The sequence below is a fragment of the Bacillus sp. 275 genome (genome assembly GCF_001999205.1).
Lineage (GTDB): Bacteria > Bacillota > Bacilli > Bacillales > Bacillaceae > Bacillus > Bacillus velezensis.
This window is the reverse complement of the sequence record NZ_CP019626.1, coordinates 3,676,235-3,733,905: the sequence shown is the minus strand read 5'-3', so window position 1 is coordinate 3,733,905 and position 57,671 is coordinate 3,676,235. Positions and strand designations below refer to the sequence as shown.

Genomic DNA, 57,671 nt, shown 5'->3' with positions numbered 1-57,671 from the left:
CGAAGCCGCCGCCTTTAATCGGCCTGTTTCCCTTTTTCACCCTGAACCAAATCATAAGTGCGAGAATGAGAATAACAAATAAAACGGTTGCCAATTGAACCAACGTTTCTACCTCTTTTCATTGTTGTAATCGGTCTTTTTCACTATACCAGAATGATCGCTGATGTTCATATATGTATTTTTTCATGATTTACACATGAGAATTTTCATATACATAAAAAAACCCGCCTGAAAAAGGCGGGTTTTCCGTCATTATCCTTCTACACGGATTTCTTTCATTTTGTCTCCGTTAGACATGTTTTTCGCATGCTCTAAACCGCTTGTCACTTTTCCGAATACAGTATGAACGCCGTTTAAATGCGGCTGCGGCTCATGTACGATGAAGAATTGGCTTGAACCCGTGTCTTTACCGGCATGCGCCATTGATAAAGAACCGGCTTCGTGCTTATGCGGATTGCCTTCTGTTTCACATTTGATCGTTTTTCCGCTTCCGCCCATGCCTGTCCCAGTCGGATCTCCGCCTTGGCTGACAAAGCCCGGAATCACGCGGTGGAAAATAACGCCGTCATAAAAGCCCGTATTCGCCAGGTTTTCAAAGTTAGCGACTGTATTAGGCGCTTCATTCGGATAAAGTTCAAATTCAATTCTGCTGCCGTTTTCCATTTCGATGTAACCAGTTTTCATTCTCATTCCTACTTCCGTATTGTTTTTTGTCAAAGCCTTCTTCAATATGAATTTCAATTGTAAGCCGGCTTTCTTTTTGATATTCTTTTGAAGGAAGAGGCCTCTGCTCTTCTTTTCGCGGCTATTATACCACACCTTCAGCCGGAAAACGAATCTCCCCGCTTCCGCAGAAAGAAAATGAAACCAGAACAGCTTCACAGCCGTCTATGTATCGGAACTGCTTCACGCAGGCCCTCACAAACCGCTTCAAAACGGCATTTGTGAAAAGAAGGAGGTTAACCGCTTTGAAAAAAATGTGGATTGGATTGCTGGCGGCGGCCGTTGTATTGTGCACAATACCGAAAATCAGCCTGGCCGATGCCGCAGTCGGAGATGTCATCGTCACACTGGGGGCGGATCTGTCAAACGAAAACCGTCAGAAAGTGCTTGACGAATTAAATGTCCCTGATAACGCGACAAAAGTGACGGTTACGAATAAAGAAGAACATGAATATCTGGGAAAATATATATCGAATGCCCAAATCGGCACAAGAGCCATCTCTTCATCATCCATCACGGTGGCAAAGAAAGGGTCCGGGCTTGACGTTAAGACCCATAATATCGATTCCATCACGGATGAAATGTACTTAAACGCCCTGATGACAGCAGGAGTGAAAGATGCGAAAGTATACGTGACGGCGCCGTTTGAGGTATCAGGCACCGCAGCATTAACGGGAATCATCAAGGCATATGAAGTCTCATCAGACAAAGCGATTTCAGAAGATGTAAAACAGGTTGCCAACCAAGAGCTTGTCACCACTTCAAATCTCGGGGATAAAATCGGGGATAAAAACGCCTCCGCGCTCATCGCAAACATTAAAGATGATTTCGCGAAAAACGGTGTGCCCGATACAAAAGAAGGAATCGAGAAAAAGGTCGATGATGCGGCTTCAAACCTCAACATTACACTGACTGACGCTCAAAAAGACCAGCTCGTTTCATTGTTTAATAAAATGAAAAATGCCAAGATTGATTGGGGCCAAGTCGGCAGCCAGCTTGACAAGGCAAAAGACAAAATCACGAAGTTCATTCAATCCGATGAAGGCAAAAGCTTTGTTCAAAAAGTCATTGATTTCTTCGCTTCGATTTGGAATGCGATCGTGTCTGTATTTACAGGAGACAGCGGATCAAGTTCTAACAGCTGAATGCAAAAAGAGACCGGACGCCATTGTTCCGGTCTCTTTTTTATTTATTGTTTGACCCCCGTCTTAAACGGCAGATCCAGTTTTACAATGTCTTCATAAGTTTCCCTTCTAATGACAAGATACGCTTCGCCGTCTTCCACAAAAACGACGGCGGGACGCGGAATGCGGTTGTAGTTGTTAGCCATGCTGTATCCGTATGCTCCCGTGCAGAAAACGGCGAGAAGATCGCCTTCTTTCACTTCCGGAAGATCTATATCCCAAATGAGCATATCACCGCTTTCACAGCACTTGCCCGCGATGGATACCGTTTTATCGTGGTGTTCTCCGATTCTGTTTGCCGATACGGCCTCATATTTCGCCTGATACAGCGCAGGACGGATGTTATCGCTCATGCCCCCGTCAACCGCTGCATATTTACGGGTGCCGGGCACTTCTTTTTGCGAACCGATGGTATAAAGCGTCGTTCCGGCGTCTCCGACGAGCGAGCGTCCCGGTTCAATCCAGATCTCCGGAATGTCAAAAGCGTGCAGCGCTGCGTTTTCTTTTACCGCTTCGATAATTTTTTCCACATAAACGGCAGGATGAAGGGGTTCATCCTCCTCCGTGTAGCGGATGCCAAAGCCGCCCCCTAAATTCAGCACTTCAGAAACAAAGCCGAATGATTCTCTCCATTCATTCAGTTTTGTGAAGATTTTTTCTGCGGCCAGCACAAAGCCCGCCGTATCAAAAATTTGCGATCCGATGTGGCAGTGAACGCCGAGAAGGCGGATATGGTCTGACTGTAATACTTGTTCAATCGCCTTTTCTATTTGCCCGTTATGCAGATCAAAACCGAATTTGGAATCTTCCTGTCCCGTCGTAATATAATCATGCGTATGCGCCTCTACCCCCGGAGTGATCCGCAGAAGCACATCCATTGTGCGCCCTGATTTGCGGCACAGTTCCGCGAGTAAGGATATTTCATAAAAATTATCAACGACAATGCAGCCGATTTGATGATCGAGCGCCATTTTCAACTCTTCTTCGCTTTTGTTATTGCCGTGAAAATGAATCCTGTCAGCCGGAAAACCAGCCGCAACCGCCGTAAACAGCTCTCCGCCGGATACAACGTCCAGTGAGAGCCCCTCCTGCTCAGCGAGCTGTATCATCGCAACAGAAGAAAACGCCTTGCTCGCGTACGCGACCTGCGCCTTTAAATCCGCGTCAATGAATGCCTGTTTAAAGCTTTTAGCGCGCTCACGTATTAAAGCCACATCGTAAACATAAAGAGGCGTGCCGTAATGCTCCGCTAAATACAGCGCGTCCACACCTCCGATTTCCAAATGACCTAGTTTGTTTTGTCTGCTTGTGCCATGTAAGAACAATGCTCATTCCCTCTTTCTGATCCGCATATGGGTGAAAAGGACAGCTTCTTTTGAGCTGTCCTTATACAAGTCCCGTATAAGTTAAGACATACAATATCATAATCTTCTGTCGGTTTCAATGCGATTATGAACCGCTTGGCTGTCTTTGACGGTCTTTCGGGTGAACAATGCTCGGTCTGACTTTCGCTCCCGGCACTGTCGTCCGGACGAGCACCTGCCACAGCGCCTTGCCGTTAAACGGTAAAAACGGCCATAAATACGGCGTGTGAAACGAGCGGATATTCGCCATTATGATCAGCAGCAATGTAAAACCTATCACAAAGCCTTTCACTTGGAAAATGGCTACGAGAACCATTAAGATGAGGCGTATCATTTTATTGGCGAGGCTGAGCTCATAGCTCGGCGTGGTAAATGATCCGATGGCGGCGATCGATACGTACAGAATCACTTCTGCTGAAAACAGCCCCACCGCTATGGCGATTTGACCGATCAGCACCGCCGCAATCAGACCCATGGCGGTGGATAAAGCGGTCGGCGTATGGATCGCGGCCATCCTGAGAAACTCAATCCCCAAATCGGCCAAAAAGATTTGCAGAATGATCGGGATGTGCGTATTTTTATTTAAACCGATAAAATCCAATCTTTCGGGCAGAAGAGACGGTTCGAGAACAAAGAGGAACCAAATCGGAAGCAGAACGGTTGAAGCGATAATACCGAAAAACCTGATCCATCTTAAAAATGTGCCCACTGAAGGCGCCTGCCTGTATTCTTCCGCATGCTGAACATGGTGAAATATCGTTGTCGGCGTTATGATCACGCTCGGTGACGTATCGACGACGATGATGACGTGCCCTTCCAAAATGTGATTGGCGGCCACATCCGGCCGCTCCGTGTATCTGACCATCGGAAACGGATTGTAGCCTTGTTTGACGATGAATTCCTCCACCGTTTTATCAGCCATCGTCAGTCCGTCAATGTCAATCGCATTCACTTCGTTTTCGACGATGCTGACAAGGTCCGGGTCAGCGATGTCCTCTATATACACAATCGCAAGATCGGTCTTAGAGCGCTCGCCGACTTTCGTAATTTTGACGCGGAGCCTTTCGTCCCTGATTCGTCTTCTGATCAATGCTGTATTAATGACGATATTTTCGATAAAACCGTCTCTTGCCCCGCGGACGACCTTTTCCGTATCCGGTTCTTCAGGCGTGCGTCCGGGATAACTTCTGACGTCAACGATAAAGGCGAAGCCCGCGTCTTCAACGATAACCGCCACAAGTCCGGAAAGAACTTGATCCGTTGCTTCGTCGAGCGTTTTGACTTTTTGAACCTGCTGATTGACAAGTCTGTTTTCAACAACGTCAATCGCTTCATCCGCATTCTCGTCATAATTATTGACGTCGACGAGCTGTTCCATTAAATGAATGATAAACAAAGTATCGGTTAATCCGTTGACAAAGTAAATCTGGACTTCCCGGTCTAATACTCGAACTTTGCGGACGCCGACATCATAGCTCGTTCCCATACCGACGCGGTCTTTAAAAAATTGTTCATTTTTTCTAGGATCCCGGTACACCTTGATCATGTTTTCCGGTTTTTCCGGCATGGCTTTCGCTCCTTTCTAAAATGAATTCGACCGCCTTCATCGTGATCGGCGAGCCTTTTGATATGTCATCTTTTCTTCCCATCTTACCTATGTCGCCGATGCCCACAATGAGGGGAACGTCCAATTTATCCAGACAATACACCGTATCTCCGTTCATTCTGTGCTCGTCCATTTCTCTCATTCCGGTTTTATCGACGCCAAACTCCGTCACTTCTCCATCACGGTCAATGGAGACATCGACTTTCGTCCATTCTGCCTGATGGGTCTTAGAAGCGACCGCAATCACCCCCAGCACTTCAATGTCCTGATGTGAGGCGACATATTTCAGCGCCGTTTCGCCCGGCCCTTCCCCTTGCAGGCCTGAATCGTCAAACATGACAAACACCGGGTCATTCGGCGCGGCTTTAATCAGCTGAACAAGTTCGGGGCCGCTTCTCGTTGACGGATTGCCCTTTGATTGGGAAATACACCGTCCGCCTGCTTTTTCCGCGGCGTATTCAATTGTTTTGGCGGCGTATACGTCCCCGTCTGTCACAAGAATGACCTTCCGTTTCGTCATCAGGCATTATCCTTTCGGTTTAAAAATAACGGCTACAAGAAATGCGAATAAAATCGCTGAAGATATACCGGCGGAAGTAAGTTCAAAAATCCCCATGGCGATCCCGATAAATCCATGCTCGTGAGCTTGATGCATGGCGCCGTGCAATAAGCTGTGACCGAAGCTGACGATGGGAACCGTCGCGCCCGCGCCTGCGAATTCGATAAATTTGTCATAAATTCCGAACCCATCTAACAAGGCGCCGATGACGACAAAAGTTGTCATCACATGGGCGGGTGTCAGTTTAAAAATGTCAAGCAGCAGCTGACCGATAATGCATATGATTCCCCCGCAAACAAAAGCCAACAGATATTCCATTTATGATGCACCTCCCGCCCGCTCAAATACCACACCGTGCGCGATGGTCGGAATGGTTTCCTTCTGCTGGATCATTGTCGGACTTAAAAGCGCTCCTGTCGCGACAACGAGTACCCTGTTTAGAGTCCCCGCTTTTAATTGGTTAAAAATATGTGTGTACGTAACAAGCGCGGAGCAGGCGCAGCCGCTTCCGCCCGCAAACACCTGCTGGTCCGGCGTATAGATGAGAAGACCGCAGTCATCGTGTTTCGTCCCCACGGGATAGCCTTCTTCTTTGAGCAAATCTTTTACGATCGGCGAGCCGACGCCTGAAAGGTCTCCCGTTAAAATTAGATCATAATCATCCGCCGTCCGGTTTAAGTCCTGCAGGTGCTGTTTGATTGTGTCGGCGGCAGCGGGCGCCATGGCGGATCCCATATCGAACGGATCTGTTATTCCGAGGTCGCTTACCTTTCCCACTGTTGCGCTTGTAATCTTGATATCAGAAGGGTTTTGACTGATGATGACCGCCCCGCCCCCCGTGACCGTTGAAGTGGCGGTATCCGGTTTTTGCCCGCCGTACTCCGTCGGATTGCGGAATTGCCGTTCTGCCGTCGCGTTATGGCTGCTCGTGGCTGCGATCGCCCGGTTCGCAAAACCGCCGTCAATGAGCGCGGATGCGACGGCAATCGTTTCCATTGATGTCGAACAGGCGCCGAACAGACAGAGGAACGGAATTTTCAGATGTCTGGCGACGTAGTTGGCGGTCACATTTTGATTTAAAAGATCCCCCGCGAGTAACAAATCAATATCGCTCTTTTTCAAGTTCTGTTTTTGCAAAGCGGAGTTGATGGCATCTTCCATTAACTGACGTTCCGCCATTTCCCAGTTTTTCTGATTGCAATGCATTTCATCGTATGTCTTATCAAACAGCGAACCGATCGGGCCGTCTTTTTCTTTCGGTCCGGCTGCCGTCCCCGCCGCATTTACAAATAACGGGTTTTCAAACACCCAGGTTTGCTTTCCGGTCAATTTCATTTTTTCTCCTCCTACGAAAACAGTTTTTCACAAGCAAACCGTATCAGGCCTACGATATAGGCTGCCACGACGCCGAATACAATGACGTTTCCCGCCAATTTAAACATGTTTGTCGCTACTCCGAGCACGAGTCCTTCACTTCTGTGTTCCAGAGCGGCGCTTGTCATACTGTTTGCAAAACCCGTCACCGGCACGGCTGAACCCGCTCCGGCAAACTGCCCGAGTCTGTCATAAATGCCGAATCCGGTCAAAAGGGCGGAAATTAAAATAAGAGTGGCGGCCGTCGGGTTGCCCGCTGTTTTTTCATTAAAATTAAAAAAGTGGATGTAAAAGTCTTGAAGAGCCTGCCCGATCAGACAGATCAAACCGCCGATCAGAAAGGCTTTGACGCAATTCCAAACATATGGCGGTTTCGGCTGATAGTCTTTCACTTTTGTTTTGTAATTTTCTTTTAAGTTTGTCACGTCGGTTCCTCCTTATGAATGATGGATAAAATACAGCCAATGAAATAAAGAGCCGGCTATTTTGCCGAACACAATGGCCATCAGCAATATGATGATTTTGCTGCCGAAGCCGATCCGTTTGGCAAGAATGGGAAGCACATTCAGCACTTCTGTAAGCGCGGCGGCCAGCATGCCGACAAACATGCCGGCCAAAAGCCCGACCGGAACGGCCAGCCATTCAGATAAAAAAAAATGATTCATATTTAAGGTTTCCCAGCCGCCGAACACAGCTCCTGAAATAACAGCTCCTTCGTAGGCCTGTACAAAGCGCATTGTTTTTGTCAGCTGCATAAGGCGGGGGACGATTCCCATAACGGTTAAAAAAGCCACAAAGCCCGCACCCACGGTCAGCCCTCCGCCAAGCCCGACAAACATAACGAAAAGAATGCTAACGATCATGCAGATCTTTCATCGTCTCTTCATTTTCGTGCATTGCGACATAATGATCGAGATCAAGCTGATAATTAAACATCTCGACTTCCAGCGGGCTTGGCTCTTCATTCAGGCGTTTTTTGAAGATGTGATTAAAAAAGACGATCATACCGAGACCGAGGCCGATGCTGTATGGAATCTGAAGCAGATACGGATATTCATTCCGTTCGCCCGTTATGATTTCATATAAGGCGATATGAACTTCTCTCATACTGACATCTTCATGAAAATTCATAATGGCAAGACATGAACCGATAAAAAGCAGGAGCCAGACACCGACGAACAAAACGGCTGACAGCTGCTTTTTTTGGTAATGGATTTCCACTATCGTTTCAGCGCCGCCGACGGTCTGTACATCAAGAGCGGGAAAAGCGGTATGAATGGTTTTCAGCACTTTTATGATGTCCAGCACGACGATATTTTTATCTTTTTTCGTGACCTTATACAGCGGCAGTGCCGACAGTTTTTTTTTCAGCTTTTGCTGTCCCGCAATCTGCGCGGCGTCGCCGATTGTGATGATATCTCCGGTATGAGCCTTCACGCGGTGGCGAAGTCTGAGAAATATTCGTCTTTCCATCTTGCATCACCATCTTTCGGGTGGTTATATATGTAGTATGCGGTTCACTTTTGTTCTCATTCATCAGCGGCAAAAGACCATAAATTACCACCGATACACAAATAAAAAAAGCCGGCCCGTAAAAGGTCAGCTTTCCGTATGATCCATCTGCACTTTAATCTGCTTTAATATTTTTTTCTCCAGCCTCGATACCTGGACTTGGGAAATCCCGAGCCGTTCGGCTACTTCCGACTGTGTCTGATCTTTATAATATCTCAGATAGACAATGAGTTTTTCCCGTTCTTCCAAATCACTGATCGCTTCCTTGAGGGCGATTTTGTCAAACCACTTCTCTTCTGAATGATCGGCGATCTGATCAAGCAGGGTGATCGGGTCTCCGTCATTTTCATATACGGTCTCATGAATGGATGAAGGCGCCCGCACCGCTTCCTGCGCAAGCACCACATCCTCCGCGTCAATTTCTAAATGGTCCGCGATTTCCTGGACGGTCGGCACTCTTCCGTATGTTTTTGACAGTTCATCTTTCGCCCGGCGTATTTTATTGCCGAGCTCTTTTAAAGATCTTGAAACTTTGACGGTTCCGTCATCGCGGATGAAGCGCTGGATTTCTCCGATAATCATCGGCACGGCATAAGTTGAAAAACGGACATCATAGGACAAATCGAATTTATCAACGGATTTTAACAATCCGATACAGCCGATCTGAAACAGATCATCCGGCTCATAGCCTCTGTTTAAGAACCTTTGAACGACGGACCACACAAGACGCATGTTTTTTTCTATGAGGAGGTCTCTTGCCTGCTGGTCGCCCTCTTGGCTCTTTTTGATTAATTCTTTGACTTCATGGTCCTTGAGCTGCGCGTTTTTGCTGTTTTTCTTAACCTCCACATCCATAACAAATCTCCTTAATTACAAAGCGCTTTGCTTTTTGATAGGTGTTTTGTTAAGCGTATCGTCGTTCCCATCTCCGGCGAGGAATCAATCGTGACATCATCCATGAAGTTTTCCATAATGGTAAAGCCCATTCCGGAGCGCTCAAGCTCTGGTTTTGTCGTAAAGAGCGGCTGGCGCGCTTCCTCAAGATCCGTGATACCGAGGCCTTCGTCACGTATGGTCAGATAGACGACATGATCCTCCAGCGTAACGGAGATGTACACCTTTCCGTCGCAGTTTTCTTCATAGCCGTGGATGATCGCGTTTGTTACCGCTTCTGATACGACGGTCTTGATTTCCGTCAGCTCATCCATCGTCGGGTCGAGCTGTGCGATAAAAGAAGCAACTGTTACGCGCGCAAACGATTCGTTCTGACTGAGGGCTGAAAATTCAAGATGCATCTCGTTTTTCATGATGCCACCCCCAACGTTAAAAGCGCTTTTTGTTCTGATTGTTCGAACCTGATGATTTTAAACAGGCCGGACATGTCAAACAGACGCCTCACCGCGGGTGAAATCGCGCACACGACCATTTCTCCGCCGAGCTGTTTAATTTGTTTATAACGCCCTAAAATCACGCCGAGGCCGGAGCTGTCCATGAAGGTAAGATCTTCAAGGTTCAGCACGATGTGACGGATGCCGTCAGCCTCCAGCGATTCAGTAACCTTTTGTTTTAATGATTCTGCCGTATGATGGTCGAGTTCACCTGTTAATCGAATACAAAGCACGGATTCTTTGACATGGAAGTCAATTCCAAGGCTCATGCTCATTCCTCCTTGATATGATCGGATAATGAGTGTTTCGATTTTCGGGAAAGCAATTCCTTCACTATGACAAAACTAGTGCCCGTTCGCCACGATTATTTAAATTTTGTCCAATCTCCCATCGTCCGCTTCAGAAAAGTGAGAAAACCCGCTTTTTCCATGTCGTCTTTTGCCGTGACCGGGCTTTCAACGAGCACCTTTCCGTCTTTTTTCAGAACGAGGCTGCCGAGCACCTCTCCTTTTTTAACCGGAGCCGTTACATTGCCGTTGATTTTCACTTCTTTTTTTACTTTGTCCATGTTCTCTCCCTTTTTGGCCAGAAGAGAAATCGGCTCAGATGTGGTCAGCTTGATCAGTTTCTGTTTTCCTTTTTTCACTTTTACCGTTCCGACGATTTGATCCCGTTTGTACAGCGGGTGTGTTTTGAACTGGCTGAAGGCGTAATCAAGCATTTTGGTCACTTGGGCATTTCTTTCTTTCGGAGTGCTGGCTCCGAAAACAACAGCAATGACCCTCATATTTCCTTTTTTAGCGGTGGCGGTTAAACAATACTTCGCTTCGCCTGTAAAGCCCGTCTTCACGCCGTCTACACCCGGATAAAATTTGATCAGCCGGTTTGTATTGACGAGCCAGAACTTTTTGTCTGTATTTTCTCTTAAATAATCCTCATACGTTCCCGTAAATTGAGTGATTTTATCATACTTTAATAATTCCTTCGCCATTTTCGCCATGTCATAAGCAGAGCTGTAATGGTCTTTTTCAGGCAGTCCCGTCGGGTTTTTGAAGGAGGTATCTTTCAATCCTAATTCTTTTGCTTTTTTGTTCATCCGGCTGACGAAATCCTCTTCTGAACCGGCAATATACTCCGCCATTGCGACGGATGCGTCATTTCCGGAAGCTATCGCAATTCCTTTGAGCATTTCTTTTACCGTCATTTCTTCTCCGGGTTCAAGGAAAATCTGTGATCCGCCCATGGACGCGGCATGTTCACTCGTCCTGACTTTATCGCTCATCTTTATTTTCCCTTTGTCAAGCGCTTCCATGATTAAAAGCATGGTCATAATTTTTGTCATGCTTGCCGGCGCCAGACGCTCCCGGCTGTTCTTGTTATAAAGAATGCTTCCCGTATCGCGTTCAATCAGCACGGCGCTTTTGGCTTCATGAGCGAGCTCCGATGTATGTTTTCCGTCCGGCTTTGCAAAAGCGGACGGTGCTGATGCCGTTAATAAAATGCCAATCAACAAAGTGGATATAAGACGTTTCATCTCCAAAGCCCTCCATTTCATAATCCTTTTTATTTTTTCCAAATCCGGTGGTTTTATACGCCTCATCTGGAAAATGTTTCGTGTTGAGGGCACAAAAAAACAGCTGCTTCCGAAGAAACAGCTGACTTATGCTGACTTATTTTTGAGATCGTGCGACTACGGCTTTTACAAGCTTCAAAAAGCCGCCTTTTACTTTTTCCGTCATTTCCATTACTTCTTCATGGGATAACGGCTGGTCAAGAATACCTGCCGCCGCGTTGGAAATGCATGAGATGCCGAGCACGCGCATCCCCGCGTGGTTGGCGACGATGACTTCCGGCACGGTCGACATGCCTACAGCGTCAGAACCCATCGTTCTTAAAAACCGAACCTCAGCCGGCGTTTCGTAAGACGGCCCCGTAACAGCTGTATACACCCCTTTTTGAACAGGAATGCCCAGCTCATCGGCCGTTTTTTCAGCCAAGCTTGACAGCTCTTTGTCATAGGCTTCTGACATGTCCGGGAATCTCGGTCCGAATTCAGCTTCGTTCGGCCCGATTAACGGGTTGGTGCCCGTAAAGTTGATGTGGTCTGTAATAATCATCAGATCGCCGGCCCGGAATTCAGTGTTGATACCGCCGGCTGCGTTCGTCACGACAAGGGATTCAACGCCGAGCGCCTTCATTACGCGGACGGGAAATGTGACCTGATCCATTGAGTAGCCTTCATAGTAATGAAAGCGGCCCTGCATCGCGATGACCTGCACACCTTCAAGCGTTCCCATCACAAGCTGGCCGGCATGGCCTTCTACCGTTGAGACCGGAAAATCAGGGATCGTTTCATATGTAAGCTTGACAGCTCCTTCAATTTCATCGGCCAATACGCCGAGCCCTGACCCTAAAATCAGACCGATCTTTGGTGTTTCTTTCACGTGTTCTTTAATAAATGCAGCAGCACGTTCGATCTTTTGTTTCAAAAAAAGTCCCCCTACTGTAATCTTGATAAAAAGCTTTTTCCGTATTCCGGCTTTTCCGTTTTGAAATTATCCGCAATGGTTGCGCCGATATCGGCAAATGTATCCGCAAGCGGCAGCTGTTCAGTGTGTTTGTGCTTTTTGCTGTACACAAGAAGCGGCACATACTCCCGCGTGTGATCCGTGCCGTGATGGACAGGATCATTGCCGTGATCCGCAGTGATGATAAGCAGATCGTCTTCTTTCATTTTCTCAAACACTTCCGGAAGCCTTGCGTCGAATTCCTCGAGCGCTTTTCCGTACCCTTCTGGATCGCGGCGGTGTCCGTACAGCGCGTCAAAATCAACGAGGTTGGCAAAGCTCAGGCCCGTGAACTCTTCACCGAGCGTTTCAATCACTTTGTCCATGCCGTCCATATTAGATACCGTCCGGCGGGAAGATGTAATGCCTTCTCCGTCATAAATATCAGAAATTTTGCCGATGGAAATGACGTCTAATCCGCTGTCTTTCATTCCGTTCATTACCGTGCGGCCGAACGGTTTGAGCGCATAATCATGACGGTTCGGCGTGCGTTTGAAGCTGCCCGGTTCTCCGACGAACGGTCTTGCGATAATCCGGCCGACCATGTACTTCGGATCAAGCGTCAGTTCTCTTGCCGTTTCACAGATGCTGTACAGTTCGTCAAGCGGAACGACATCTTCGTGAGCCGCAATCTGCAGTACGGAATCTGCTGATGTATAAACGATCAGCGCACCCGTTTCCATATGTTCTTTTCCGAGCTCATCCAGAATCGCCGTGCCTGAAGCCGGCTTATTTCCGATGATTTTCCGTCCTGAACGCCGCTCAAGTTCCTGAAGAAGTTCATCCGGAAATCCTTCCGGGAACACTTTAAACGGTTTTTCAATGTAGAGGCCCATAATCTCCCAGTGCCCCGTCATCGTATCTTTCCCGTTTGACGCCTCCTGCATTTTTCCGTAGTACGCAAGAGGGTGCTCCGTTTTTTCCACGCCCTTAATGTCTCCGATCAGTCCGAGACCGAGCTGCGCCATATGGGGCATATGTAAGCCGTTCATGTGCTCTGCGATGTGTCCGAGCGTATTTGCGCCTATATCATTAAAATCGGCGGCGTCCGGCGCTTCACCGATTCCGACAGAATCCATTACGATCAAAAATACCCGGTTATATTTGTATTCAGACATCATAAAAGCCTCCTTTTCTTCCATCTGTCCATTGTAGCTTACAGAGGTCAGACAACTCAAGTATAAACCGTTTACATTCTTGTTGACAATGCCGATTCAAATAATTAGAACCTTCTCTGTATTCCGCCAATCCGGCAAAAAAGCCGCGGCCCCTCTGGCAGCGGCTCCTAAGCGCGCGGATGATACTGTTTGTACACGTCCTTCAGCCTTGTTTTCGTCACATGCGTATAAATTTGCGTCGTGGAAATATCGGCATGTCCGAGCATCTCCTGCACGGCGCGCAGATCCGCCCCGTTTTCGAGCAGGTGCGTTGCAAAGGAGTGCCGGAGCGTGTGCGGTGTCAGCTCTTTTTTAATCCCCGCTTCAAGTGCGATTTTTTTCAGGTTTTTCCAAAAACCTTGACGGCTGATCTGCCTGCCGTGATGATTCAGAAAAAGCGCTTCGGTTACATTTTTCTTTAATAATTTCCCTCTGGCTTTTTCAATGTATGCTTCTATCGCATGAGAAGCGGCTTCACCAATCGGCACAATCCGCTCTTTCCGCCCTTTTCCGAAGCAGCGGACAAATCCCATCGTCAAATGGACGTCGGATAATTTCAGCTCGATCATCTCGCTGACCCTGATGCCGGTTGCGTACAGCAGTTCAAGCATGGCTTTATCCCTGAGGCCGAACGGACTGTCAAGCTTAGGCGTGTCCAATAACCGCTCAACTTCGTGAAGCGCCAATACTTTCGGAAGCGTCCGCTCTGTTTTTTGTGTTTCAATATGTACCGAAGGATCTTTATCCGCGGCTTTTTCCCTTAACAGAAATTGATGAAAAGACCGGATCGACGCCAAATGCCTCGCAGACGTCTTGCCGGATTTCCCGGAGTCCTTTATATGCTTTAAATATTGAATAATATGAAGACGGGTCACATCATTCCATGAAGTGATCTGAAGGCTTTCAGTTAAGAAGAGAGAATAACTTTTCAGATCACGCTCATAGGACATCATCGTATTTTGGGACAGCCCTCTTTCAACCCTCACATAATGGATGAAATCCTTAATTTGATCCTTCACTCTTGATCTACTCCCCGTTTTGGTAAAAAAAGATCAATCGGCCGAACCAGCCGTCTTTCTCCTCATGTTCCGTTTTGGCCACTTTGACGGCGGAGCCTTCCGGTTTATCGTACCGATGATAGTTTTCATACTCTGAATTCACCCATATCATAGCATAATAGAACAGCGCGGTAAAACCTGTGAACAGAATAAACACTTTGATCGTATCCGCGGCTGTTTTTAAGAATCTGCCCATCTTTCGATCGACCCTTTCTGTTGGCGGCTGTTAGTACACCTTATGCCAATTTCAAAGGCTTTTATACATAAAAACAGCAAAAAACCCTTTCCTGGCAGAAAAGGTTCGTAGGCTTTTACTCTGTTTCATCCCCGCGGCAGCGGTGGCAGATTCCGTGAAAAGTCAATCTATGATCTTTAATTTTAAATTTCCAATCACGTTCAATCACTTCTTCAACGTCTTCAAGCAGATCTTCTTCAATTTCATCGACGGCTCCGCACTCCATGCACACCAAATGGTGATGAAAGTGAGCCGCGCCTTCTTTGCGAAGGTCGTAGCGGGATACGCCGTCCCCGAAGTTAATTTTATCAACGACTTTTAATTCTGTTAATAATTCTAATGTACGGTATACTGTAGCGAGACCAATTTCAGGAGATTTCTCTTTTACGAGGAGGTATACATCTTCTGCGCTTAAATGGTCTTCTTCGTTTTCAAGCAGCACTCTTACCGTTGCTTCCCGCTGTGGCGTAAGCTTGTAGCTTGACGAGTGCAGCTGCTTTTTAATTCGATCAATACGGTTTTCCATGTCTTTCCCTCCTACGCCGCATTCCATGACTCATTATAACAAAATACGCGCAGAGTTCCAACTATAATTATTATAAACTGATAAATAAAAGTATTATTTTGTGATAATCATTCTAAAATATGCGTGATGACAGCTTTTCCATAAACAGCGGAGACACGTACGCCTCGAGCAGCGAAGCGATGACCGAGAAGAAAACGATGAGAATCAGCACGAAGGCGTAGCGTCCGAACCATTGGATCGGCGCGTCATGAAGGCTGCGTTTGACAAACAGCTGCCGGATCAGTTTCAGTGAAAAAGCGATAGAGCATGTCCCCATGATAAGATACGCCGGAATGAGAACGACGTTTTGCGGCAGAACCGAAATAAATGACAGGAAAAACCCGTTCATCCCCATTTGATTCACTAAAAAACCGACCGTGAAGCCGACGACGATTCCTTTTAAAAACACCATAATGAAAATAACCGGAAGACCGATCACGGAAATACCGAGGATCCACATCAGCCCCAAATATTTTACATCATGAAAGACGGCCTGCCAAAACATTTCTGAAGCGCCGGCATGTTTTCCGTCAGACAGCTGTCCGAAAAACTTGCTTAAATAGTAATACAAATCTTCTTTCTGCGTGATGGTCATGCTGTTGACGATGATCGCCCCGAAAATGACTCCCATCAAAAACAAGACGAACACAAATATATAAAGTGACAGATGATCCTTTACATGGCGAAAAAACAGTTCTTTGTACGATTGTTTTCTCATACCGCTTTCCTCCCGCTAATCTATTGACTTGATTTAGTAGATTGTATGAAAGAAAAGAGAAAACATGACAGAGAAATCATAGAAAGGCGCGAGATTCGGGCATAAAAAAAGAACCCCGTCATCACTCCGGTGATCATAGGGGTTCCTTTTTTTATGCTTTATTCTTTCAAGCCTGTCTTTTTTGGTTTTCGTCACTCTTTCATGGGTGCTGAAAGACGGCGCCGTCCCCCTTGACAGGACTGCGTCACGCATTCCGTTTCTTTTGAGATGCTCCCGCATTTTTTTCGTTTTGCTCTTCGCCATGTGCCAATCGCTCCTTTTTCCCTTTTCTTTATCATAACAAAAAAATCCAGATGTGTTCATGAATACGGCTCATGTTTCGACCGGTAAGCGCGCAGAGACGTTTTGGCAGATGAATAGCTCCCCATTGCGGCGTATCCGTAAAAAAACCCCATGAAAATCCCCGCATACACGTGTTCATGATGACCGAAAACGATAGACACAACATTTCCGGCAGCAAGGGCAATCGTGGGAACGAATATGCCCGGAACCCGGCAGAACACTTTGATCAGCTGTGTGGCGCATAAGACGACCGGCACGCCGATCACAGCATCCCAAATATTTGTATGGATCAGCGGAAAATAATCCACATCGACACCTCTTTATTCCGTCTTTTGCTATCTGTTAGCCTGCCTAAGAATTCCGCTTCCTATTCATGATAAAAAAACAGCACCGGCACACATCCGGTACTGTAAGAGTTGTTTATTTCCCTGCCGCGGCCCGTTCTACGGCTGCTGATACGGCTTGATGCACGTCGGCATCCAAAGGCTGAGGCACGAGATCGCCGTGTTTTGTGCAAGAGGCGATGGCTTCTGCGGCCGCCACAAGCATTTCATGGTCGATTTTCTTGCTTTTGGCGTTCAGCGCGCCGCGGAAAATCCCCGGGAAGCCGAGAACATTATTGACCGAACGGCCGTCAGCTGCATAAGCGGCTCCGGCTTGTAATGCCTCTTCCGGTTCAATCTCCGGCTTCGGATTAGATAAAGCCAGAATGACGTGTCCTTTTCTGACATCCTCTTTTTTAATGAGACCCGGAACTCCTGTGGTGCTGATCACAATGTCACACGTGTCCATTAATTCTTTGATGCTTCCAAGCGGCTGACCTCCGTACTGAGCGAGGCGGTTCATTGCGTCTTCTGACTTGTCCGTTCCGCAGACCGCTTTGACTCCGTATGCCATAAACATGCGGCAGATGGCGACGCCTGCCGCGCCGAGACCGATCTGACCGACCTTCGCTTCTTTTAAATCAAGACCGGCGCTTTTACAAGCGGAAATGGCGGCGGCGAGCGTGACGACCGCCGTGCCGTGCTGGTCATCGTGCATAACCGGAATGTCCAGTTCTTCTTTCAGGCGGTCTTCAATGTCAAAGCAGTGGGGCGAACCGATATCTTCAAGCAGAATTCCGCTGAACCCCGGGGAAATATGTTTTACCGTGCGAATGATTTCTTCCGGATCAGAGGTATCGAGCAAAATCGGAATTCCGCTGATACCCGCCAGCTGGTCAAAAAGCGCGGCTTTCCCTTCCATTACGGGCATTCCGGCGACAGAGCCGATATTGCCGAGGCCGAGAATCGCCGTTCCGTCGGTGACAATGGCGACAGAATTGCTGATTGTCGTATAGATGGACGCTTTTTCAGGCTCGTTTTCAATCAGTCTGCACACATCGGCGACACCCGGTGTATAAACACGGCCAAGCTCAGCCAGTGTCCGGATCGGCATTTTGCTTTTCATCTGAATTTTGCCGCCTTCATGAGCAGAGAGCACTTCATCTGAGACTGTATGAAGCCGGATGCCTTCACCGAGAGCTTCAATGGCTTGAATGATTTCCTGCAGCTGCTCTTCATTTTCCGCCTGCACCGTGATGTTGCGCATTGTGTAGTTCGGGCCGACTTTAACGGTTTCAACTTCCCCGATATCTCCGCCCATCACTCCGATGGCGGTTGCCACTTTTCCGAGATTTCCGGGAACAGTCGGCGTTTCAATCATTAACGTCCGAATCATATGCTTTGTAATCATGAAATGAACCTCCTAACCCAATTTTTGAGATTGCAAGGATTTTTCTTTCGTGTACCAAATGAATTTCCCCGTGTACCCGTACAATATTGCCAGTCCGATAGATACAAAACTGAGCCACATGAACGGCAGATAAGAAAATGTGGATACGCCGAGAATGCCGGCCATATAGATGCCGTTATCAGACCACGGCACCATCCCTGAAGTAAGCGTGCCGCCCACCTCTGCGTTCCGGGATAAAACTCTTCTGTCAAGTTTCAGTTTATCATAACTGTTCTCCATGATTTTCGGCGTCAGGATCAATGACACGTACATCGCACAGCCGAAAATGTTTCCTAAAAGGGCGACGATCAATGTCGAAAGCGTCACATTTCCCGGTGTGGTCAGCTTTTTCTCAAAAGTTGAGACAATCACTTTTAATACGCCGAGCTTCTCAAGAATTCCTCCGAAACCGAGACCGAACAGGATAACGACTAACGTATCCAGCATACCGGTAATGCCTCCGCGGTTTAACAGGCCATTTAAAAATTCGACGTCCGTTTTTATGGAAAAACCATTATAAGCAGTCGCGATGGCACTGGCAAAATTCATTCCCTGAAAGACGGAAGCCCAGATTGCGCCAAGCAAAGCACCGATGACGATAACGGGCATAGACGGCTTTTTCAAAATCAGAAGGACAACGACGACAACAGCCGGAATGAGCATCCATATATGAATGTCAAACGTTTTCTGCAATGAAGATTTTAAAAATTCCACTTTGCCGAGATCAATATTTTTTCCGCCGTATATAAATCCCGTTACGGTAAACAGAATGGCCGTAATAATATAGGACGGAATTGACAGATACATCATCGCTCTGACGTGTGACAGCACATCCACCTTAGAAAGCGTGGAGGCAAGCACCGTACTGTCAGACAGCGGTGAAAGCTTGTCTCCGAAGTAAGCGCCGGACAAAACGGCTCCCGCTACGATCGGGAGCGGTATACCCATTCCCTCTCCGATGGCAATCATGGCGATCCCCGCGGTCCCCACGGTTCCCCACGACGTTCCGGTCGCAACGGACATAACGGAACAAATCACCAATGTAGCAAGCAGGAAAACATGAGGATTAATAAACTCTAAACCATAATAAATTAACGTCGGCACAACGCCGCCGGCAATCCATGTCCCGATAAGCGCACCGACCGAAACAAGAATCAAAACCGCTTCAAGACCGTTTGATATCCCGGTGACAATCGAAGCCTGCAAGTCTTTATATGAATGTCCCAGCCTGACTCCGAGAATAATAGCGATAAACCAGGATATAAATAGAGCAAGCTGGATCGGCAGGTCTAAAAACACTGTGAATGATAAGACAAGCGCTAAAAACCCGAATAATAAGATAATAATTTCCAATAAATTTGGCAATCTGACCTCTTTCACAAGAAAATCCCCCTAGAAGAAAAAAGCTAAAACGCTTTCATCAAATGATATAACAGATTATACTATACTGCCTCATCCCTTTGTATGGCAACCGCCTATTCACTAAAAAACGTGAAAAAGGCGGCTGTTGTTGCTTTAAAATTTATTTTTCTAATAGATCTTTTCCGGCAATCCCCGGTTTTGTCATTTCATACGGATTCAAAATGATATCCAATTCTTCTTCTGTCAGTACATCATTTTGAAGGCAAAGATCTCTTACAGATTGCCCCGTCATGATTGCTTCACGGGCAATTCGCGCAGCCGCTTCATACCCGAGATGCGGATTGACCGCTGTAATGACGCCGACGCTTTTTTCCACGTATTGCTTCAGACGTTTTTCGTTGGCTTCAATTCCCGCCAGACAATGATCGGTAAATGAACGGAACCCGTTATTCATGATGCTGATGGATTGAAGCAGGTTAAATACGAGTACCGGCTCCATTACGTTAAGCTCCAGCTGGCCCGCTTCTGAAGCGAGGCAGATCGTATTGTCATTCCCGATGACCTGGAAGGCGATTTGGTTGATCAGCTCTGCCATTACAGGGTTGACTTTCCCAGGCATAATGGATGATCCCGGCTGACGGGCGGGCAGTGAAATTTCCGCAAGTCCCGCGCGCGGACCTGAAGCCATTAAGCGCAGATCGTTGGCGATTTTAGACATGTTCATCATGCATACTTTCAACGCGGCTGAAACTTCCGTATACGCATCAGTGTTTTGTGTGGCGTCAACCAAATGGCCGGCGCCGACAAGCGGCAGTCCGCTGATGTCAGCCAGGTGCTTCACAACCTGTTCTATGTAGCGCGGATCGGCGTTAAGTCCCGTACCTACGGCCGTTGCCCCCATGTTTACTTCATACAGATGCTGGCGGGATTGTTTAATTCGCTTTATGTCACGCTCAAGCACGCGGCTGTATGCTTCAAATTCCTGTCCGAGACGGATCGGCACAGCGTCCTGAAGGTGTGTGCGCCCCATTTTAATGACAGAATCAAATTGTTTCGCTTTATCTTTAAAGACACTGAGCATATGCGCCATCGTATCAAGGAGCTTATCCAAAAGTTTCAAGGTTGAAATATGGATTGCCGTCGGGAACACGTCGTTCGTCGATTGTGACATGTTGACGTGTGTGTTCGGGCTGAGGTGAATGTATTCACCTTTTTTATGCCCCATGATTTCAAGAGCCCTGTTGCCGATTACTTCGTTGGCATTCATGTTCATGGACGTTCCGGCTCCCCCTTGGATCGGATCGACGATAAATTGGTCATGCCATTTCCCCTCAAGAATTTCATCTGCGGCCTGTACAATCGCATTTCCGATTCCTTCATACAGCCGTTTTACATCCATGTTGGCAAGCGCCGCCGCTTTTTTGACGATGGCGAGCGCATTAATCATTTCTTCGTGGATGCGGTAGCCGGTAATCGGAAAGTTTTCTTTCGCGCGCAGCGTTTGTATTCCGTAATACACATCAGCTTCAATTTGTTTTTCTCCGAGGAAATCTTTTTCCTGACGATATTCTTTTTGCGCGTTTGTCATGCTAAAACCCTACTTTCTCTTTGTGGTAGTCATGTTTTTACAGTACAACGTCGTCTGCGATCGGTGTCTCCATAATGTTTTTGACTTCAGCCAAGTTGTGAGACTGGCCGAGCGCCCACATTAATTTCGGCACGATGGCTTCCGTGTTCATATTTCTGGAGCGGATAATGAGATCTTGATTGACTCTTCGGCCGACTTCATAGACGCTCATGTCCTCTCCTTCTTCAAGACATTGTGTCGTAATGACGACGACAATGCCGCTTTCAATCATTTCATTGACTTTGGCGAGAATGTCTCTTCCTTCAAACGGCACACCGCCGCTGCCGTAGCTTTCAATGACGATTCCTTTGTACATGCCCTTTAATGCGTCAAACATTTCCGGTTTCAGCCCCGGGTGGAGCTTGAGCAGGCACACGTCCGTGCAAAGTGAAGTATTGACCGTAAAAGCATCGTCTTTTGGGATGTGCACTTGTTTGTTGTATTCAATTCCGTTTTCGGTAATAAACGCGATATACGGATAGTTAATGCTCTCAAATGCATCATAGCTTTTCGTTCTTAATTTAATGGCGCGTGTGCCTTGAATGACTCTGCCGTCAAATACGACGTATACGCCGCCCACCCCTTCACATGCGAAGCGGATCGCGTCCGTGATATTTTTTTTGGCATCGGTTTTTTGAAATGTAATCGGGATTTGCGAACCCGTAATGACGATCGGTTTATCAGCATGCTGAAGCATATAAGACAGTGCCGCTGATGTATAAGCCATTGTGTCTGTCCCGTGCGTAATGACGAACCCGTCATATGCGTCATATTTTTCTTTGACAGCATTTGCGATTTCGGCCCAATATTCAGGCTGCATATTTGTGCTGTCGATGTTCATTAACGAATGGGTTTCCATCGTGTAATCGTTATCAAGTTTTGATACGTAGGTTAACAATTCGTCTGCTTTCACCCCGGGTGCAAGCCCGTTTTCTCCTTCGACTGAGGCGATTGTTCCTCCGGTTGTTAACAGCAATAATTTTTTCATACCCTGCACCTCTTCATCCATTTCTCAAGATGTGTTAAGCATTCGCTTTTCGCATACTTTTAATCAAATTATAGACAGACGAATGAAATTAATCAAGTGATTATTATTCAATTCGCGTACACTTTTGCATATCGATATGATATAATTTGCTCAAGTGAAAAGGAGCGGTTTTGAATATGAATTTAGATCGTTTAACTGAACTGAGAAAAAAGAAAAATTGGTCTCTTCAATATACGGCTGACCGTCTCGGCATCGCCAAAAGCACGTACGCCGGGTATGAATCAGGATACCGGCGTCCGTCATTCGAGGCGCTAGGCACGCTTGCCGATCTGTTTGACACGACGTGCGACGATTTACTCGGGCGCACTGAAAAAAAGGCGGAGCCGTTTGCCCAGACCATCGAATTAACAAACGCCGCACAAGGCCGCGGCACACTGACCGTTGACGGACAGCCGCTGAATCAGGATGAAATCATCGAATTGATTGCGTTTGTCCGCACGAAAAAGAAGGTGCAGGAGGAGCTCCGTTAAAAACCGGCTTTTACGGCTTGATTCTGCCGTACGTCCCTCCGCCCCCGGCCTCAAGGACGAGCTGCCCGGTGCGCGCTTTATGAATGACAGCCGCTATTTTAGGCTGGACGACACGCGCCAGCTCCTCTTCTTGCGCCTGATGAAGAATCGCCATCTCCGTCCCGAAGGCCCGCTTCAGTTTTTCTAACGTTTTCGGCCCGACCCCGGGAATGAACTGCAGCGGGATTTGATGAATATACGGCGGCCGCGGCATGCGGCTTTTTTTCGGTCCGCTCAGTTCCTCCAGCCGTTCACTGACCCCTTTTGTCATTGTTTTCCCCCCGCACTCCGGACATGCGGAAGCTCCTTTTTCAACCGGGCTGCCGCAGCGGTCGCAAGCCGTCCGGTAATACTTCCCGAGCTTCGGGTTCAGCCCGTAATTCGCCGTGATTTTTCTTCCGTCCTTCCCTTTTAAAGCCAGCGAAAATTCCGTGAAATTCGCTTCTTTAAGAAGCATTTCATTATATTCTCTGCCGATTTTTCCTAAGGAATGCGCATCAGAATTTGTTAAAAATGTATACGGATCAAGTTCTGTTACCCGCGAAGCCATGTCGGTGTCACAGCTTAACCCGAGTTCCGCCGCGTCAATGAGCGACGGGTCGAAAACTTCTCTCAAAGAAGATATGACCCCTTTTCCGTACAGGCTTTTATGCGGGGTGAACATATGGGCGGGAATAAACAGCCCGCCCAATTCCTTTGTTTTCCTTTGTAGATTCAAACCGGTTTCATAAATGCGCTGGGAACTGAGATGGATATTTTTAAGCCTTTTTGCGAGCCACTCAGAAAACATCTTCATTTCGGCAAGAGCCGGCATAAAGACGAGAACGTGAATCGGCCCGCGGCATGTGTGATCATAGATTTCAAGCTCACTGCCCAACAGAAGCGTCGTATTCCGATACCGGATGCCGCCTTCTTTCAGCTCACGGTATCTGCCTTCATCAATTCCGCGCTCGATTTCTTCTATGACTTCCGGGGAATGGCAGTCGATGATGCCCAATAGTTCAATTCCCTTCCCCTCACTGGCTTCTTCTAAAATCCGGTGCAGCGTCAACGTTTTGGCCCCGGTGATTTTGACCGGTTTTCCCGTATAGGTGCGGCCGATATGAATATGCAGATCCGCATAGATGGTTTTCATCATTTTTCCTTCAGCGCTTCTTTCAGCTGGAGATACTGAATCGCGTACGCCGTTTTTGCGTCATACACCCTGCGGGATTCAATCAGCTTCACGGCCTCTTCAAGCGTGACCTGCATGACTTCGACAAATTCATCCTCATCCAGCTCTCGTTTTTCTTCCAGCGGCGAAAGCCCTTCCGCAAGAAAGAGATGCACGATTTCATCAGCAAACCCGGGTGATGTATAAAAAGCGGTGATTTTCGTCAAGGTTTCCGCCGTATATCCCGTTTCTTCCTCGAGCTCTCTTAACGCCGTATGTTCCGGCTCTTCCCCCTTTTCAAGCTTCCCGGCCGGAATTTCAACGATTGTCCGTTCCAGCGGCTTTCTGAACTGGTTCACCAAAATGATTTTTCCTTCCTCGGTCACCGCAAGTACGGCCACCGCTCCCGGATGTTTGACGATTTCCCGCTTGCTTGTTTTTCCGTTCGGGAGCTCTACATCCTCTAAGTAAAGATCTATGACTTTCCCGTCATACAGCTTTTTTTTCGCAAGTGTTTTTTCTTCTAAATGTCTCATCATGTCATCTCCCGTTCTGTCTCTCTATTATGCCTCATATATTTTATCATACATGCATGAGAGGGAGGTGCTTTTCGATTGAAGGTGTACCGGAAGGATAAAAGTATCGTATTGGTCGGAAAGGCGTGGGAAGTGCGGGCTAAACTGAAAGAATACGGACGGACATTCCGCTATGTCGGAGATTGGATCACCGGGCCTTAACAGTTGAAAACTTCGCGCCTTTATATTACGGTCAATAAAAGACTATAAAAAGGAGCGAAACGATGAGAAAACGCACACTGGGACATTCTGATTTAGAAATAAGCGAAATCGGGCTCGGCTGTATGTCGCTGGGCACGGATAAAGTTAAAGCGCTGTCTATTTTGGATGAAGCGATCGAGCTTGGAATCAATTATTTAGATACCGCTGATCTTTATGATTTCGGCAGAAATGAGGAAATTGTCGGGGAGGCCGTCAAAAACCGCAGACACGACATCATTTTAGCCACGAAAGCCGGAAACCGCTGGAATGATGATAAAGACGGCTGGCATTGGGACGCTTCCAAAGGATACATAAAAGAAGCGGTTAAAAACAGCCTGCGCCGGCTGAAAACGGACTATATCGACCTTTATCAGCTGCATGGCGGCACGATGGAAGATCATATTGACGAAACGATCGAAGCATTTGAGGACTTAAAACAGGAAGGTGTCATCCGGTATTACGGCATTTCCTCGATTCGTCCGAATGTTATTAAAGAATATGTGAAAAAATCAAATATCACCAGCATTATGATGCAATACAGCCTGCTGGACCGGCGTCCCGAGGAGTGGCTTCCCCTTTTAGAGGAGAACGGAATCAGCGTAGTCGCAAGAGGGCCTGTCGCTAAAGGGCTTCTTACGGAAAAACCGCTTGATCAAGCGGCCGCAAGCGTAAAAGAGAACGGCTATTTAACATATTCTTTTGCAGAACTGGCAGAAACCAAAAAAGCGATCAGCGCTGCCGCACCTGACTTGAGCATGACGGAGCTTTCTCTTCAATACTTACTGTCACAGCAGGCCGTCGCTTCTGTCATCACCGGAGCCAGCTCACTTGAGCAGCTGAGAGAAAACTGTTCGGCTGCAGAGGCCCGGCGTTTAAGCAGCCAGGAAATCAAAGCCCTGCAATACCATACAAAACGGGACGTATACGAAGCCCATCGTTCTTAAATCATAAAACCGGCACCTTTTCAGATGCCGGTTTATTTATATTTGTGCCAATCGAGACTGCTTTCATTCAGCAGCTCTTCAAAGCTTTTATGTTTTTCTTTTTCTTTTCGTTTTCTGATTTGTTCCGCCTTTTGCTGCGCCTGTTTTTTCTCGTCTTCTTCCTTCAGCTCACTTTTCATTTGCAAAAGCCTGGCCTTCAGATCTTCCTCCAGATCGTCTTTTAAGCTGTGTTTTTCTTTAGGCAGCTGCTTTTTCATCATTACGCCCCCCGTATCTGAATATGGTGAAGCAAGTGTACCACGGAGCGCCGGAGGCCGGCAACGTTCACGGTCCTGAAAAGCCGGAGGAAGGATTTTTCATATGAAAGGAGGGTGCCTGTGTGAAAAAACGGCTGGCGGTGTTCGGTTCGGCTTGCGCAGTCTTTTTGGCTGCCGATTCGCTTTTACGAATCTGATTATGTTTATGAAGAAAAAGACGGATGAAGATATCATGAAAAAAGAAACGGCGGACGGGCATGATAGATTTGATTCCTTTCAGGCCATGGAAAAAGAAGAGGCTGTCATCCTGTCACGCCACGGGTATGCGATCAAAGGCTTTTACGTCGCCCCGCATCATACGGCAAACACCATGATTATTTGTCACGGCGTTACCGTAAATTCGTTCAATTCATTGAAATACATGGATTTATTTTTAGATTTAGGATGGAATGTGCTCGTATATGACCACCGCGGGCACGGAAAAAGCGGCGGCAGAACGACGAGCTACGGCTATTTTGAAAAAGATGATTTGGAAGAAGCCGTGAATTGGGTGAGACACAAAACCGGAGACGGCGGTCAAATCGGCATCCACGGGGAATCGATGGGAGCGGTGACGGCCTTATTATACGCGGGCGGGCATCAGGATGAAAACGGCGCTGATTTTTATATTGCGGACTGTCCGTTCGCAAGCTTTCGCGATCAGCTCGCCTACAGGCTGAAACGGGAGTTCCGGCCGCCTCCGTGGCCGCTTCTGCCTTTGGCTGATTTCTTTTTGCGGATGAGAGAAGGATACCGTATCCGTGATGTATCGCCTTTATCGGTTATCAGCCGAATCCGGCAGCCCGTGCTGTTTATTCACAGTAAGGAAGATGATTATATACCCTCCGCTTGTTCCGAATTGCTGCACCGCAGAAAACGCGGCCCTAAGATGCTCTATCTGGCCGAATCGGGCGGGCATGCCATGTCGTACACCAAAAATCCGGAGAGCTACCGTAAAGCCGTTCAAACCTTTTTAGATACCATGACGCAAACGTAAAAAAGCGAAAGAACGTATGCTGGTTCTTTCGCTTTCACGTCATAAAACGTCGGTAATCCCGTCCATATTTTCTCCGATCCAGTCAATGGCGAGGTCGATTGTCGTAAACTCCTGCGCTTTGAAGGTCATCTCATCCTGAAGCAGCCAGACATCCTTCTGAACGGATTCAGCGCCTCCGATGGACCAGTGCAGCAGACTGTACGGGTGGTTGTTGTTCAGAAAGGATACCCACGTTTTATGCTGTGCCGTCTGTTTAATGGCTTTCAGCTTTTGATTCACTTTCCGTTTCTCCCTGCTTTACTAATATGCTCATTCTCGGGCTCAGCATCTCTGCCGGGCTTTTTAAGACGAGCGTTTTTGCCTTTTCATTGTAATCGATTGTCATTTCCTCGTCAAAAAACACTTTTTGTGAGGTCTGGATGTAAAGCGGAAGTCCGTTGGTTTCAATGGCTTCGCATTGTCCCGTTAATTCGTCCGCCAGCCAGATGGTCGGCACGCCGCTCACCGCGCACCCGCAGCCTTCTGCGTCATAGCGGAGCTGCGCTTTTTTCCCCGGGTTGGCGTCCATTGCCTGCTGAAGTGTGTGTTTCGCCGCATCCGTCACATGTATTTGCATAGATGATCCTCCGTTTTTCATTTTCGCCATTGTAGCATACCGAGCCGCTGTATGCATTGTTTCTGCTTTCTTTACAGCAGCCCGCTCTCCCAGACCTTTGCCTCTTGTTCAGCCGCCTTGATCCAATCATTTTTTCCTTCACTATATTTTCCCATATCGTATGGGTACGTCTTAGCGAGGTGCCGTTTCAGTTCCATGTATTGAGCCGCTTTTTCAGGCTTTGCGGTGAGGTAATCCCGGAACAGCAGATGACGCTTCACGTCCGGATGGCCTGTTTCGTATATGTGAACGTGGTGTGTGCGCTTGCTGCCGCCTTTTTGAAAGAAACGCCGGCCCTCTATCCCGTTTTCCCCTTTCGCCTCATAGCCGAGTGCTTCCAGCTGCGGACTGAATCGGTCAGCGTCCGAAATATCTTTAACCTCCGCCAGTATATCGATGACGGGTTTGGCGGTCATCCCCGGGATAGAGGTGCTGCCGATGTGGCTGACAGAATGAAGTGCTGGGCCGAAGATTCGGATCAAGTCCGCCTTCTCTCTTTCAAACATTCCTTTCCATTCCGGCTTGTACGGAACAACTTCCGCTTTCCTCTTCGGATAAAGATGAAAAAATGAGAGGGCCAGCCCTTCCGGCGTCTCTATCTGTCCGGCTTCTGTGAACCCGGTTTTTAAATAGAGAGAGACTGCCGGAACGTTTTGGCTGGCGGTAGCCGCCTCTATTTTTTGGGCGTCCCGGTTCTCGTCTATCACAAATTGAATAAGCGCCCGTCCGATTCCTTTTCGAAAGCCGGACGGGTGCACCGTCAGCCTGCATATGACAAGGTCATATCCCTTTTTTTCATACGAAATGACGCCTGCAAGCTGATCTTTTTCCTTGAAACCGGCAAACGTCTCCCGTGACCGCTGTATATCATCGGGTGTTTCATGCAAGGCGGGGATGCCGAAAAAGCCGATCAGCTCTGCTTCTTTTTGATAAGAGCAGCGCTGAACCGCCGCAATTTCCCGCGCGGTCTGTTCTTGTGTATGCTGTAAAAATGTAATCAATCTTCCGCCCCTTTTGACGCAAACATCCGCTGTGACTCCGTCTTCGTAATGCGGACCGCGTACGCTTCATACCAGGCGCTTTTTCCTTTTTGTTTTGCCGCCTGGTGGTCCGTATGGTCTTTCCACCTTTTAATCGCTTCCAGGCTGTCCCAGTAGGAAACCGTGATGCCGCAGCCGTTTTCCTCCCGAACGCTTTCCGCGCCTAAAAAGCCCGGCTGTCCGCCTGCCAAATTCATCATGCGCTCTGCCGTATGTTCATATTCCTCATCATATTTTCCCTTTATTGATGAAAAAATGACCGCATAATAGGGCGGTTTGGGCGTGTCAGCTAAAAAACCCATATTCATCCCCCTCTACATATATTTCACAAACAGAATCCGGTCTTCTCCCGGACCGTCATAATTCGCAAAAACAGGGATTCCGTTTACGGTTTTGGTTCCTTTTTCAGCTTCAAAGCCTAATTTTGTATGATAAGCGATTGATACTTTATTGACAGGCGCCGTCACGCAATTGACTTTTGTGCAGCCCCTTTTCTTCACCGTCTCCATAAATCGGTCGTAGAGCTGTTTTCCAATTTGCATTTTTCTGAAATCCGGATGCACACCGGAAAAATGAATGTAGGCTGTCTCAGGGTCTGATTGCGACTGAAAACCGATTAAAAAACCGGTCATTCCCTCCGGCCCGTACGTGATAAAGCTTGTGTCCTGAAAATGTTCAAAAAACAAGCGCGGCAGTTTGTCTTTCATCTGCCTGCCGCCCCACCATTCATTCAAAACAGACGTAACCATTTCATAGTCTTCAGAGGTAATTGTTCGAATATCCATTATCGATTGACTCTCCTTTTCGTCCGGCAAAATGAATGTCAGCTCTTCTCATTGGAATATAAAAAATTATATGTGGGTTGTTTGCAATTGTAAATGATTTCTTTTCAAGCAAACAAATCAGCACGTCTTCCAGCCGGGGAATGATTTACCAGTATAAACGTGGTCATTGTTCGGGTACAATGAAAAACAGAACAAACGTTCCCGGAGGTTTTTTTATGGCTGATATTCTTCTTGTAGATATGCAATCGTTTTATGCGTCTGTGGAAAAAGCGGAAGCGCCTCATCTCAAAAGCCGGCCCGTGATTGTCTCGGGAGATCCCGAAAGACGCAGCGGCGTCGTGCTTGCGGCTTGTCCGCTCGCCAAACGATACGGCGTAAAAAATGCCGAACGGCTGTGGGAAGCGCAGGCCAAATGTCCCGATGCCGTTATTGTCCGTCCGCGGATGCAGCGGTATATTGATGTATCCGTCATGATTACCGAACTGTTTGAACGGTATACCGATCTTGTAGAACCCTACTCCATCGATGAGCAGTTTCTCGACGTGACCGGAAGCAGGCGGCTGTTCGGTGATCCTTTTACAATTGCCAAAAGCATTCAGCAAGCGATTATGCGTGAATTCGGCATTTATGCCCGTGTCGGCATCGGGCCGAATAAGGCGCTCGCGAAAATGGCTTGCGACCATTTTGCCAAAAAAAACGCATCCGGCATCCACAGATTGGATATGTCAAATATCAGGCAGGATCTGTGGCCGCTGCCGGTCGGAAAATTATTCGGCATCGGAAAACGGATGGAGCATCATTTAAGACGGATGGGCATCAGCACAATCGGCGGGCTTGCCGGACACCCCGCCGAATTGCTGAAAAAACGCTGGGGCATTAACGGCGAATTGCTTCAGCGGACAGCCCGCGGCATCGATCCCTCTCCGGTCACCGTCAACACGCACAGCCGGCAAAAAGCGATCGGCCATAACATGACCCTCCCGAGAGACTACAGCCGCTTTGAGGATATCAAAGTCGTGCTGCTGGAGTTAAGCGAAGAAGTGGCCCGCCGCGCCCGTTTCAAACAATACATCGGCCATACGGTTTCGGTCAGCATCAGAGGCGCTGATTTTGAATTCCCTTCAGGTTTTCACAGACAGAGAAAGCTGGTGTCACCGACTAATTTCGGAATGGATATTTTTAAAACGGCGGTCAAGCTCTTCAAAGAGCATTGGAACGGTGAGCCCGTCCGCAGCGCCGGCGTCTCCCTTTCCCAGCTGGAGCCTTGTGATTATGTTCAGCTGAGCCTGTTCGATGCCCAGGAAAAAAAGATCAGTCTCGGCAAAGTATTGGATGATATTCATGAGCGGTACGGCCCTGCGTCGCTCCTCCATGCCGCTTCACTGACAGAGGCCGGCCAAGCCTTTCACCGGGCTGAAAAAATCGGCGGGCATTACAAATAATTTGAGGTGATATACATGAATCCGAACAAATTAACACCCGGGTATAATGTCATGTGGGAATCAAGCCGGATGATGCTGCCCGAACATCGGGAGCAGCTGCTTGCGAAAAAACGAAAAGAACGGGAATTCCGGCCTCCGGAACTGAGCGAAGAGCAACTGAACGACATGAACCGCATCATTGCGGCGTCGATTGAAGAAGACAGGGCCATTTCGGTCACCTACGCTTCCGCACACGGCCCCCGCCGCTTTTGGGGCTGGGTAAAACAAGTGAGGCATGACGAAAAGCGTTTAAAAATCATAAACGATGAAGATGCGTTAACGCTGCCGTTTCATCGTATTCTCTCGGCTGAACTGGAATAAAAGCCTAAATCGTCCTGACAGAAAATATGATAGAAGAGTGGGAGGATCACATGATATTTAGTAGAATAAAGATGAATGACAAGAATAGGAGAATATATGATGGATCAATTTATAGAAAAAATGCTGGGACAAGCCCTCCGCCAGTATGGACGGAATGTGTCGACAGATCCGCTGAGCCCCTATGAAAAACAGAGTTTAAAAAAAGCTTTAGAAGAAAGAAGGAATGAAGAACCCGATGAGGATCTCCATGCCCATGTAGAAGATATTATCTACGATTACGTCACCAATCAAGGGCAGTTTTCCTGACACGGACGTTTATGCACCCGGCGATAAGGGAAATGTCCGAGAGTAAACCTTTAAAGATTGCGTGGTGCAGGATATGCCTGTCGGGCCTTATTTCAGGATCGGCTATGCCGTTCTTCTGTTATTTCTCATCATTTATCTCGGAACATTAATAGACTTTTTGTTCCAGCCTGTTGTGATTACGGTTAAAACCTTGTTTCCGCCCATTGTATTATCGGGCGTCCTTTACTATTTGTGCCGCCCGCTCGTCAGAGTGCTGCATGCGAAATTAAAGCTGCCCGAAGGAATCGCGATTTTAGCGATTTATGCGGGAACAGCCGGCCTTTTTGTCCTCTTCCTTTATACGGCGGGCCCTGCCGTTCAAAAACAGTTTACAGCCTTCACAGATCATATTCCGGAGCTTTCCGCAAAAGCTGAAAATTGGATCGGGCATCTCCAGGACAGCAAATGGTTTTCCCGGCTTCAGCATGGGGATTCCTTTAAAAAATTAGCAGACAAAGCCGCAAATTATTCCGGTTCAATCGCTGATTCTCTCAGCAGCCTGGCCGGTACGGCTGCCAATGCCGCCATCACCGCAGCTATTATTCCGTTTGCGCTGTATTACATGTTAAAAGAAGGAAACAAAGCCCCTCGGCGACTGCTGCGGCTTCTTCCGGAAAAACATCAAAAAGAAGGAAAACAAATCCTTCGGGATATGGATGAAGCTCTCAGTTCATACATACAAGGACAGCTGCTCGTCAGTTTCTGTGTCGGCGTTCTCGTCACGATCGGCTATTTTATAATCGGGCTCGATTATCCGCTCGTTCTGGGCGCGTTCGCCATGGTGACAAACCTGATTCCGTTTATCGGGCCTTGGATCGGCACATTTCCCGGAGTCATTGTCGGATTGTTCGATTCACCGACCGAGGCGGTGCTGGTGATTACGGTCGTCGTCATTGTCCAGCAGCTTGAAAGCCAGCTGATTTCCCCGCAAATTATGGGACGGAAGCTGGACATTCACCCGCTGACCATTATTTTTCTTCTGCTTGCCGCCGGCAAATTCTCAGGAATTGCCGGGATGCTTCTGGCCATTCCGGGATATGCGGCCGCAAAAGTGGTCATAAGCCACATGCAGAAACTATTCATTCTCAGAAAAAAACAAAGCTAGGAGAGAAATGATTCATCCCCCATGTCTTCATATCGGTCAAAATGAAAAAACGGCGGGCTGAAGAAGCCCGCCGCACACGGAGGTAAAAAAGATGAACATCGGTGATGTCATTTTTCAATTGATTTCATTTACTGCAGCCGCATTTTTCCTGTTTGCCGTGATATACGTATTCAGAAGCTTGAACAAGCGCCGCATACAATTGGACAGAATCGAAAAGAAACTCGACGCGCTGCGCGAAGAAAAAAACGAAAAGTTATAGTTCATTCAGAAGCAGGAGCAACGAGCTCCACTTTTATCCGATCCGGGTCCTCCGTGTATACGGCGTAATGCGTGCTTCCGCCTGCATATGGATGGCGGTCCCTGTAAAGCACGGGGCATCCTCTGGCAAGCAGCTTTTCTGTCATCTCGTCAACCTGCTCTCTTGATGCAGCATGAAAAGCCAGATGATTCAGCCCGACCCGGCATCTGTGGTACTCCGGTGTTAAAAAACGCTCCTCTGTCTGTACAAGCACAACATAAAATCCTGCGTTTTTCCAGCTGATGCCGGAGTCCCAATTTTGAAATTCCCTATAACCGAGCTCACCTAAAAACCATCCCCAAAACCGGGCGGAGGCTTTCAAGTCAGATACATACAACTCAATATGATGCATCATAATATTCGCTTCCTCCTCACATCACACCCGCCTTACCAGCACCTCTTCAACTTTATGGCCGTCACCTTTTCTCAAAATCAAATCCGATCTGAATTTTGTCGGCAGGATATTTTCATACAGATTCGGACGGTTGACGCTCTCCCAAATGGAGGCGGCCATGGTATCCGCTTCTGCATCAGACAAATCCTTAAATTTATGAAAATAAGAAGCCGGATCCTGAAAAGCGGTTTCTCTTAAGAGGCGGAAACGCTCCAAATACCACGTGAAAATCCGGCTTTCTTCGGCATCCACATAGATCGAAAAATCAAAGAAATCCGATACAAAAATCCGCGGATCTTCCCTGTCGTCCTCTAAGGTCGGCGACTGCAGGACATTGATTCCTTCGATAATAACGATATCCGCACCTTCGACAACCTCGACGGCGCCCTCTTCCCTGTCATACGTAAGATGGGAATATACGGGCGCCTCCACTCTCTCTTTCCCCGACTTTATATCGTTCAGAAACTCAAGCAGCGCTTTCACGTCGTAGCTTTCCGGGAATCCCTTTCTGGACAGAAGGTTTTTCCTTTTTAATTCCGCCGTCGGATACAAGAAACCGTCGGTTGTCACCAGGCTCACCTTCGGCCTGTCCGGCAGACGGGAAAGAAGCTTTTGCAAAATTCTCGCCGTCGTGCTTTTGCCGACGGCGACGCTGCCCGCGATTCCGATGATAAACGGAATTTTCGCTGAATGCGGATGCTTCAGAAACACATTGACATGCTGATTCCGTCTTGCGGCAGACGTGACATGAAGATGGAGCAGGCGCACAAGCGGAATGTAAATCGTTTCTACTTCGTCCACCGACAGGTAGTCATTCAGCCCCTCTACGGCCTTGGCTTCTTCCTCTGAAACGGCAATGGAAAGATGGCCGCCGAATCCGGCCCACGACTCGCGGCTGTGCTGCGTATACAATGTATGTAAGTTCAATTCTTTACTTTTCACAATTCACACCAATCTCTCTGTATGGCTTTCCGATAAAAAAACAAACGCTTACAAAGATTGTAACGGAAAACCGCTTCACTGTCTGCCCATTTTTTTCAAAAATGAGGAACCGATCCGGCTGTACTCTTCCATTTCCTCCTCCGGAACCATGCTTCCGCCGGTGCTCCACACAAGGTGCACGGCATTTTCCATCTCAAGCCCCCGCTCTTTTATATAACGGTTTCCGGCTTCGGTCTGAACGACCTTGACGGCTCCGGCCAGTCCGGCGAGTGCAGAGGGTTCAAGGCTCTTATTCTCGGCCGCCCTTAATTGATAAAGCAGCGAAAAAAGCGTGCCGTCATCGGCGGTATAACAGCCGCTGATTATAGGCTCCATCAGAGGGCCGGCCAGTCCGGACGGCCTTCCCACTGCGAGTCCGTCGGCGGCCGTTTGATTATCAAGACCGATATCCTGCACGCTGATTCCGTCATGCAAGCCGGAAAACAGTCCTAACAGCATACACGGTGAATGCGTCGGCTCACCGAAAAAAATATGGACATGCTCGCCATAGATCAGCTTTAGCGCAAGCGCGACGCCGCCCGGGCCTCCTCCGACCCCGCACGGCAAATAAACGAAAAGCGGTTCATCTGCATCAGGCTTTATGTTCATTTGGTCGAGCTGCTTTTTCACACGGCTTCCCGCAACGGCATACCCCAAAAACAGATCCCGGGAATGCTCATCATCAATAAAATAACAATAAGGGTCCTGCTTCGCCTGCATGCGCCCCTCTTTGACAGCCAGACTGTAGTCTGCTTCATATTCGATGACGCGAACCCCCTTTTCCCGGAGCAGCTCCTTTTTCCACTGCTTTGCGTCACTGGACATATGAACGGTCACACAAAAGCCGAGCTTCGCGCCGATTATGCCGATACTCAGACCTAAATTGCCCGTAGAGCCGACGGCTATAGAGTATTTTGAGAAAAAAGCGGTAAACCGTTCTTCAGTCAATATGCTGTAATCGTCGTCTGCTGAGAGCATTCCCGCTTTTACCGCGAGATCTTCGGCATGCTTCAGCACTTCGTAAATCCCGCCGCGCGCTTTAATGGAACCGGAAATCGGAAGTTCGTCGTCGCATTTCAAAAGCAGACGCCCGGGGAAAGCCTGAGCGGCGCTGTGTTCCAGATGCTTCTTCATTTCATTAATCAAGACAAGCGGAGATTCAATGAGGCCTCCCTCCGCTTCCGTCTCCGGAAAAGCCGACGCGATATAAGGCGCAAACCGGCGCAGCCTTTCTTCCGCTTCGGCAATCTCCTTTTTCCATTCAGCACCATGCTTTACTGGATCATCGGTTTTATGCGGATTGATCCAAAATACTTCACGCGCCTCCGCCATTTGCCTGACTAGAGGCTCTGCCATCAATGCCTTGTGTATATCCCGGTCGGACATTCCTTTTTCCCCCTTGTTACTTTTTCTTTAATGCGCGGCCTGCCAGTTTCTCTGTAAACGATGGGAAAAGCTGATACAGCTTCGTCCCGAGGCTCATCCATCGCGGAAGATTCATTTCCCGTTTATCCGTCAGAATCACGGATGTAATACGCTCTGCCACATGGTCGGCATCAAGCATCCATCTGCCGACGCTTTTCACATAACCGCCCTCTTTATCTGCAATTGTAAAGAAGTCTGTTTTGATCGGACCGGGATTAACCGTTGTCACGGCTACACCCGTACCGTCCAGCTCAAGCCGCAGCGCATTGGAATATCCTAACACGGCGTGCTTCGTTGCGGAATAAAGGCTTGATTTCGGCGTCGCCAATTTGCCGGCCTGTGAGGCGATATTGATAATATGGCCGCTTTTCGCATGAAGCATCACAGGAAGACAGGCCTTCGTACAGGCGATTAATCCGAAGACGTTGACTTCAAACATTGCCTTCATATCATCCAAAGATGAATCAGCGGCCGTTTCAAAAATGCCGAAGCCGGCGTTGTTGATTAATACGTCAACATGACCGATCAAACGCCTTACGTTTTCAGCCTCTTCTGCATGCCGGACGTCAAAGGGAACGACATCACACTGTCCGCCGCGCGCGGTAATCGTCTTTTTCACTTCCTGCAAGCGGTCCTCCCGCCTGGCGGATAAAAAAACATGAGCCCCTTCTGCCGCGCAGGAATATGCAAGCCGTTCTCCGAGTCCGCCGGATGCTCCGGTGATCCAAATCCGCTTATCCGTTAATCTGCCCATTTCCTTCACCCCTTCACAGCTTTAAACTTCAGAGTGTTCCCCGACTGAAAGGATACAGCCTTCCCTTCGGCGGCCAGCACGTCAAGATGGCCGATCGTTTCTGACATCGTTAAAAACAATTCATTTTCATACACAGCCGGAAACAGCCGCCGGCATACCTGGAAAGCCGTCAGCGTTTCCTCTGACAACAGGCGCAGCACATATTCCGACCGGTTTCTCTGTTTTTCAAGCCGCCTGTCAAAAGCAGGCTTTACGTCTGTCAGCAGATCGCCGTGTCCCGGATATAAAAAGGACGGGTTTACGTCATACAGCCGCTTCATTGAGTTCAAGTAGTCGAGCATCGGGGCCGCGCGCACGCCCCCCTTTTCCGGAGCTTCCAGAATCGGATTGGTGGAGCTGTTGGACAAAAGCAGATCGCCGCTGAACATTTCACCGCTTTTTTCATGGTAGAGCGCAATGTGAGAAGCGGCATGACCCGGGATTTCGAGCACCGTCCAGCCGTTAAGCCCGTCAATTTTTCCGCCTTCCCTCACTGTTTTCGTTAACGGACGGTTTGCAGAAAATAAGTATGACAGCTTAACTGTTTTATGTATGTCTTCAGGCGTCAGGGGAACGTCCATTTCAGTCATAAGCGACAGAAAAAAGTCCTCCTGCCGGGCGATATACGACTGATCCTGAGTAATGTACCTGTCATTCAGCGGATGCCCTATTACTTCCGCATCGTCGGAAAAAAGGTGCAGCAGACCTGAATGATCTGCGTGATGATGAGTGAGCACCACCTGTTCTATATCCGCCGCAGAAACCCCGTGTTCCTTAAGCTGCAATGAGAGCGATTCAGCCGCTTCCTTTGTATTCGGGCCGCAATCAATAAGGGTTAAGGCTTCATCTTTTACTAAATAAACGATAACGTCGCCGACTGCAAACGGAGTCGGCACACGTATCGGAATGATCTTTCTCGCTGCCATGTTTACGCTCCTTCGTTCTTTTCATTCCTGAATAATCATATTTTAGCGTTTTCTTTTCACTGTGTCATTATTGCCGCATATCGGAAAAAAAGATTGACATCCCGCTCTTGCGCATAGCATAATGAACAACAAACTAGAAAACACGGAACGCGATGACGAGGAACTAGTATATAAACAACGGCAGCAGAGAGCAATGTCCCCGGCTGAAAGACATTGCGGCCCTCTTGTTTACAGAACCTGCCCTCAGAGCGGTTAGGAAAACCTAAACGTATCCCCTCGTTACGGGATTTGAGCTGAGCACGGCTGATTCGTGCTAATGTAAGGTGGTACCGCGAAACCTTTTCGTCCTTTTTGACGGGAAGGTTTTTTTGTGTTTTGAGAAGAAGGAGGATTTATATGAAGAAAATCGGTTTTATCGGGGCCGGATCAATGGCGGAAGCAATGGTGAACGGACTGCTGCAAAGCGGAATGACAGCCCCCGGACATATATATATGACAAACCGGTCAAATGACAGCCGGCTTGAAGAGCTCCAAAAAACGTACGGAGTAAAACCGTGCCGGGATAAAGAAGAGTTTTTCAGCAATACCGACATTCTCGTTCTCGCCTTTAAACCGAAAGATGCGGCAGAAAGCATTGAGAACATTCGCGAATACGTGAAAGATCAGCTTGTGATTTCTGTCATCGCAGGGCTGACGATTCACACGATTCAGCAATATTTCGGCAGAAAGCTCACCATCATCCGGGCGATGCCGAATACATCCGCGGCCATTCAGCAATCGGCGACCGGTTTTTCCGCAAGCTCCGAGGCGAGTGAAGCTGAAATCCGGACGGCAAAAGAGCTTCTGGAAACAATCGGAGAAGCGACGCGCTTTGAAGAAAAACACCTTGACGCCGTCACAGCCATTGCCGGAAGCGGTCCCGCCTATGTGTACCGGTATGTCGAAGCAATGGAAAAGGCCGCCCTTCAAGCCGGCCTGCCGGAAGAAACGGCAAAAGAGCTGATTTTACAAACCATGGCCGGGGCGACGGAAATGCTCAGAACAAGCAGCAAACGGCCTGAACGCCTGCGCAAGGAAATCACAAGCCCGGGCGGCACGACTGAAGCAGGCCTTCGCGCATTAGAAGAGCGCCGCTTTGAAGAAGCCATCATGCACTGCATCGCAGAAACCGCAGCCCGGAGCGCCGAAATTAAAGAACAATTCGCAGGCTCCGTTCTGCAAAAGACGGACCAGTGATAAAGCATGGGGCTTCCCATGCTTTTTTCATTCTGTTTAACTGCCGTATAAGCGGCTGATTCTCTCTTTTACTTCAGGAAGATGGAATGTGGCTTCGTGCATGTTCACCTCTTCCTCAACCGCTTTTGTCAGCTCTCTTTTGATCCGTGCGGTCACATTGGTTTTCAGCGCAACCAGTGAGGCTCTCGGTTTATCCGCCAGCAGCCGGGCTAATTCGCGGCCTCTTTGAAGGACGTCTTTTTTCGGCAGCACTTCAAACGGAACTCCCCGTTTTTCCAGAGCGGCGCCGCTGAAATTCGCGGCCGTAAACAGCATTTCTTCCCCGAGGACAATTCCCAGTTTTTCAGGCACAATATACGTCGCGCCCATTCCCGGTGTAAATCCGTACTTCATATAATTACAAGAATAAAAACTCTCTCTGCTTAAAATCACGAAATCCGAGCTCAGACCGATCGTAAAGCCGGCTCCGATCGCATGCCCCTGCATGGCAGAAATCACGGGAATCCTGCAATCCAATAAAAGACTGTGAAGCTTTAAATCTGTAAATTGGAGCTTTCCGCTCTGAATGGTCAAAAGCCCCTCCTGCGTTCCTCCCGTGCAGAAATAATTTCCGTAACCCGTCAGAAGGACGGTTTTATAGGACGGATGGGCATTGATGTCTTGGAATACCCGGTGCAGCTCTCTGACAAACTCTTCTGACAGCCCGTTTTTCCCTGCCGTATCCTGCATTGTGACCTGCACAATGCCCGGTTCTGTTTCCTGTACATCAATCATTGGATTCATGTTTATTCTCCGTTTCTTTAAAAATACTCAAGCCTTTCCGGCTCTGAGTGTTTCTGATATTAAGTCGTCCATTCATACTTTCTGTGAAACTCTTTTATTTCAGTCAGCACCAATCGCGTTTTTCCTTGATGCGCATTCGGGATGTCTGCTGCGGGCGCGGCATTTCTTGTGCCGAATTTTACGATGCCGCTGTCTTGGAGCAGCCGGTCGTAATCAGCCATCGATAAACGGACGCGTTCATCCAAATGCCGGCTGATCTGAAATTGATTCTGCCGCGTCCGGCTTTGCGGCATAACGACACCGCTGTAAAATTCAGAGCAGCAGCCCGAACCGTATGAAAAACAGCCGACTCGTTTCGGCGTTTCAAAAGAGCCGTTATCAATCGTGCTGGCAAGAGATAAAAATACAGTGGCCCCCATGATGTTGCCGACGCGCTGACAGTATTGAATCCCAGGCAGCACGCGTTGCTGAAAATCCGCTTCAATGTCTTGCGGCTTAGCCTTTGCCAATTTTCTCATCATCGTCCGATGCGCTCCTTTTACCATTCCGCCAAACGGAGTATGAAAAGAAAGGTATTGAAATGTATTCTTATAATCCGCCCCGCTCACACGCTTTCGGTATTCCTGAAATGATTTTTCACAGCAGTCCAAATAAGACATGAGCGACAGATCAGCATCCCCCGCTTCACTATCCGGAATCGGGCGGCACGTATCCATGACTTCATACCCGTAATACCCGCTTGCGCCTTGATCAAGCAAAAAGACATGAGGGGTGCTGCTGACTAAAAGCGCCACAGCTCCCGCCCCCGCACTCGGTTCGGCATAGGACCATTCCTCCGTCAACGCGTCACCGCCTTCAGCCACTAAAAAGCGGGAAATATCCGTTCCGATGATGAGCGCTTTCGCTCCCGGCGATGTTTGCGATAAGATGAAATTCACGCCCATTTGAAACCCGGCCGTTAAAGAATAGCAAGCCTGTTTCACCTCAAATAACCGGCAATTCCGCTTCAGCTGCAAATAATCATGGACATATGTACTGATGGATTTGCCAAAATCAATCCCGGATTCCGTACAGGTGATGACCATTTCAATCTGATTCCGTTCCTCTTCTGACAGAGAGTCGATAATCGGTTTTGCGGCATTTACGGCGAACGTAATCGGATCTTCAAACGGAAGCGCCACCACTTTTTCTTTCATCAGCAGGTTCTCAAACCTTTTTTTATCCAGGTTCCGATGTTCCGCAAGCTCCATGACGTCTACATACGCGGTTCCGCCAAACACGTTCATTGCTTCGATTCCTACATTCATTTCTCCAAGCCCCCAGAGTAAAGAGGCTTCCTGTGGAAGCCTCTTTTATTTTTCCGTTCAAAACTCAACAAGCAGCCTGTCAACGCCGTGAAATACAGGGCTCGGAACCAGATTCGGCTCTTGATCCTCAGTAAAACGCCATGCGGACATCTGTTCAAAAAAGTGGGAAAGCGCGATTTTCGCTTCAAGCCGGGCCAGCGGCGCTCCTAAACAATAATGGCTGCCCTGACCGAATGACAGATGCTGATTCGGCTTTCGTCCCAAGTCAATCTGATCGGCATTATCAAACTTCTTTTCATCTCTGTTCGCCGATCCAATCCACGCATACACTTTTTCTCCGGCCGGAATCGTTTTTCCGCCAATCTCGCTTTCAACCGCGGTGTAGCGGGTTACCCGCTGAATGGAAGGTCTGAGGCGGATGACTTCCTCAATAAAGTCAGGAAGGAGCGCCTTGTTTTCAAGCAGCCGGGGCAGAATGTGCGGGAACTCCTTGAGACTGAGAAATGAATTTCCGATCACATTTTCCGTCGTTACGTGCCCCGCGACGATCAACAAGCCGCAAAAACCGATTAATTGCTTGTCTGACAGCGGCTCTCCGTCTAAATCAGCTGAAATTAAATGGCTGATTAAATCATTTTGCGGCTGTTTTCTCCGCTGTAAAATAAACTGCATGAAATATCCGATCATCTGCTTTTGCACTTCATTCATTTTCTTTTCATCTTTTACATTCTGGCTTTGGTCGACCCAGCTTTTAAAGATATCTCTGTCTTTCGGAGGGAATCCTAAAAGCTCTGCGATCACGATAATCGGAAGCGGAAATGCGTAATCTTCAATAATGTCCATCCTGCCTTTTGAACGGACGGCCTGAAGCAGGTCATCAGCGATAGCGGCTATACGCGGTGCAAGAGACTCAACCGATTTCGGCATGAACGGCTGATTGACCAATTTTCTGAAGACGGTGTGTTCGGGCGGGTCCATTTTCAAAAGGCTGTCTTTGTTAATATGCCGGATCATTTTTTCCTGCTTGTCCGCACTTAAGTATTTATGATCGGAAGAAAAATGACTGTAGTCAGAAATCACCCGCTTCACTTCATCATAGGTGAAGATTTCCCAGCAATCTTCCTTTTCATTGTAATGAACGGGAGAGGTTTCTCTCATCGTTTGGTACCACTTGTACGGCTGCTGCTGTCTGATTTTTGTTAAACTGGTCATTTTCATTCCTCCAAGATGTGATCAAGATTTGAAATGACCCGCCAAAGCTTACGAGTAAACCCGGCGGGCGGATATGTGAATTTACGGTCTTGTTTTGGCGGGCTGCTTCAGCATCTCACCATGCACATTCAGTATCTTTTCCTGCAGCTGCAGGAAGCTGTGTTCTGTCATTCCGTCTGCCGAATATAAAACGCCGCAAAATTCAGAAATCGTTTCGGCTGCGCTGTCTTCAGCCAATAACGTCATATGGTTGGATACCGCCACATCCATGATGGCGATGTTTGTCATATGCTCTTCCCACTGGCTCCAGTAGTTGACGAAATCAGCGGATAAAATATCGGCCCTGATCGTAAAATACGGATCAAGCTCACCCAAGAAAATACCGTTTTTATTTCGGAAATAATAGCATGTCACCCCGTTCGGATCCGGAAGCGGCAGGAGTTCGTAATCAGTGATTTCGTAAGCGTCCTGAACGTTTATATTCTGCCTGATCAGATTTTTCACCAACGCGTCCGTCTTCGTTAACCCCCGCTGTTTGGCTTTTGCGATTAATTGCTCTAAAAATATGTCTTCATGAAGATCGGCATCTAGTTCATCACGGTGAATCAAGGTTTCAGAAATGCGTTCCGGATGTTGATAGATCGGTGCAAATAAAGCCATGTTCACCGTCTGCAGCATCATATTTTTATCAAATAATTCATCAGGAATGTTTATTTCCCGCGCACCCGCCGAGTCAAAGGAGTCGAGCATGACGATTGACTCAACGGTTTCTCCAGCCAGCTGCAATTGCCGGGTGACTTCATAAGCGAGCATGCCCCCTAATGAATAGCCGCCTACATCGTAAGGACCCCGGGGCTGCACGGTACGTATGAGCTTAACGTAATATTCCGCCATGTTTTTAATGCCGCGGATCGGTTCCCGGTCTGTCATCCATCCTCTTGCCTGAATTCCGTAAAAAGGACGCCCGGTCCGTTCGGCAACAGGCTGGTACAGCTCCACTGCCCCCAGCGCGGAATGAAACCAGAAAATCGGTCTTCCCTTTCCCCCCGGGTTAAGACAGATCAGTTCGGGCGGTTCTTGATCATCTGTCTCTTCTGATATATCGTTTTGTTTCGTATGTTCCTCATGTACTTCCTCAGTGTCTTTTTGAACGGAACCGGTCAGATACCCGGCTAATTTTGCGATTGTCGGATATTCATAGACCAGATTTGCCGTAATAGACGCTTGATACGTTTTATTAATAGACTGAACCCATTCCACACCGATAATAGAATCCAGCCCCATGTCAATGAATGCCTCATGCTCATCAATATCTTCCGGCTTCAGAAACAGGATGTCCGCAAGGCTTTCTTTAAGCTCTTTGCGCAAAGTGCCGTCAGAGATGCCGGCAAGGGGAGTTTCTGCTTCCGGGATTTGCGGACGTACCGCTGTTTCCTCCGCTTCAGCATACTCGGGTTTCTTTATTTGTCCCGCTATATATTCCGCAAGCTCTTCAAGCGTCGGGTGTTCATACACCTTATTGGCAGTAATCTCAGTGTGGTACGTTTTATTTACTGTTTGTATCCATTCAACCCCGATAATGGAGTCAAGCCCCATATCGATGAAAGGCTCATCAGCATCAATATCTTCCGGTGACAAAAATAAAATATCTGCCAGGCTTATCCTCAACTCTTCAAGCAATGTTCTATTGTCTTCGGAAACGGCTTTTTTCGGCTGCTGGACAGAAACAGTACAATCCAAAGGCTGTAACACGATCGGTTTTTGCAATGTCTCCGGTTCAAACGCTCTCATTTCGATCTCAGTTAAAGGACTCAGAGAAATCAGCCCTTCATGGTCAGGCTGCGGCGAAGACGGGAGAACGGTTTGCGTTTCAGACTTTTTCATGGCTTGGCCTGGTAAAGAACTGTTTACATCAGCCGCCCAATACCTTTCTTTTAAAAACGGGTAGGCAGGAAGCGGCGTTTTATAATATTGCCCTCCGTCAAAAAGCCGTGTAAAAGGAAGATCATACCCTCTGCAAAAAAGGTCAGCGATATGTGCCAGGCTTTCTCTGTACTGCGCGGGCGAAGCTGCCGAGCGGCACTGTTCAATGCATTCCATTCCGAATGTTTTCATTCCGGCTTCTTCTGCCGGCTTCTGATCCTTCAAATTGGACACAAACACACCCGGAAGCTCTCTTTTTACAAGCCACTCCGATAATACCCGCTTCAGTTCGTCCGCACTGCTTACGATACAGGCAAACCGGTGATGTAAATACTTTCTGCCGAGCAGGAGCGTATAACTTATATTTCCCAGATCGCTGTCTTTGTTCTTGCTGAGTGAATCCAGCAGGCGTTCTGCCTGAATTTCCAGCTGACGCTCCGTCCGCGCAGATAAAGGAATGAGGCAGGCCGGTTTTGCCGGCGACCGGCGCACGGTTTGCGGCGCCTCTTCAATCACAAGATGGGCATTTGTTCCGCTGAATCCGAATGAACTGATGGCGGCTCTGCGCGGTGTATCCGGATTCCGTTCCCACGGTATCAGCTTTTCATTCACAAAAAACGGGCTGTCCGCAAATTGAATATGCTGATTGGCTTGGTGAAAATGCAGGGAAGCCGGAATCTGCCGATGCTTCAGCGACAGCAGGATTTTAAACAGTCCGGCCATCCCCGCGGCCGCAGCGGCATGTCCGAGATTGGTTTTCACAGAGCCGATGGCGCAATATCCTTTTTTATCCGTATAGCGGCGGAAAGCGCGCGTTAAGGCGCCGAATTCGATCGGGTCGCCCAGTGCAGTGCCCGTTCCGTGAGCTTCCACCATTTGAATGGTTTCCGGATCAATGTGAAAAGTATCATAGACATGACGTTCCAATCGTTCTTGAGAAAGCGCGCTTGGAGCGGTGATTCCGTTTGTAGCGCCGTCCTGATTCATTGCAGATCCTTTTATGACGCCGTACACATGATCTCCGTCACTAACGGCGTCGCTAAGACGTTTCAGCACCACCGCTCCCACGCCTTCACCCGGCACGAACCCGTCCGCGCTTTGATCAAACGTATGGCAGCGTCCGGTCGGTGACAGCATATTCGCCTTATTTGACGATTGATAAAAAGCGGGAGTGGATTGAATGAAAACCCCGCCCGCCACCGCCATTTCCGTTTCTTTCGTCCAGAGCCCCTGACATGCCAAATGAATGGCTGTCAGCGAACTGGAACATGCTGTATCAACAGTGATCGCCGGCCCTTGTAAATTAAGATGATAGGCGATCCTTGCCGGAGTGACGGAATTGTGATTGCCCCAAAACGCCTGCGCGGGCCCCTGCTGTTTAAAAATGGCCTGGTAATCTCCACCGCAGGAGCCGGCATACACGCCGCATTCCCGGCCTCTTACCGAGTCTCCCGCATATCCCGCATCTTCAAGTGCTTTCCATGATTCTTCCAAAAACAGCCGCTGCTGAGGGTCCATATAGGTCGCTTCACGTCCCGATATATGAAAGAAAACGGGGTCAAAACATTCAATGTCCTCTATAAAACTGCCATACTGGCATTGGCTGTCAGAGACATCCCATCTGTCTGCTTTTTTAATCAGATCCTGACCGGCGGCTAAGTGTTCCCAAAACTCATGGAGATTCTCCGATTCAGCAAACCGCCCGCTCATCCCGATAATCGCGATCGGTTCTTTTTCAGGTAACACAGCTGCTGAGTTTACTGTATCGGCCGGATCCTTTTGTTCGGGGCGGTACGTCATTTGATACGGCTCAGAAACGCTGATGACGATTTTCCCGATATTTCCGCGGTCATCCAGACAGTGATACGCTTCTTTTATGTCTTCAAAGGAAAAGATTTTTGAGATGACAGGCTGAATGACTCCCTCTTCCGCCAGCCGCTGCAATTCCAATTGATAGTCCTTGACCTGGTCCGGATTTTGAAGGGACAGCTTCCGCAAATCCACGCTGTGAAACGATTGATTGTTATGAAGGACGGACAAGTCGACTGATTTAGCGGATTTCAGCGCAGTCATGGCAATTTCGATATATCTTCCGCCCGGCGCCAGGCAATTCATTCCTTTTTGCAAGGCATCACCGGCCAGGGTATTAATGACAACATCCACCCCACGGCCGCCGGTCATTCGCATGATTTCCGTTTCAAAATCTTCTTCTAAATAGCAAATGGTATTACGGACCCCTAGCGAATGCAAATACTCAATTTTTTTCTGTGATCCGGCCGTGGCATATATTTCCGCGCCGATATGCCGGGCCATTTGCACCGCGATCAGCCCCGTTCCTCCCGTCGCGGTCTGAATTAATATTTTTTCGCCTTTTTTAAGTCCGGCTTTCCGGAAGGCGTCTATCATGGTCACCGCCACGGTGGGAAGAGCGCATGCTTCTTCAAAGGTCAGCCGGGCCGGTTTATGATAGACTTGATGTTCTTTACATGTGATGAGATTCGCCTGAGATCCAAATTCCTCTCCCATGCCGACAATCACTTCATCACCTGGAATGACGGATGTTACATGCCTCCCTGTCTTGATCACGACGCCGCTTGCTTCAAATCCCGGAGTGAACGGATAAGGCGGCATCGTCGGGTACAGCCCTCTGACACAAAGCAAGTCTCCGAAGTTTAAAGAAAAGGCGCGGACGGCTATTTGAACTTCGTCATCTTTTGTCTCGGGCACCTCACTGCGGGCAATCGTCAGATCTTCAATGCCGCCCGGACGGTCAATCACAACCCGGAACATTCCCGAGTCATCGGACTTTGCGAAAGAAGGCGGCATACGTTCTTGTTTCGGTTTCTGATAACCGTTTTCCTTTCTTTTCGTCTGCAGAGGTTTTTCAGCAGGCCGTTCTTCCTGAAGCGCCGGGCGGATTTTCGCTCTATCGGTCTTCAGAGACGAGGCTATGATGGTTTCGTATTCTTCCGAGATATAACCGGTCAGCAGTTTCACATGATAGTAATCAAATAAAATCGTTGTCTGCAGTGTAAGATTCAATCGCTTATTAATCTCGTTAATCACATTGACGGCCAGAATGGAATCAATGCCGTATTCAGAGAAATTCAGTTCTTCCTGAATATCCTCTTCTTTCATTTTTAATACATCGGCAATACTTGTTTTGATGACAGAGCGGACATGGGAAGCGACCGATTCCCCATCAGCCTTAACAGCTTGATGCTCCTCTGGCGCGCGGCTGCGGGAAACAGGCTGCGCGGGCTTTCGGAAAACTTCGGCCGGGGCGGCGTATGGCTTTCTGCCGTCTCTGATCCCTTGCATCCGAACGAGTCCGTCACTCTCAGCTGCGATAATCTGCTGGCCTAAATCATGAGCCGTTTCAGCAGGGAAACAAACCGCTCTGTATCCTTCCGAATGCAGCACACGCTCCCACGATTTTGGATATAAGCCGGGACTTCCCGGAATCCGAAGCTCAGCATCCTCATAGGACCACCAGCCCTCAAGCAGCCCGAAGGTTAAATGGGTAAAAACAGAACGATCGCTGATTTCGTTTATCAAAACCATCCCGTTGTATTTCAGGAGCGCTTTCAGACGGCGCAGTGTCAAACCGATATTTTTTGTGGCGTGAAGCACATTGGCGGCGATGACAATATCGTAAACACCCGTTTTGATATTTTGTGATTCGCAAGGCTCCTCCGCATTAAACAAGGCTGTTGTCAAATACGGCACATCAGCTCCGTATTCCTGTTCGGCATGCATTAAAAAAGCTTTAGAAACGTCCGTATAACAATATTCCGCAATCTGTTTTGCAAATGGTTTCAGTTTTGTAAACAGCATGGCGCTCGTTCCGCCCGTCCCGGCCCCTACTTCTATCAGCCTGATACGGGCATCGGGGTGTTCTGTAAGATAGGCTTTCAGGTAAGCGGCCGCGGAATCTGCTAACACTTCATTAAAATAATCCGCGACAGGATTATGCTTATAAACACCTTCAACGAGCCGCATTGATGAATCGGGAAATACGATATCCGTAGCCGGACGTTCTCCTTTTAAAATGGAAGGCATCGCTTTTATCGTCGCCTCGGCCAATTCAGCTTGCGCAAGCTCCCCATTGGGAAGCAGGCGTTTATGGGTATTCCACTCATTCCAGACTGTGCGGCCGTCCGGGCGCTGATCCGTGAGAAGAGTGACCGTGTATCCGTCATACGCGATATATCCGTTTTCTTTTAATAGATTCAGGCTTTCTTCCAGCCATCTGCCGTATGTGCCGATCACGCCGGCGCTCCGCATGGATGCTGCAGGTGTAGTGACAGGCTCGCTGAAAAAACCGATTGACTGTAATTGGTAAAAGAGCAGTTTGCAAAGAAGGCTGTTCATATGCGCAACTCCATTTCTCGTTTTAAAGTCTCAAGCCGTTCATTCCGATCCGGATTTTGCCGCTTGACGCTTTCCATAAATGAAGGCTTCGGGCCGGATACAACCGATATTGCATCTTGATCCGTCAGCTCGGCTAAGCCGTGCGGAGCAGCTTTGATGAATGCCGCTTGGCTGAACGGTTCTGATAGTAAGACTTCCAGCGCCTCCATTGCTTCATCGGGTTCAATAGAACCGATCCCTGACGCCTCCATCCGTTTTCTGTAAGACGGGTCTGATACAACACCCAGACTGCCCCAATATCCCCAATTCATGACTTTCACTTCACAATCAAGCAAGGAAGCGATATGGCGGGCAAAGGCGTCTTGAAATGTACACCCTGCCGCATAGTTGCTTTGCCCGGCATTTTTTGTGAAAGAATTAACGGATGAGAAAAACAGCACAAAATCAAGCGGTTCTTCCTTAAAAGCTTCGATCATTCGGACGCTCGTATTCACCTTAGCTGAATAAGCGTTTCTGAAAGAAGCTTCATCCATATTCGCCATACTTTTGTCGGCAAGCGTTATCGCGGAATGGATGACTCCCGTTATATTGCCGTATTGCTCTCTTACGGAACGGACGGCCGCTTTAAGCGCTACGGCATCTTGAGCATCAGCCTGTATATAATGCGGCGCGGGGCCTGATAGCGCCAGCCTGTCTATTTTGCTCTGAATCTCCTGATCCTTCGGCCGCCTGCCGATCCATATCATCCGTGCCTTATAACGGGTGATCATGTATTTGCTCCATGCTTCTCCGATGCCGCCCGCTCCGCCGATGACAGCATAAACGCCGCCTTCTCTGTACGACATACGCGGAGCGGAACTTGTCAGCACCCGGACTGTTTTTTGCTTGTGCCAAGCTCCGTTACGGTACGCGGCAGCATTTCCGTCCGGATCTGGAGGGAGGCGCCAGATGTCTTTCATTTCAGACGAATCACTGCCTTCTTCTGCATCAATCAGCCTGATGTCCCAGTTCGGATATTCTTTTGCCAATGAACCGATCAAACCGTGTACGCCTGCATGCTCAGGCTGCGGCAGATCACCCGGATACACGGACTGTGTCTGCCGGGTCACCGCCGTAAAGCTGATGTTTCGGTTTCCATACCCGATTGACAGCAGCGCTTTGATGAAACGGAAACATTGAATCACCCCATTCTCCTGCTCATCAAGCATTTCCTGACTGACGGATGCGGGTGCGAAACGATCCGGCGCAATCCATAAGAAATGGCGGATATCCTGATATCCGGCTGTCAATTCACGTAATGTTTGCTCGCTTGAATGATCCGGCGTCTCCGCCAGATGGGCGCGGGGCCACATTTTTGCCGCAGCCTTTATGGTATTTCCCGGCTTTCCGATGATCAGCAATTGTTCTTGATCAACCGCTCGATTTTCTTCCAGAGAAAAGAAAGTTTTATCCCAAATAGGGGCAAGCATCGCCGTCTGAACTTCCTGCCGTTTGCTTTCGGTTTGGTTTGTCTGCCGGACCGCCCGGCAGGAAAATCCTGTTAATCTCATGCAAGCAGCGCCGTTTTCATCACATAAATCAATATCCAGCGTCAGCGCTCCGTTATCTGACCGATCGCTCTGTTTGCGGACAAGCGCCCACATCGTTTTCTGAGTCGGCTGAAATATTTCTGCCTGCCGCAGGGAAAACGGCAGCATCGGAGTGTCTCCGGCAGTATCTGAACCGGCACCCAGTGACGCCTGAAACGCGGCATCTAGAAGACTCGGATGGATGACAAACTGATCGGCGGTACTGTCTGCCGATTCCGGCAGCGACAGCCGGGCTGCAGCACCCCTCTCTCCGATCATCAGCTGATCAATTCCTTGATGGCTCGGCCCGTATATCATACCCGCATGCCGGAAAGCCTGATAAACCTCATCAGACGTCATAACCGATTGGCTGCAGCCGGACAGCCAGCCCTCTAAGTGAACTGACGGAACCGCTGCTATCTCTCCTGATACCGCGGTGCCTTTACTGTATATAATCCGTTCTCCCCCGGGTTCTTCCGATAGGCTGTAAATCGTAAATTCAATGTCTTCATTTCCCTTAAGGATAAGGCTGATATGGACTTCTACATCCGTCCCCTTATGAACGACAGGACTCATCCATATGAGATCTTTCAAATACATTCCTTTACGTCCGTCCGGCACAGCGTATGCGGCACGCTCAACGGCCGCCCTGGCCATTTCGATCACGGCGGCTCCCGGGAGCACCTTCTGTCCATTGACTGTGTGATCAGTGAAAAAGAATTCCCGTCCGGTAAAAACGGATGTGAATTTCAGCTCCCACAGATCGGATGTGTTTTCATGAAGCAGCGGATGGATCACCGTTTTGCCGTCATTCCGTTTTGAAACCGCCTCGGCTTCATCTTGAATCCAGCATCTGACCTTTGCAAACGGATAGGCGGGAAGGCTGATTCTCCGGGGTTTTTGTCCCGAATATAACAAGTTCCAGTCCACATCGACTCCCTGCACCCACATGTTCAGCAAATGACCGTACTTTCTCTTTTTCAGCCATTTAACCATGGCTTCCTGCAAATCTTCATCAGATTCAAACACAGCCACTGTCTCATGATTTCGCTTCGCCCGCCCCCTGTAAAGATGCGGTGCGTTTTCATTTTCCAAGTACGATCTGAGCTTGTCCTCCAGCTCCTTAAGGGAGTCCGCAATGAAAGCCAGCCGCTCATCCATCGCTTCCCGCCCCGCTTGTAAAGTGTACGCGACATCAAATAAGTCCGGCTTATCCGTATGCTTCTTTTGAAGAAAAGCAAGAAGGCGCTCCGCATATTCTGTCAGACGCTCCCCATTTTTCGCAGACAGCAGAATGACAGCCGGCTCTTGGCTGCTGATTGCTTGTTTGACAGGAGCCTCATATTCTTCAATAATGATATGCGCGTTAGAACCGCCCGCACCAAAGCTGCTGACCCCCGCCCTGAGCGGCTGTTCTGCTCCGTCTGCTGCAATCCGTTTCCAATCTGTTAATTCCCGGCAGACGGAAAACGGTCCTTCATCAAATTGGATATTCGGATTTAAAACATCCGCATGCAAAGATGGGGCGATTTGTTTGTGCTTCATCTGCAGCAGCACTTTTGTGACAGCGGCGATGCCTGCTGCAGATTCCCCATGTCCGATATTTGATTTGACAGACCCGATGAGACATGTTTCAGGAACATCACCGAATGCATCGGTTAAAGCCCGGATTTCAATCGGATCGCCTAATTTCGTCCCTGTCCCGTGCGCTTCCACATAGCTGATCTGGCCCGGAGAAACCCCCGCCTCCTGTAAAGCTTGAGAAATGACTTCGCTTTGCGCCTTGGGGTTCGGTACGGTGTAACCGCTCGCTCTTCCGCCGTGATTAATGGCAGCTCCCTTAATGACGCCGTAAATCCGATCTCCGTCTTGTACGGCGTCTTCTAAACGTTTAAGAAGCAGCACCCCGACCCCTTCTGCCGGAATATAGCCGTCACCCCCGGCGCCGAAACTCCCGCAGTGTCCTTTAGATGAGATGAACTGCCCCTGGCTCAGCATGAGGTACTTGTTAGGATGAACGGTGAGATTCACTCCGCCGGCAAGCGCCGCGCGAATCCGATGATCCCGCAGATCCCGGCACGCCATGTACAATGAAGTCAGCGAACCCGAACACATCGTATCGACCGAAATGCTCGGCCCTTGAAAATCACAAAAATAGGAGACACGGTTAGCAATGGATGAAATCCCGCCGGGGAGCCCGATATGCCGTCCTTTCACTCCCGCTTCAGCCGCGAATAGCGGGTATTCCTGATACATGACACCGGCATACACACCTACCTGACGGCCAAGTTCAGGTGATGTCCTCGTATATCCCGCATCCTCCATGGCCATCCACGCATGCATTAAAAACAGCCGTTCCTGAGGATCAAGGTGTTCCGCTTCACGGGGGGAAATCTTAAAGAACTCAGGATCAAAATCGGCGATCCCGTCAATGAATCCGCCCCATTTGCTGTAGATCGCTCCCGGCGCCGTCCGGTCCTCGGAAAAGTAATGTTCCCAATTCCAGCGGTCTTTCGGAATTTCGGTAATACAATCCTTTCCTAGTTTGAGATTTTCCCAAAACGCATTGATATCATCGGCCTGCGGATACTTGCCGGAAATCCCGACAATGGCAATATCCAGCGGTTTTCCTTTCGTTTTTTGACGGCTTTGATTCCCGGACGGGGCAAAAGACGCATTTTCAAGCCGATTTGGCTGAAGCACTTCTTTCACAGACGCGTTTTTCAATTCCGCCAGCTGTTCCCCGGTATGACTGAGGACTGCGGCATCAAATGAGAGAAACCCGTCTTTTTTATGTTTGATTGTATTCACCACATAGACGGTATCAGACATGACTTGTCCGTAAAGCGTCAGCCTCTCAATCATGAGCGGGACGTGAATCCGCTTTTTCAGCTGCAATTCTTCTTCACCGAGCGACATATAACAAGAATTCAATATAAGCGGGTCAAATGCAAAGTGACGCAGATCGCCTTTTTCTTTTTTTCCTGATAAGTCCAGCTGCAATAAAAAGGAGCTCTCACTCATTTTGTATCCCGCCGTTGCCGTTTTCAGCATCGGGCCTATCGTGAAGTCGGCAACCGAATCGTACAGACGGGAAATGACATCCGGCGCCACCTTTTGTGCATGCGCCTTCATTTGTTCAACGTCATACGATTTTTTTACGGGTGCCTCTGTATATCTGCTTATTTCTCCTTCGGCACACGTCTTCCGGCTTTCTTCACCGGAGACAGTGCAGCTTGCGGTAAAGCGTTCGGCACTCTTTTCTGCCGCAAATGAAATGTCAATCTGTGCGGCCTCTCCCGGCTCCAGCGTGACGGGCCCGCCCGTAAAGCGGATATCTTTCAGCTCGGCGGGATACGTGCCGGAATGAGACGCTCCGGATGCTTCAAGCACCAGACACGGATACACTACACCCATCAGTGCCGGTTTGCCGAAAACCAGATGATCCTGAAGGAATGATTCATGTTCATAGAAAGTAAATGTCTGACTGACTGATTGCGTTTCAGAGACCGGTGCTGCATCCGCGACAAGGCCGGAAGATTCACCTGTTCCTTTTGTTTTTATGTCTTCAAGCAGTTCGGATATGCTGCTGCACTCAAATAAAAGAGTCGGATTCAGCCGTAGATCAAACGCCCCTTCGATGTCTTTAATAATGGCCAGAAGCTGTGACGATTCAAGACCTAATTCAAAAAACACGGTGTGCGCATCATTTCTTGTGACAGGACGGCCTACGTATGTTGAGAAAATGCGGTATAAGGTTTCCTCCATCTGCTGATCGCCTGGTATCAGCTGCCGGTCTGTCCGCACCTTTTTGGCTGTCAGGCCGAGCAGTGAAGCAATATGCGCACCGCTGGGGTTGTAAAAGTCAATATCCATTTTCACCATTTCAGAAGGCGTGCCGGATTTTTTCGAAATCACCGCGTAACAGCGCTCCGTAACGGTTTCAGCGGCACTAAACGAATCATAATAAATCGGTAAAAACAAACCGGCGCCTGCAGCTGTCTGCAATACGCCGGAGGCCATGGCGGCACCGTCCATCAGCGCGGGATGAAAGAGAGTGCCGGGGAGATTTTCCTGGCATGAATCAGACTGCCGAATATCAAGGAAACATTCCTCTTCATTTGCATAGATCTCTCCCTCCGGCTTCATCAGCCCGTCATGCGACAGTCCGCGGCTTCTCGCGGCTTCGTAAACCATATGCAAGGAGACTGATGGAAGCGCAACTTGTTTTTTCTCTTCCGCGTCAAGGCGCTTATCTGATGAGAAAACCCCTTCATGCACCTCCGCTGATAAGAAAACCATCCCGGAATCCGCCCCGCAAATCAAGGCAGTCCAGAACTCCTTTTCTTTACTGAATATGACACTCACATCAAGCCGCTCTGACCGTTTCACTGATAAAGGATGATAAATGGTCACCCGTTTCAGACAGATGGAACGGAATGAAAGATCAAGGCTTTGCTTTGCCAGCTGATACAGCATATCAATATAGGCCAGACCGGGCATGACAGATTCTCCGTGAACAAGATGGTGTTTCATAATGGGATGTTCTGCCGTCAGACGCAGATTCACTGTTTTTTTCATGGTTCGTCCCCTTTTAAAAACGTCACGTTGTCACCTGCCAAAACGAGTCTGCAGGTGCAGTGCTTGTCTCTGCTTTTTTCTCATATTTCTTTAAAATATCCGCAATGTCTGTTTTTTCATTACTTGTTTTTTCCGCTTCATTCTCCGTGCTGTTCCAGCCGCCCAAAAGCGGGTAGTGTTTTTTTCTGAATTCCGGCGGCTGAGGCGCCAGGTGGTGTTCCCGCTGCCTTTCACCTCTGTATTCTTCAACGAGGATATGAGCATTTGTCCCGCCGTCAGGAAATGAACTCTGAGCTGCGACGCGGGGTTTCTTCTCTGAATGCCAATCAACGGGTTCACGATTAAAATGAATACGCGACGCTTCAAAGTCATAATGTTCAAATGGCTCACGCGCTGATAAGAAAGGCGGAATCCGCTTATGATAGACGCTCAGCACACATCGGATGAAGCCCGCAAGACCTGAAGACAGAAGCAAATGCCCCACATTCGGTTTCACCGATCCGATCCGGCAGGGCAGAAGCGTTTTCCGGTTCAGCTGATAGACATCTGAGAGTGCCTTGATTTCCACCGAATCAACGATTGGGGAACCGCCTCCGTTCACTTCTATATATCCAATGTCTTCGGGCGACTTTTCCGCCATGTCAAGCGCAGTTTGAATGGCGTCTCTCTGCGCTCTTATATTCGGTGAACCGGGACCGAGCGTCCGGCCGTCATTGTTTACCGAGACGGCTTTTATGACGCCGTAAATACGGTCTCCGTCCCGTACCGCATCGCTCAATCGTTTGATAAAAACCGCCCCCGCTCCTTCTCCGAGCACTTCTCCCGCTGATTCACGGTCGAATATATGAAACACGCCGTTCTCATTTAAAATATGGCGCGCTCCGAATAACCGGTGCGCAGACGGAGATAAGAGCAGACTCACCGAACCGACTAAGGCCGCGTCAATCCTTCCGGCCAAAAGGGCGTCTTTTGCAAAGGACAGCCCGATCAGCCCTGAGGAACATGCTGTATCCACGACAAGGCTCGGCCCTGTGACATTCAAAAATCGTGAAATGTTGGCCGCCAAATAGTTTTGTCCCGCCCCCAAAATCGGGTTAGGCGCCTGCAGGATATGTTCCATACCGGCTGAAGGCTGCGCCCTGCCGCCGATGTACACGCCGACTTTCCGGCCCGATAAATCCTTTTGGCCGTACCCGGCATCATAAACAGAATGAACCGCTTCTTCTAATATGATCCGCGCCTGCGGATCCATAATTGCCGCGTCTTTTTCAGAGATGCCGAAAAAGCCCGCATCAAACATGTCGATATCATCAATCCACCCCGCATAATCCTTTGTATTTGCTGTTGCATGCCAGCGCGATGCGGGGACAGGCCGAATGGCGGTGTTCCCTTTCATCAGCAGCTCCCAAAAAGCATCCGTTCCGCCCGCCCCCGGAAAACGGCAGGATATGCCGACGACGGCAATATCGTCTTCAGTATCCGCTTTCGGCTCCATGAATGTTCTCTCTTCAGCGTCAGCGATTAAATCAGGCTCTACGTCCCTGTCTTGAACGAAACCATTTTCTTTTGTCACAAAATCGGCTTCATGATGCGCTGCGAAATAGTCAACCATTTCTGTAATCGTTTGATATTGAAGCATTAAGGACGGTGTTAACTTTATGCTGATCCGTTTTTGCAATGATTGAACCAATTCCGCAAAGAGTATTGAATCAATCCCGTATTCATCAAACGGCATATCATCTTTTATCTGCTCATCCGTCATTTTCAGTTCTTCGCTGAAAACGGTGCGCACCCATTGACGAATCATATCCTTCACCTTTTGGTCACCGGCAGTGCTTTTTTTCGTGGGAGCTTCAGCTTTCTTCACCTTCAGAAGATCACCAAAATCAGCCTCACTGTCTTCGGGAACACAAGGAATTCCGCAGCTTTGTCCGTTTAAGATGATGTAATCTAAAAACTTCAGTCCGTCTTCAGCAGACAGCCTGGAAAGTCCTGATTTTTGATAAGCAGGTGTTTCCGGCAGGCCTTCAGCCATGCCGGTTTCTTTCCAGACGGGCCATTGAACGGCTTTAACAAACACGTTTCCTTTACCTGCTTGATGATTTGCAAAAGAGTCCATAAATGAATTAGCCATCGCGTAGTCACTTTGCCCCGCAGCAAGCGAAGGGATCAGACCCGAAACGGATGAGAACAAAATAAAAAACGACAGCGGCTCATTCTGAACGGCTTCAAAGAGACCGCGAAGCCCTGTTACTTTCGGTGTGCAAACGCTTTTGATTTCAGTTTCGGTTTTGTTATAAAAAGCGGGGTGTTCTCCCATTGCACCCGCGCAATGAAAAACGCCGGTAATCGGCCCCATCGTGCCGCGGATGCCGTCCGTCATGTTCCGGAGCCCCTTTTGATCCGTAAGAGAAACGCTGTAATAACGGATCTCCGCGCCCCGCTCGGCTAACCTCTGCATCCGCTCGGCTTTTTCCGGGAGAATGCCGTCCTTTTTCATGTCTGCCCACTCTGAGGAATCGGGAAGCGGCTCCCGCCCCATGATGACCAGTTTCCTGCAGCCGCGTGAAACGGCATGCTCCGCCGCAATTGCGCCGATTCCGCGCGATCCGCCCGTTATTAACAGCACACCATCAGACGAATAGGAAAGCTCAGGCGCCGCCGAAACATTCATACCCTGCTTCAGAAACGGCACATAACGGCGATTCAGCCTGTAGCAGCATTCACTGACGCTTTTGGTCCGCGGCTGTAAAAATTCAATCTCAATCTGTCTGCTTAATTCTTCTGTATGCTCAATCTCACAATCGCTATCTATCGTAAAAGAATGAATGTTGGCATACTCAGCGCCCAGCATCCGGTACAGCCCCGCCGTTTTCGCCCCTTGCATCAGAGGTTTACTTTCCTTGAAAGGCTGGAGGCGGTGTGTCACTTGGCTGAACACAGCGCCGCTATGACGGAGTGATTCCAGAGCCTGCTGTAAAAAGGCAAGCTTTCCGTGTTCTATCTCTTCCTGCCGTTCATATTCCGCGTCATATGCGGTTATGTCGACGACCCCGAGTATCTGTTTGTTTTGAAGAGACTCCCGCACTCTGCCGTAAAGGTTTCGCCCCGATGCGGCGGCATAATAATCGGCGCCGTCTTTTGCCTGATGGATGAAGCAGATCGTTTCAATATGGCCGTTTCCTTTAAAAAGAGCATCGGCCAATCGGCTTGTCTTATCAGTTGCAAGTATCATTACTGTTCCTGATAATGCTTCAGATTCCGCCGGATCTTGCTGCTTCCAGTCTTTTTGAAGAATGAT

54 protein-coding genes and 2 pseudogenes (2 of these 56 running past the window's edge) are annotated in these 57,671 nt (G+C 48.6%); 11 read left to right on the top strand and 45 right to left on the bottom strand.

The features are described 5' to 3' along the window. On the bottom strand, positions 1-103 hold the beginning of the coding sequence (locus tag BZ167_RS18300) for a CcdC protein domain-containing protein (protein WP_061860678.1). It extends 389 nt beyond the left edge of the window; 103 of the gene's 492 nt are visible here — the first part of the coding sequence; it begins with the start codon at positions 101-103; its stop codon lies off the left edge, out of view. A 149-nt stretch (positions 104-252) separates the two neighbouring features. Next, positions 253-684 (bottom strand): peptidylprolyl isomerase, encoded by a 432-nt coding sequence (locus BZ167_RS18295; protein WP_003153363.1) that lies wholly within the window; start codon positions 682-684, stop codon positions 253-255. Between the two features lie 284 nt (positions 685-968). Between BZ167_RS18295 and BZ167_RS18290 the strand changes: the two genes are divergently transcribed. Then, positions 969-1,868, top strand: a complete 900-nt coding sequence (locus tag BZ167_RS18290; RefSeq protein WP_014418285.1) for a DUF1002 domain-containing protein — start codon at positions 969-971, stop codon at positions 1,866-1,868. A gap of 44 nt (positions 1,869-1,912) precedes the next feature. On the opposite strand, the gene lysA is transcribed toward BZ167_RS18290, so the two are convergent. From lysA to BZ167_RS18170, 24 genes are all read right to left on the bottom strand, one after another. Next, positions 1,913-3,232 (bottom strand): diaminopimelate decarboxylase, encoded by a 1,320-nt coding sequence (gene lysA / locus BZ167_RS18285; protein ID WP_015240129.1) that lies wholly within the window; start codon positions 3,230-3,232, stop codon positions 1,913-1,915. A gap of 124 nt (positions 3,233-3,356) precedes the next feature. Then, a complete protein-coding gene (locus BZ167_RS18280) occupies positions 3,357-4,838 on the bottom strand; it encodes a spore germination protein (protein ID WP_007409417.1) in 1,482 nt (493 codons plus the stop codon). Then, a complete protein-coding gene (locus BZ167_RS18275) occupies positions 4,792-5,400 on the bottom strand; it encodes a stage V sporulation protein SpoVABEA (RefSeq protein WP_025284950.1) in 609 nt (202 codons plus the stop codon). The genes BZ167_RS18280 and BZ167_RS18275 overlap by 47 nt, the downstream gene beginning before the upstream one ends. A gap of 3 nt (positions 5,401-5,403) precedes the next feature. Then, complete coding sequence (gene spoVAE / locus BZ167_RS18270) at positions 5,404-5,754, bottom strand: stage V sporulation protein AE (protein ID WP_007409415.1); 351 nt, start codon at positions 5,752-5,754, stop codon at positions 5,404-5,406. Next, entirely contained in the window at positions 5,755-6,771 is a 1,017-nt protein-coding gene (spoVAD, locus tag BZ167_RS18265; protein ID WP_012117894.1) for a stage V sporulation protein AD, read from the bottom strand. It abuts the gene before it with no gap. A gap of 11 nt (positions 6,772-6,782) precedes the next feature. Beyond that, positions 6,783-7,235, bottom strand: coding sequence for a stage V sporulation protein AC (gene spoVAC / locus BZ167_RS18260; RefSeq protein WP_003153353.1), 453 nt, complete (start codon positions 7,233-7,235; stop codon positions 6,783-6,785). 12 nt (positions 7,236-7,247) lie between these two features. Then, entirely contained in the window at positions 7,248-7,673 is a 426-nt protein-coding gene (locus BZ167_RS18255) for a stage V sporulation protein AB (protein WP_014418289.1), read from the bottom strand. After that, on the bottom strand, positions 7,663-8,283 hold the full coding sequence (locus BZ167_RS18250; protein WP_007409412.1) for a stage V sporulation protein SpoVAA: 621 nt from the start codon (positions 8,281-8,283) through the stop codon (positions 7,663-7,665). The genes BZ167_RS18255 and BZ167_RS18250 overlap by 11 nt, the downstream gene beginning before the upstream one ends. 126 nt (positions 8,284-8,409) lie before the next feature. Continuing rightward, positions 8,410-9,177, bottom strand: a complete 768-nt coding sequence (sigF, locus tag BZ167_RS18245; RefSeq protein ID WP_003153348.1) for an RNA polymerase sporulation sigma factor SigF — start codon at positions 9,175-9,177, stop codon at positions 8,410-8,412. An 11-nt stretch (positions 9,178-9,188) separates the two neighbouring features. Further along, complete coding sequence (spoIIAB, locus tag BZ167_RS18240) at positions 9,189-9,629, bottom strand: anti-sigma F factor (RefSeq protein ID WP_003153347.1); 441 nt, start codon at positions 9,627-9,629, stop codon at positions 9,189-9,191. After that, positions 9,626-9,979: an anti-sigma F factor antagonist gene (spoIIAA, locus tag BZ167_RS18235; protein WP_007409411.1), complete on the bottom strand. Its 354-nt coding sequence runs from the start codon at positions 9,977-9,979 to the stop codon at positions 9,626-9,628. Before spoIIAA ends, spoIIAB begins: the two co-directional genes overlap by 4 nt. Before the next feature lie 95 nt (positions 9,980-10,074). After that, the gene (locus tag BZ167_RS18230; RefSeq protein WP_007409410.1) at positions 10,075-11,244 is read right to left on the bottom strand and encodes a D-alanyl-D-alanine carboxypeptidase family protein; all 1,170 of its coding nucleotides are present in this window, start codon (positions 11,242-11,244) and stop codon (positions 10,075-10,077) included. Between the two features lie 136 nt (positions 11,245-11,380). Beyond that, positions 11,381-12,199 carry a purine-nucleoside phosphorylase gene (locus tag BZ167_RS18225; RefSeq protein ID WP_007612343.1) on the bottom strand — a complete coding sequence of 273 codons (819 nt, stop codon included), beginning with the start codon at positions 12,197-12,199 and terminating at the stop codon, positions 11,381-11,383. Positions 12,200-12,210: 11 nt separating this feature from the next. Next, a complete protein-coding gene (gene deoB / locus BZ167_RS18220) occupies positions 12,211-13,395 on the bottom strand; it encodes a phosphopentomutase (protein WP_015417748.1) in 1,185 nt (394 codons plus the stop codon). A 167-nt stretch (positions 13,396-13,562) separates the two neighbouring features. Further along, entirely contained in the window at positions 13,563-14,453 is an 891-nt protein-coding gene (gene xerD, locus BZ167_RS18215) for a site-specific tyrosine recombinase XerD (RefSeq protein WP_007612347.1), read from the bottom strand. Between the two features lie 7 nt (positions 14,454-14,460). Continuing rightward, positions 14,461-14,688, bottom strand: a complete 228-nt coding sequence (locus BZ167_RS18210) for a YqzK family protein (protein WP_003153331.1) — start codon at positions 14,686-14,688, stop codon at positions 14,461-14,463. A gap of 115 nt (positions 14,689-14,803) precedes the next feature. Continuing rightward, complete coding sequence (gene fur / locus BZ167_RS18205; protein ID WP_003153330.1) at positions 14,804-15,253, bottom strand: ferric iron uptake transcriptional regulator; 450 nt, start codon at positions 15,251-15,253, stop codon at positions 14,804-14,806. 112 nt (positions 15,254-15,365) lie between these two features. Then, positions 15,366-16,010 (bottom strand): stage II sporulation protein M, encoded by a 645-nt coding sequence (spoIIM, locus tag BZ167_RS18200; RefSeq protein ID WP_003153328.1) that lies wholly within the window; start codon positions 16,008-16,010, stop codon positions 15,366-15,368. A 33-nt stretch (positions 16,011-16,043) separates the two neighbouring features. Continuing rightward, a complete protein-coding gene (locus tag BZ167_RS18195) occupies positions 16,044-16,313 on the bottom strand; it encodes a hypothetical protein (protein ID WP_032862885.1) in 270 nt (89 codons plus the stop codon). A gap of 56 nt (positions 16,314-16,369) precedes the next feature. Continuing rightward, complete coding sequence (locus BZ167_RS18190) at positions 16,370-16,660, bottom strand: hypothetical protein (RefSeq protein WP_015417749.1); 291 nt, start codon at positions 16,658-16,660, stop codon at positions 16,370-16,372. 112 nt (positions 16,661-16,772) lie between these two features. Next, positions 16,773-18,086, bottom strand: a complete 1,314-nt coding sequence (locus BZ167_RS18185) for an NAD-dependent malic enzyme (protein ID WP_007409402.1) — start codon at positions 18,084-18,086, stop codon at positions 16,773-16,775. Positions 18,087-18,098: 12 nt separating this feature from the next. Further along, complete coding sequence (nhaC, locus tag BZ167_RS18180; RefSeq protein ID WP_031378966.1) at positions 18,099-19,505, bottom strand: Na+/H+ antiporter NhaC; 1,407 nt, start codon at positions 19,503-19,505, stop codon at positions 18,099-18,101. A gap of 142 nt (positions 19,506-19,647) precedes the next feature. Next, positions 19,648-21,075, bottom strand: a complete 1,428-nt coding sequence (gene aspA / locus BZ167_RS18175) for an aspartate ammonia-lyase (RefSeq protein WP_003153322.1) — start codon at positions 21,073-21,075, stop codon at positions 19,648-19,650. Positions 21,076-21,112: 37 nt separating this feature from the next. Further along, positions 21,113-22,102 (bottom strand): type I asparaginase, encoded by a 990-nt coding sequence (locus tag BZ167_RS18170; protein WP_022553011.1) that lies wholly within the window; start codon positions 22,100-22,102, stop codon positions 21,113-21,115. A gap of 176 nt (positions 22,103-22,278) precedes the next feature. Here BZ167_RS18170 and BZ167_RS18165 point away from each other — a divergent pair, with 176 nt between their 5' ends. Then, positions 22,279-22,632, top strand: coding sequence for a helix-turn-helix domain-containing protein (locus tag BZ167_RS18165; RefSeq protein ID WP_007409399.1), 354 nt, complete (start codon positions 22,279-22,281; stop codon positions 22,630-22,632). Between the two features lie 10 nt (positions 22,633-22,642). Here BZ167_RS18165 and BZ167_RS18160 read toward each other — a convergent pair whose 3' ends face one another. Both BZ167_RS18160 and BZ167_RS18155 read right to left on the bottom strand, forming a co-directional pair. After that, positions 22,643-23,806: a TIGR00375 family protein gene (locus tag BZ167_RS18160; RefSeq protein ID WP_064115487.1), complete on the bottom strand. Its 1,164-nt coding sequence runs from the start codon at positions 23,804-23,806 to the stop codon at positions 22,643-22,645. Next, entirely contained in the window at positions 23,806-24,360 is a 555-nt protein-coding gene (locus tag BZ167_RS18155) for an NUDIX hydrolase (RefSeq protein WP_031378964.1), read from the bottom strand. The genes BZ167_RS18160 and BZ167_RS18155 overlap by 1 nt, the downstream gene beginning before the upstream one ends. A 78-nt stretch (positions 24,361-24,438) precedes the next feature. On the opposite strand from BZ167_RS18155, the gene mciZ reads away from it, so the two are divergent. Together mciZ and BZ167_RS18145 are read left to right on the top strand one after the other, a co-directional pair. Next, positions 24,439-24,561: a Z-ring formation inhibitor MciZ gene (mciZ, locus tag BZ167_RS18150; protein WP_003153315.1), complete on the top strand. Its 123-nt coding sequence runs from the start codon at positions 24,439-24,441 to the stop codon at positions 24,559-24,561. Positions 24,562-24,623: 62 nt separating this feature from the next. Then, positions 24,624-25,544, top strand: a complete 921-nt coding sequence (locus BZ167_RS18145; protein WP_015417754.1) for an aldo/keto reductase — start codon at positions 24,624-24,626, stop codon at positions 25,542-25,544. 32 nt (positions 25,545-25,576) lie between these two features. On the opposite strand, the gene BZ167_RS18140 is transcribed toward BZ167_RS18145, so the two are convergent. Next, positions 25,577-25,801 carry a YqkE family protein gene (locus tag BZ167_RS18140; RefSeq protein WP_007409396.1) on the bottom strand — a complete coding sequence of 75 codons (225 nt, stop codon included), beginning with the start codon at positions 25,799-25,801 and terminating at the stop codon, positions 25,577-25,579. 122 nt (positions 25,802-25,923) lie between these two features. On the opposite strand from BZ167_RS18140, the pseudogene BZ167_RS18135 reads away from it, so the two are divergent. Beyond that, a pseudogene (locus tag BZ167_RS18135) lies at positions 25,924-26,837 on the top strand (alpha/beta hydrolase). Between the two features lie 39 nt (positions 26,838-26,876). Here the strand turns inward: BZ167_RS18135 and BZ167_RS18130 are convergent. The 5 genes and pseudogenes from BZ167_RS18130 to BZ167_RS18110 form a co-directional block, all read right to left on the bottom strand. After that, positions 26,877-27,116: a DUF2552 family protein gene (locus BZ167_RS18130; protein WP_003153307.1), complete on the bottom strand. Its 240-nt coding sequence runs from the start codon at positions 27,114-27,116 to the stop codon at positions 26,877-26,879. Beyond that, positions 27,091-27,453 carry an iron-sulfur cluster biosynthesis family protein gene (locus tag BZ167_RS18125; RefSeq protein WP_014305346.1) on the bottom strand — a complete coding sequence of 121 codons (363 nt, stop codon included), beginning with the start codon at positions 27,451-27,453 and terminating at the stop codon, positions 27,091-27,093. The genes BZ167_RS18130 and BZ167_RS18125 overlap by 26 nt, the downstream gene beginning before the upstream one ends. Positions 27,454-27,527: 74 nt before the next feature. Then, positions 27,528-28,493 (bottom strand): annotated as a pseudogene (locus BZ167_RS18120) (GNAT family N-acetyltransferase); the annotation flags it as partial. Continuing rightward, positions 28,490-28,834 carry an antibiotic biosynthesis monooxygenase family protein gene (locus tag BZ167_RS18115; protein WP_007409393.1) on the bottom strand — a complete coding sequence of 115 codons (345 nt, stop codon included), beginning with the start codon at positions 28,832-28,834 and terminating at the stop codon, positions 28,490-28,492. The gene BZ167_RS18115 and the pseudogene BZ167_RS18120, both read right to left, overlap by 4 nt. A gap of 12 nt (positions 28,835-28,846) precedes the next feature. Then, positions 28,847-29,317, bottom strand: coding sequence for a GNAT family N-acetyltransferase (locus BZ167_RS18110; RefSeq protein WP_012117908.1), 471 nt, complete (start codon positions 29,315-29,317; stop codon positions 28,847-28,849). Positions 29,318-29,532: 215 nt separating this feature from the next. Here BZ167_RS18110 and BZ167_RS18105 point away from each other — a divergent pair, with 215 nt between their 5' ends. From BZ167_RS18105 to BZ167_RS20210, 5 genes are all read left to right on the top strand, one after another. After that, entirely contained in the window at positions 29,533-30,759 is a 1,227-nt protein-coding gene (locus BZ167_RS18105) for a DNA polymerase IV (protein WP_015417758.1), read from the top strand. A gap of 15 nt (positions 30,760-30,774) precedes the next feature. Beyond that, on the top strand, positions 30,775-31,119 hold the full coding sequence (locus BZ167_RS18100) for a YolD-like family protein (RefSeq protein WP_007409390.1): 345 nt from the start codon (positions 30,775-30,777) through the stop codon (positions 31,117-31,119). Between the two features lie 99 nt (positions 31,120-31,218). Continuing rightward, positions 31,219-31,425, top strand: a complete 207-nt coding sequence (locus BZ167_RS18095) for a YqzH family protein (RefSeq protein ID WP_003153294.1) — start codon at positions 31,219-31,221, stop codon at positions 31,423-31,425. Between the two features lie 73 nt (positions 31,426-31,498). Continuing rightward, on the top strand, positions 31,499-32,569 hold the full coding sequence (locus tag BZ167_RS18090) for an AI-2E family transporter (protein ID WP_039063280.1): 1,071 nt from the start codon (positions 31,499-31,501) through the stop codon (positions 32,567-32,569). A 91-nt stretch (positions 32,570-32,660) separates the two neighbouring features. Then, on the top strand, positions 32,661-32,828 hold the full coding sequence (locus BZ167_RS20210; RefSeq protein ID WP_094032266.1) for a DUF4083 domain-containing protein: 168 nt from the start codon (positions 32,661-32,663) through the stop codon (positions 32,826-32,828). A gap of 1 nt (position 32,829) precedes the next feature. Here the strand turns inward: BZ167_RS20210 and BZ167_RS18085 are convergent, their stop codons facing one another. The 5 genes from BZ167_RS18085 to BZ167_RS18065 form a co-directional block, all read right to left on the bottom strand. Next, positions 32,830-33,219, bottom strand: a complete 390-nt coding sequence (locus tag BZ167_RS18085; RefSeq protein WP_029973629.1) for a VOC family protein — start codon at positions 33,217-33,219, stop codon at positions 32,830-32,832. Between the two features lie 24 nt (positions 33,220-33,243). Continuing rightward, a complete protein-coding gene (coaA, locus tag BZ167_RS18080; RefSeq protein ID WP_015417761.1) occupies positions 33,244-34,203 on the bottom strand; it encodes a type I pantothenate kinase in 960 nt (319 codons plus the stop codon). A 75-nt stretch (positions 34,204-34,278) separates the two neighbouring features. Then, positions 34,279-35,628 carry a D-serine ammonia-lyase gene (gene dsdA / locus BZ167_RS18075; protein ID WP_039254614.1) on the bottom strand — a complete coding sequence of 450 codons (1,350 nt, stop codon included), beginning with the start codon at positions 35,626-35,628 and terminating at the stop codon, positions 34,279-34,281. Between the two features lie 16 nt (positions 35,629-35,644). Continuing rightward, positions 35,645-36,421, bottom strand: coding sequence for an SDR family NAD(P)-dependent oxidoreductase (locus BZ167_RS18070; protein ID WP_031378961.1), 777 nt, complete (start codon positions 36,419-36,421; stop codon positions 35,645-35,647). A gap of 5 nt (positions 36,422-36,426) precedes the next feature. Then, a complete protein-coding gene (locus BZ167_RS18065) occupies positions 36,427-37,386 on the bottom strand; it encodes an MBL fold metallo-hydrolase (RefSeq protein WP_015417764.1) in 960 nt (319 codons plus the stop codon). 396 nt (positions 37,387-37,782) lie between these two features. On the opposite strand from BZ167_RS18065, the gene proC reads away from it, so the two are divergent. Then, on the top strand, positions 37,783-38,622 hold the full coding sequence (proC, locus tag BZ167_RS18060; RefSeq protein WP_007409383.1) for a pyrroline-5-carboxylate reductase: 840 nt from the start codon (positions 37,783-37,785) through the stop codon (positions 38,620-38,622). Positions 38,623-38,658: 36 nt separating this feature from the next. Here proC and BZ167_RS18055 read toward each other — a convergent pair whose 3' ends face one another. The 6 genes from BZ167_RS18055 to BZ167_RS18030 form a co-directional block, all read right to left on the bottom strand. Next, on the bottom strand, positions 38,659-39,405 hold the full coding sequence (locus BZ167_RS18055) for a polyketide synthase (protein ID WP_015240152.1): 747 nt from the start codon (positions 39,403-39,405) through the stop codon (positions 38,659-38,661). Between the two features lie 59 nt (positions 39,406-39,464). Continuing rightward, positions 39,465-40,712: a hydroxymethylglutaryl-CoA synthase family protein gene (locus BZ167_RS18050; RefSeq protein WP_007409381.1), complete on the bottom strand. Its 1,248-nt coding sequence runs from the start codon at positions 40,710-40,712 to the stop codon at positions 39,465-39,467. A 57-nt stretch (positions 40,713-40,769) separates the two neighbouring features. Then, positions 40,770-41,924: a cytochrome P450 gene (locus BZ167_RS18045; protein WP_077392171.1), complete on the bottom strand. Its 1,155-nt coding sequence runs from the start codon at positions 41,922-41,924 to the stop codon at positions 40,770-40,772. An 81-nt stretch (positions 41,925-42,005) separates the two neighbouring features. Continuing rightward, positions 42,006-48,221: a beta-ketoacyl synthase N-terminal-like domain-containing protein gene (locus BZ167_RS18040; RefSeq protein WP_077392170.1), complete on the bottom strand. Its 6,216-nt coding sequence runs from the start codon at positions 48,219-48,221 to the stop codon at positions 42,006-42,008. Further along, on the bottom strand, positions 48,218-54,370 hold the full coding sequence (locus tag BZ167_RS18035; protein WP_077392169.1) for a type I polyketide synthase: 6,153 nt from the start codon (positions 54,368-54,370) through the stop codon (positions 48,218-48,220). Before BZ167_RS18035 ends, BZ167_RS18040 begins: the two co-directional genes overlap by 4 nt. A 22-nt stretch (positions 54,371-54,392) precedes the next feature. Further along, on the bottom strand, positions 54,393-57,671 hold the 3' end of the coding sequence (locus BZ167_RS18030) for an SDR family NAD(P)-dependent oxidoreductase (RefSeq protein WP_061860692.1). The gene runs 4,440 nt beyond the window's last position; 3,279 of the gene's 7,719 nt are visible here — the last part of the coding sequence; the start codon falls outside the window, past its right edge — the gene reads right to left on this strand; its stop codon occupies positions 54,393-54,395.

Excerpts from the sequence above, each read along its gene's own strand:
- BZ167_RS18110 (WP_012117908.1), bottom strand. The coding sequence starts at position 29,317 with ATGGATATTCGAACAATTACCTCTGAAGACTATGAAATGGTTACGTCT.
- BZ167_RS18230 (WP_007409410.1), bottom strand. The coding sequence starts at position 11,244 with ATGAAACGTCTTATATCCACTTTGTTGATTGGCATTTTATTAACGGCA.
- BZ167_RS18050 (WP_007409381.1), bottom strand. The coding sequence starts at position 40,712 with ATGAATGTAGGAATCGAAGCAATGAACGTGTTTGGCGGAACCGCGTAT.
- dsdA (WP_039254614.1), bottom strand. The coding sequence starts at position 35,628 with ATGTCCGACCGGGATATACACAAGGCATTGATGGCAGAGCCTCTAGTC.
- BZ167_RS18195 (WP_032862885.1), bottom strand. The coding sequence starts at position 16,313 with ATGGCGAAGAGCAAAACGAAAAAAATGCGGGAGCATCTCAAAAGAAAC.
- BZ167_RS18280 (WP_007409417.1), bottom strand. The coding sequence starts at position 4,838 with ATGCCGGAAAAACCGGAAAACATGATCAAGGTGTACCGGGATCCTAGA.
- BZ167_RS18170 (WP_022553011.1), bottom strand. The coding sequence starts at position 22,102 with ATGAAAAAATTATTGCTGTTAACAACCGGAGGAACAATCGCCTCAGTC.
- BZ167_RS20210 (WP_094032266.1), top strand. The coding sequence starts at position 32,661 with ATGAACATCGGTGATGTCATTTTTCAATTGATTTCATTTACTGCAGCC.
- BZ167_RS18250 (WP_007409412.1), bottom strand. The coding sequence starts at position 8,283 with ATGGAAAGACGAATATTTCTCAGACTTCGCCACCGCGTGAAGGCTCAT.
- spoIIAB (WP_003153347.1), bottom strand. The coding sequence starts at position 9,629 with ATGAAAAACGAGATGCATCTTGAATTTTCAGCCCTCAGTCAGAACGAA.
- BZ167_RS18070 (WP_031378961.1), bottom strand. The coding sequence starts at position 36,421 with ATGGGCAGATTAACGGATAAGCGGATTTGGATCACCGGAGCATCCGGC.
- BZ167_RS18085 (WP_029973629.1), bottom strand. The coding sequence starts at position 33,219 with ATGCATCATATTGAGTTGTATGTATCTGACTTGAAAGCCTCCGCCCGG.
- BZ167_RS18165 (WP_007409399.1), top strand. The coding sequence starts at position 22,279 with ATGAATTTAGATCGTTTAACTGAACTGAGAAAAAAGAAAAATTGGTCT.
- BZ167_RS18145 (WP_015417754.1), top strand. The coding sequence starts at position 24,624 with ATGAGAAAACGCACACTGGGACATTCTGATTTAGAAATAAGCGAAATC.
- BZ167_RS18095 (WP_003153294.1), top strand. The coding sequence starts at position 31,219 with ATGGATCAATTTATAGAAAAAATGCTGGGACAAGCCCTCCGCCAGTAT.
- BZ167_RS18100 (WP_007409390.1), top strand. The coding sequence starts at position 30,775 with ATGAATCCGAACAAATTAACACCCGGGTATAATGTCATGTGGGAATCA.
- fur (WP_003153330.1), bottom strand. The coding sequence starts at position 15,253 with ATGGAAAACCGTATTGATCGAATTAAAAAGCAGCTGCACTCGTCAAGC.
- BZ167_RS18210 (WP_003153331.1), bottom strand. The coding sequence starts at position 14,688 with ATGGGCAGATTCTTAAAAACAGCCGCGGATACGATCAAAGTGTTTATT.
- BZ167_RS18155 (WP_031378964.1), bottom strand. The coding sequence starts at position 24,360 with ATGAGACATTTAGAAGAAAAAACACTTGCGAAAAAAAAGCTGTATGAC.
- BZ167_RS18040 (WP_077392170.1), bottom strand. The coding sequence starts at position 48,221 with ATGAACAGCCTTCTTTGCAAACTGCTCTTTTACCAATTACAGTCAATC.
- BZ167_RS18140 (WP_007409396.1), bottom strand. The coding sequence starts at position 25,801 with ATGAAAAAGCAGCTGCCTAAAGAAAAACACAGCTTAAAAGACGATCTG.
- BZ167_RS18295 (WP_003153363.1), bottom strand. The coding sequence starts at position 684 with ATGAAAACTGGTTACATCGAAATGGAAAACGGCAGCAGAATTGAATTT.
- BZ167_RS18255 (WP_014418289.1), bottom strand. The coding sequence starts at position 7,673 with ATGATCGTTAGCATTCTTTTCGTTATGTTTGTCGGGCTTGGCGGAGGG.
- BZ167_RS18125 (WP_014305346.1), bottom strand. The coding sequence starts at position 27,453 with ATGCAAATACATGTGACGGATGCGGCGAAACACACACTTCAGCAGGCA.
- BZ167_RS18045 (WP_077392171.1), bottom strand. The coding sequence starts at position 41,924 with ATGACCAGTTTAACAAAAATCAGACAGCAGCAGCCGTACAAGTGGTAC.
- BZ167_RS18055 (WP_015240152.1), bottom strand. The coding sequence starts at position 39,405 with ATGAATCCAATGATTGATGTACAGGAAACAGAACCGGGCATTGTGCAG.
- sigF (WP_003153348.1), bottom strand. The coding sequence starts at position 9,177 with ATGGATGTGGAGGTTAAGAAAAACAGCAAAAACGCGCAGCTCAAGGAC.
- BZ167_RS18065 (WP_015417764.1), bottom strand. The coding sequence starts at position 37,386 with ATGGCAGCGAGAAAGATCATTCCGATACGTGTGCCGACTCCGTTTGCA.
- BZ167_RS18185 (WP_007409402.1), bottom strand. The coding sequence starts at position 18,086 with ATGATTACAAAGCATATGATTCGGACGTTAATGATTGAAACGCCGACT.
- BZ167_RS18160 (WP_064115487.1), bottom strand. The coding sequence starts at position 23,806 with ATGAAAACCATCTATGCGGATCTGCATATTCATATCGGCCGCACCTAT.
- BZ167_RS18035 (WP_077392169.1), bottom strand. The coding sequence starts at position 54,370 with ATGAAAAAAACAGTGAATCTGCGTCTGACGGCAGAACATCCCATTATG.
- deoB (WP_015417748.1), bottom strand. The coding sequence starts at position 13,395 with ATGTCTGAATACAAATATAACCGGGTATTTTTGATCGTAATGGATTCT.
- aspA (WP_003153322.1), bottom strand. The coding sequence starts at position 21,075 with ATGACAAACGCGCAAAAAGAATATCGTCAGGAAAAAGATTTCCTCGGA.
- spoIIAA (WP_007409411.1), bottom strand. The coding sequence starts at position 9,979 with ATGAGCCTTGGAATTGACTTCCATGTCAAAGAATCCGTGCTTTGTATT.
- proC (WP_007409383.1), top strand. The coding sequence starts at position 37,783 with ATGAAGAAAATCGGTTTTATCGGGGCCGGATCAATGGCGGAAGCAATG.
- BZ167_RS18105 (WP_015417758.1), top strand. The coding sequence starts at position 29,533 with ATGGCTGATATTCTTCTTGTAGATATGCAATCGTTTTATGCGTCTGTG.
- spoIIM (WP_003153328.1), bottom strand. The coding sequence starts at position 16,010 with ATGAGAAAACAATCGTACAAAGAACTGTTTTTTCGCCATGTAAAGGAT.
- BZ167_RS18115 (WP_007409393.1), bottom strand. The coding sequence starts at position 28,834 with ATGGGTTTTTTAGCTGACACGCCCAAACCGCCCTATTATGCGGTCATT.
- spoVAD (WP_012117894.1), bottom strand. The coding sequence starts at position 6,771 with ATGAAATTGACCGGAAAGCAAACCTGGGTGTTTGAAAACCCGTTATTT.
- spoVAE (WP_007409415.1), bottom strand. The coding sequence starts at position 5,754 with ATGGAATATCTGTTGGCTTTTGTTTGCGGGGGAATCATATGCATTATC.
- BZ167_RS18090 (WP_039063280.1), top strand. The coding sequence starts at position 31,499 with ATGCCTGTCGGGCCTTATTTCAGGATCGGCTATGCCGTTCTTCTGTTA.